Origin of the sequence: Pseudoalteromonas sp. S8-8 (genome assembly GCF_000497875.1) — a bacterium.
GTDB classification, from domain to species: Bacteria; Pseudomonadota; Gammaproteobacteria; order Enterobacterales; family Alteromonadaceae; genus Pseudoalteromonas; species Pseudoalteromonas arctica.
Genome location: NZ_AUTR01000011.1, coordinates 57672 through 115342 on the forward strand (window position 1 = coordinate 57672; position 57671 = coordinate 115342).

At 40.4% G+C, this 57671-nt stretch carries 50 protein-coding genes, 2 pseudogenes and 1 riboswitch (2 of these 53 cut by a window edge); of the genes and pseudogenes, 25 read left to right on the forward strand and 27 right to left on the reverse strand.

Annotated elements, in window-relative coordinates; all coding sequences use genetic code 11:
- Together L659_RS0102875 and L659_RS0102880 are read right to left on the reverse strand one after the other, a co-directional pair.
- A protein-coding gene (locus L659_RS0102875; RefSeq protein WP_024589535.1) for an MBL fold metallo-hydrolase crosses the window boundary here: on the reverse strand, positions 1 to 233 show its beginning. 847 nt of this gene lie to the left of the window's left edge; only the first 233 of its 1080 coding nucleotides appear in the window; the start codon lies at positions 231 to 233; the stop codon falls past the left edge of the window.
- Between the two features lie 74 nt (positions 234 to 307).
- On the reverse strand, positions 308 to 964 hold the full coding sequence (locus tag L659_RS0102880; RefSeq protein ID WP_007582161.1) for a DUF2959 domain-containing protein: 657 nt from the start codon (positions 962 to 964) through the stop codon (positions 308 to 310).
- Between the two features lie 87 nt (positions 965 to 1051).
- Between L659_RS0102880 and L659_RS0102885 the strand changes: the two genes are divergently transcribed.
- Together L659_RS0102885 and dtd are read left to right on the forward strand one after the other, a co-directional pair.
- On the forward strand, positions 1052 to 1957 hold the full coding sequence (locus L659_RS0102885; RefSeq protein ID WP_024589536.1) for a virulence factor BrkB family protein: 906 nt from the start codon (positions 1052 to 1054) through the stop codon (positions 1955 to 1957).
- Positions 1958 to 2395, forward strand: coding sequence for a D-aminoacyl-tRNA deacylase (dtd, locus tag L659_RS0102890; RefSeq protein WP_024589537.1), 438 nt, complete (start codon positions 1958 to 1960; stop codon positions 2393 to 2395). It abuts the gene before it with no gap.
- Here dtd and L659_RS0102895 read toward each other — a convergent pair.
- Positions 2384 to 3097, reverse strand: a complete 714-nt coding sequence (locus L659_RS0102895) for a spermidine synthase (RefSeq protein WP_024589538.1) — start codon at positions 3095 to 3097, stop codon at positions 2384 to 2386. The genes dtd and L659_RS0102895 overlap by 12 nt on opposite strands.
- A 247-nt stretch (positions 3098 to 3344) precedes the next feature.
- Here L659_RS0102895 and L659_RS0102905 point away from each other — a divergent pair, with 247 nt between their 5' ends.
- On the forward strand, positions 3345 to 4238 hold the full coding sequence (locus tag L659_RS0102905; protein ID WP_024589539.1) for a bifunctional GNAT family N-acetyltransferase/hotdog fold thioesterase: 894 nt from the start codon (positions 3345 to 3347) through the stop codon (positions 4236 to 4238).
- Positions 4239 to 4310: 72 nt separating this feature from the next.
- On the opposite strand, the gene L659_RS0102910 is transcribed toward L659_RS0102905, so the two are convergent.
- The 5 genes from L659_RS0102910 to dapA form a co-directional block, all read right to left on the reverse strand.
- Positions 4311 to 5345 (reverse strand): phospholipase A, encoded by a 1035-nt coding sequence (locus L659_RS0102910; RefSeq protein WP_002958796.1) that lies wholly within the window; start codon positions 5343 to 5345, stop codon positions 4311 to 4313.
- A gap of 215 nt (positions 5346 to 5560) precedes the next feature.
- Positions 5561 to 6682: a succinylglutamate desuccinylase/aspartoacylase family protein gene (locus tag L659_RS0102915; RefSeq protein WP_024589540.1), complete on the reverse strand. Its 1122-nt coding sequence runs from the start codon at positions 6680 to 6682 to the stop codon at positions 5561 to 5563.
- 5 nt (positions 6683 to 6687) lie between these two features.
- Positions 6688 to 7893, reverse strand: a complete 1206-nt coding sequence (locus L659_RS0102920) for a PLP-dependent decarboxylase (RefSeq protein WP_024589541.1) — start codon at positions 7891 to 7893, stop codon at positions 6688 to 6690.
- Positions 7893 to 8633 carry a 2,3,4,5-tetrahydropyridine-2,6-dicarboxylate N-succinyltransferase gene (locus L659_RS0102925; protein ID WP_007376223.1) on the reverse strand — a complete coding sequence of 247 codons (741 nt, stop codon included), beginning with the start codon at positions 8631 to 8633 and terminating at the stop codon, positions 7893 to 7895. Before L659_RS0102925 ends, L659_RS0102920 begins: the two co-directional genes overlap by 1 nt.
- 15 nt (positions 8634 to 8648) lie before the next feature.
- Positions 8649 to 9533 carry a 4-hydroxy-tetrahydrodipicolinate synthase gene (gene dapA, locus L659_RS0102930; protein ID WP_024589542.1) on the reverse strand — a complete coding sequence of 295 codons (885 nt, stop codon included), beginning with the start codon at positions 9531 to 9533 and terminating at the stop codon, positions 8649 to 8651.
- Between the two features lie 190 nt (positions 9534 to 9723).
- Positions 9724 to 9923, reverse strand: a riboswitch (Lysine riboswitch).
- 192 nt (positions 9924 to 10115) lie between these two features.
- Between dapA and L659_RS0102935 the strand changes: the two genes are divergently transcribed.
- From L659_RS0102935 to L659_RS0102960, 6 genes and pseudogenes are all read left to right on the forward strand, one after another.
- Positions 10116 to 10811, forward strand: a complete 696-nt coding sequence (locus tag L659_RS0102935) for a DNA-3-methyladenine glycosylase I (RefSeq protein WP_024589543.1) — start codon at positions 10116 to 10118, stop codon at positions 10809 to 10811.
- 11 nt (positions 10812 to 10822) lie between these two features.
- Positions 10823 to 12236: pseudogene (locus tag L659_RS01000000122885) on the forward strand (protein adenylyltransferase SelO).
- 390 nt (positions 12237 to 12626) lie between these two features.
- On the forward strand, positions 12627 to 13688 hold the full coding sequence (locus L659_RS0102945) for an OmpA family protein (RefSeq protein WP_024589544.1): 1062 nt from the start codon (positions 12627 to 12629) through the stop codon (positions 13686 to 13688).
- 292 nt (positions 13689 to 13980) lie between these two features.
- Positions 13981 to 16578 carry a bifunctional aconitate hydratase 2/2-methylisocitrate dehydratase gene (gene acnB, locus L659_RS0102950; RefSeq protein ID WP_024589545.1) on the forward strand — a complete coding sequence of 866 codons (2598 nt, stop codon included), beginning with the start codon at positions 13981 to 13983 and terminating at the stop codon, positions 16576 to 16578.
- Positions 16579 to 16778: 200 nt separating this feature from the next.
- Positions 16779 to 17411, forward strand: a complete 633-nt coding sequence (locus L659_RS0102955; RefSeq protein ID WP_024589546.1) for a 2OG-Fe dioxygenase family protein — start codon at positions 16779 to 16781, stop codon at positions 17409 to 17411.
- Between the two features lie 11 nt (positions 17412 to 17422).
- A complete protein-coding gene (locus L659_RS0102960) occupies positions 17423 to 18658 on the forward strand; it encodes a cysteine desulfurase-like protein (protein WP_024589547.1) in 1236 nt (411 codons plus the stop codon).
- A 20-nt stretch (positions 18659 to 18678) separates the two neighbouring features.
- On the opposite strand, the gene L659_RS0102965 is transcribed toward L659_RS0102960, so the two are convergent.
- Positions 18679 to 19383: a 2OG-Fe(II) oxygenase gene (locus tag L659_RS0102965; RefSeq protein ID WP_024589548.1), complete on the reverse strand. Its 705-nt coding sequence runs from the start codon at positions 19381 to 19383 to the stop codon at positions 18679 to 18681.
- A 33-nt stretch (positions 19384 to 19416) separates the two neighbouring features.
- On the opposite strand from L659_RS0102965, the gene L659_RS0102970 reads away from it, so the two are divergent.
- The 7 genes from L659_RS0102970 (at position 19417) to L659_RS0103000 (ending at position 30400) form a co-directional block, all read left to right on the forward strand.
- Entirely contained in the window at positions 19417 to 19815 is a 399-nt protein-coding gene (locus L659_RS0102970) for an acyl-CoA thioesterase (protein WP_024589549.1), read from the forward strand.
- Between the two features lie 200 nt (positions 19816 to 20015).
- Positions 20016 to 20990 carry an aldose epimerase family protein gene (locus tag L659_RS0102975; protein WP_024589550.1) on the forward strand — a complete coding sequence of 325 codons (975 nt, stop codon included), beginning with the start codon at positions 20016 to 20018 and terminating at the stop codon, positions 20988 to 20990.
- A gap of 187 nt (positions 20991 to 21177) precedes the next feature.
- The gene (locus L659_RS0102980) at positions 21178 to 23925 is read left to right on the forward strand and encodes a TonB-dependent receptor (RefSeq protein WP_024589551.1); all 2748 of its coding nucleotides are present in this window, start codon (positions 21178 to 21180) and stop codon (positions 23923 to 23925) included.
- A 194-nt stretch (positions 23926 to 24119) separates the two neighbouring features.
- Positions 24120 to 25646, forward strand: a complete 1527-nt coding sequence (locus tag L659_RS0102985) for a tryptophan halogenase family protein (RefSeq protein ID WP_024589552.1) — start codon at positions 24120 to 24122, stop codon at positions 25644 to 25646.
- Between the two features lie 12 nt (positions 25647 to 25658).
- The gene (locus tag L659_RS0102990; RefSeq protein ID WP_024589553.1) at positions 25659 to 26420 is read left to right on the forward strand and encodes a SapC family protein; all 762 of its coding nucleotides are present in this window, start codon (positions 25659 to 25661) and stop codon (positions 26418 to 26420) included.
- Positions 26421 to 26473: 53 nt separating this feature from the next.
- Positions 26474 to 27946: an SLC5 family protein gene (locus L659_RS0102995; protein ID WP_024589554.1), complete on the forward strand. Its 1473-nt coding sequence runs from the start codon at positions 26474 to 26476 to the stop codon at positions 27944 to 27946.
- Between the two features lie 321 nt (positions 27947 to 28267).
- Positions 28268 to 30400 (forward strand): alpha-galactosidase, encoded by a 2133-nt coding sequence (locus L659_RS0103000; protein WP_024589555.1) that lies wholly within the window; start codon positions 28268 to 28270, stop codon positions 30398 to 30400.
- Between the two features lie 160 nt (positions 30401 to 30560).
- Here the strand turns inward: L659_RS0103000 and recG are convergent, their stop codons facing one another.
- The 3 genes from recG to asnC are packed head-to-tail and all read right to left on the reverse strand — an operon-like array spanning position 30561 to position 33887.
- Entirely contained in the window at positions 30561 to 32642 is a 2082-nt protein-coding gene (gene recG, locus L659_RS0103005) for an ATP-dependent DNA helicase RecG (RefSeq protein ID WP_024589556.1), read from the reverse strand.
- A gap of 58 nt (positions 32643 to 32700) precedes the next feature.
- Entirely contained in the window at positions 32701 to 33387 is a 687-nt protein-coding gene (trmH, locus tag L659_RS0103010) for a tRNA (guanosine(18)-2'-O)-methyltransferase TrmH (RefSeq protein ID WP_007580009.1), read from the reverse strand.
- Between the two features lie 41 nt (positions 33388 to 33428).
- Positions 33429 to 33887 carry a transcriptional regulator AsnC gene (gene asnC, locus L659_RS0103015; protein WP_002958822.1) on the reverse strand — a complete coding sequence of 153 codons (459 nt, stop codon included), beginning with the start codon at positions 33885 to 33887 and terminating at the stop codon, positions 33429 to 33431.
- Positions 33888 to 34084: 197 nt separating this feature from the next.
- On the opposite strand from asnC, the gene asnA reads away from it, so the two are divergent.
- Complete coding sequence (gene asnA / locus L659_RS0103020; RefSeq protein ID WP_024589557.1) at positions 34085 to 35080, forward strand: aspartate--ammonia ligase; 996 nt, start codon at positions 34085 to 34087, stop codon at positions 35078 to 35080.
- A gap of 49 nt (positions 35081 to 35129) precedes the next feature.
- Here asnA and L659_RS0103025 read toward each other — a convergent pair whose 3' ends face one another.
- The 5 genes from L659_RS0103025 to gmk form a co-directional block, all read right to left on the reverse strand.
- Complete coding sequence (locus tag L659_RS0103025) at positions 35130 to 36737, reverse strand: DUF342 domain-containing protein (RefSeq protein WP_024589558.1); 1608 nt, start codon at positions 36735 to 36737, stop codon at positions 35130 to 35132.
- Between the two features lie 151 nt (positions 36738 to 36888).
- Complete coding sequence (locus tag L659_RS0103030) at positions 36889 to 37281, reverse strand: RidA family protein (protein WP_007580015.1); 393 nt, start codon at positions 37279 to 37281, stop codon at positions 36889 to 36891.
- Between the two features lie 12 nt (positions 37282 to 37293).
- Complete coding sequence (gene spoT, locus L659_RS0103035) at positions 37294 to 39399, reverse strand: bifunctional GTP diphosphokinase/guanosine-3',5'-bis pyrophosphate 3'-pyrophosphohydrolase (RefSeq protein ID WP_007580016.1); 2106 nt, start codon at positions 39397 to 39399, stop codon at positions 37294 to 37296.
- A 388-nt stretch (positions 39400 to 39787) separates the two neighbouring features.
- On the reverse strand, positions 39788 to 40063 hold the full coding sequence (gene rpoZ, locus L659_RS0103040; protein WP_007378835.1) for a DNA-directed RNA polymerase subunit omega: 276 nt from the start codon (positions 40061 to 40063) through the stop codon (positions 39788 to 39790).
- A gap of 125 nt (positions 40064 to 40188) precedes the next feature.
- Positions 40189 to 40809 carry a guanylate kinase gene (gmk, locus tag L659_RS0103045; protein ID WP_024589559.1) on the reverse strand — a complete coding sequence of 207 codons (621 nt, stop codon included), beginning with the start codon at positions 40807 to 40809 and terminating at the stop codon, positions 40189 to 40191.
- 249 nt (positions 40810 to 41058) lie between these two features.
- On the opposite strand from gmk, the gene L659_RS0103050 reads away from it, so the two are divergent.
- Positions 41059 to 42534 (forward strand): NAD(P)H-hydrate dehydratase, encoded by a 1476-nt coding sequence (locus L659_RS0103050; RefSeq protein ID WP_024589560.1) that lies wholly within the window; start codon positions 41059 to 41061, stop codon positions 42532 to 42534.
- 13 nt (positions 42535 to 42547) lie between these two features.
- Here L659_RS0103050 and L659_RS0103055 read toward each other — a convergent pair whose 3' ends face one another.
- The 7 genes from L659_RS0103055 to L659_RS0103085 form a co-directional block, all read right to left on the reverse strand.
- Positions 42548 to 42985, reverse strand: a complete 438-nt coding sequence (locus L659_RS0103055; protein WP_024589561.1) for a hypothetical protein — start codon at positions 42983 to 42985, stop codon at positions 42548 to 42550.
- 6 nt (positions 42986 to 42991) lie between these two features.
- A complete protein-coding gene (locus tag L659_RS0103060) occupies positions 42992 to 43426 on the reverse strand; it encodes a VOC family protein (RefSeq protein WP_024589562.1) in 435 nt (144 codons plus the stop codon).
- A gap of 93 nt (positions 43427 to 43519) precedes the next feature.
- Positions 43520 to 43684 carry a hypothetical protein gene (locus L659_RS01000000122890; protein WP_007375928.1) on the reverse strand — a complete coding sequence of 55 codons (165 nt, stop codon included), beginning with the start codon at positions 43682 to 43684 and terminating at the stop codon, positions 43520 to 43522.
- A 257-nt stretch (positions 43685 to 43941) separates the two neighbouring features.
- Positions 43942 to 44355, reverse strand: a complete 414-nt coding sequence (rnk, locus tag L659_RS0103070; RefSeq protein ID WP_010555031.1) for a nucleoside diphosphate kinase regulator — start codon at positions 44353 to 44355, stop codon at positions 43942 to 43944.
- 193 nt (positions 44356 to 44548) lie between these two features.
- The gene (groL, locus tag L659_RS0103075) at positions 44549 to 46195 is read right to left on the reverse strand and encodes a chaperonin GroEL (protein ID WP_024589564.1); all 1647 of its coding nucleotides are present in this window, start codon (positions 46193 to 46195) and stop codon (positions 44549 to 44551) included.
- Positions 46196 to 46243: 48 nt separating this feature from the next.
- Complete coding sequence (locus tag L659_RS0103080) at positions 46244 to 46531, reverse strand: co-chaperone GroES (RefSeq protein WP_007580032.1); 288 nt, start codon at positions 46529 to 46531, stop codon at positions 46244 to 46246.
- Positions 46532 to 46641: 110 nt separating this feature from the next.
- On the reverse strand, positions 46642 to 47118 hold the full coding sequence (locus L659_RS0103085; protein ID WP_024589565.1) for an FxsA family protein: 477 nt from the start codon (positions 47116 to 47118) through the stop codon (positions 46642 to 46644).
- Between the two features lie 178 nt (positions 47119 to 47296).
- Between L659_RS0103085 and cutA the strand changes: the two genes are divergently transcribed.
- The 5 genes from cutA (at position 47297) to accC (ending at position 51993) form a co-directional block, all read left to right on the forward strand.
- Positions 47297 to 47617: a divalent-cation tolerance protein CutA gene (gene cutA / locus L659_RS0103090; protein ID WP_007580036.1), complete on the forward strand. Its 321-nt coding sequence runs from the start codon at positions 47297 to 47299 to the stop codon at positions 47615 to 47617.
- Positions 47617 to 49452 (forward strand): protein-disulfide reductase DsbD, encoded by a 1836-nt coding sequence (locus tag L659_RS0103095; RefSeq protein WP_024589566.1) that lies wholly within the window; start codon positions 47617 to 47619, stop codon positions 49450 to 49452. The genes cutA and L659_RS0103095 overlap by 1 nt, the downstream gene beginning before the upstream one ends.
- 228 nt (positions 49453 to 49680) lie before the next feature.
- The gene (gene aroQ / locus L659_RS0103100; RefSeq protein ID WP_007580040.1) at positions 49681 to 50133 is read left to right on the forward strand and encodes a type II 3-dehydroquinate dehydratase; all 453 of its coding nucleotides are present in this window, start codon (positions 49681 to 49683) and stop codon (positions 50131 to 50133) included.
- 37 nt (positions 50134 to 50170) lie between these two features.
- The gene (gene accB / locus L659_RS0103105; protein WP_024589567.1) at positions 50171 to 50626 is read left to right on the forward strand and encodes an acetyl-CoA carboxylase biotin carboxyl carrier protein; all 456 of its coding nucleotides are present in this window, start codon (positions 50171 to 50173) and stop codon (positions 50624 to 50626) included.
- A gap of 26 nt (positions 50627 to 50652) precedes the next feature.
- Complete coding sequence (accC, locus tag L659_RS0103110) at positions 50653 to 51993, forward strand: acetyl-CoA carboxylase biotin carboxylase subunit (RefSeq protein ID WP_007580045.1); 1341 nt, start codon at positions 50653 to 50655, stop codon at positions 51991 to 51993.
- Positions 51994 to 52249: 256 nt separating this feature from the next.
- On the opposite strand, the gene L659_RS0103115 is transcribed toward accC, so the two are convergent.
- Positions 52250 to 52951, reverse strand: a complete 702-nt coding sequence (locus L659_RS0103115) for a FadR/GntR family transcriptional regulator (protein WP_007580047.1) — start codon at positions 52949 to 52951, stop codon at positions 52250 to 52252.
- Between the two features lie 199 nt (positions 52952 to 53150).
- Between L659_RS0103115 and L659_RS0103120 the strand changes: the two genes are divergently transcribed.
- Together L659_RS0103120 and L659_RS0103125 are read left to right on the forward strand one after the other, a co-directional pair.
- The gene (locus L659_RS0103120; RefSeq protein ID WP_002958845.1) at positions 53151 to 53909 is read left to right on the forward strand and encodes an SDR family NAD(P)-dependent oxidoreductase; all 759 of its coding nucleotides are present in this window, start codon (positions 53151 to 53153) and stop codon (positions 53907 to 53909) included.
- Between the two features lie 3 nt (positions 53910 to 53912).
- Entirely contained in the window at positions 53913 to 54881 is a 969-nt protein-coding gene (locus L659_RS0103125) for a 2-dehydro-3-deoxygalactonokinase (RefSeq protein ID WP_024589568.1), read from the forward strand.
- Positions 54882 to 54921: 40 nt separating this feature from the next.
- On the opposite strand, the pseudogene glpD reads toward L659_RS0103125, so the two are convergent.
- Both glpD and glpK read right to left on the reverse strand, forming a co-directional pair.
- A pseudogene (gene glpD, locus L659_RS01000000122895) lies at positions 54922 to 56417 on the reverse strand (glycerol-3-phosphate dehydrogenase).
- Positions 56418 to 56631: 214 nt separating this feature from the next.
- Positions 56632 to 57671, reverse strand: the 3' portion of a protein-coding gene (glpK, locus tag L659_RS0103135; protein WP_032826852.1) for a glycerol kinase GlpK. The gene runs 457 nt beyond the window's last position; 1040 of the gene's 1497 nt are visible here — the last part of the coding sequence; its start codon lies off the right edge, out of view; it ends in the stop codon at positions 56632 to 56634.

Genomic DNA, 57671 nt, shown 5'->3' on the forward strand with positions numbered 1-57671 from the left:
TACTGGCAGTTTTCGCTGCCGGTTTTGCATAGTAAGTCTGGGTGGGCTGGGTAGCAGTTTTCAGTACAGGTAGTGGGATATGTTTTTTCACCTGTGTATAAATTTTTATAACGACCGCTCTTATCATTAATAACAACAACTGAGTCAGAGCTGGTAATACGATTAATATTATTAGGTGCACCGCAGGCCGTTAATATACATAAGAGCATTGTTGCGATTAAAAAGCGTTTCATTGTAAATCCCTTTTAGCATTCCCTTTAACATAAAAAAGCCTGCAATTAAGCAGGCTTGTTAAAGTAACAAATGATTAGCCAGCGCTATTCATTTGTTCAATAAATTTGTTTGAATCGGCAATCGATTTGTTCATGTCGTTCATCAACAATTGAATATCGCGCTTAAGGTTAGTGAATTCACCTTTAATAGCCGATACCGCTTGTGCATTTAAGTTATGCTTTAGGTATAAAACGTTATCATGAAGCGAGGTTAATACTGGCTCCATTTTACTCTCTGCGCTGCGCATTGAGCGTAATAGCTGATCAAATTGACGCTTAGTCGCAGTTAGCTTTTTGCTGCTTTCACGCTTAAGTGATGCACTTTTGTACTGCTCTAACTCATCGGCCCACTCATCAAATAGCGCTTCTGCCACGTCTTCTACTTTATTGATGTTAGTTGATACTTCGTTAGCGGCATTTAAGCTCGACTCGTAATCATCGTTTAGTTGATTGTAAGTGTCTTGTAGTTCGCCACCATTAAAATCGATTAGAGTAGTTAAGCGCTCTAGTGCCGATTTAAATTCTTCTTGTGACTCTTGCTGCGAGTCTTTGGTTTCTTCTACGCGGTCAATAAGAATATCGCGTTTGTGAACACCCACTTTTTCCATCGCAGAATAATAAGCTGATTGGCAGCCAGTTAAAGTAAGTGTTACTACAAGCATTGAAACACTGAGTAATGTTTGTTTTTTCATTTGAATTCCTGTTTACGAGCGTTAGTGCTGTAAATTATGGCGCTGATTGTTATTATAATCAAAACTATATAAGCACAAGTCAATTGTATGAATGATAAGCTCTCACATTACAAACAGCAAGTTAAGTCCTTTATACGCCAGCAACCTGGTTGGTGGATGCAGTATTTTAATCGGTGTATAGACGATCAAATAACGGTTAATGCAGGTTACCTTGCTTACGTAACCCTTCTTTCTTTAGTGCCATTAATTGCGGTGGGTGTTGCTATATTTTCAGCTTTTCCGGGCTTTGAATCTACTCGCATGGAAATTGAGAGCTTTTTGTTTACTAATTTTGTACCTACCTCTACCGATGTTATTAGAGAGCATATTAGCTCCTTTGCCGGTAACGCTAATCAAATGACGGCAGTAGGTATTGGCTTTTTAGCTGCAATAGCCTTGCTGTTAATACGTAATGTAGATGCCACATTGAACCGAATTTGGCGCATAAAGAAAAAGCGCCCAATGATGATCTCATTTGCTGTGTACTGGATGGTTTTGAGCTTAGGGCCTATGTTGCTCGGTGCCAGTATTGGTGTTACCTCTTATATTGTATCTTTGGTGTCTTTTGCTGATCAGGGGATTCCTGGGTTTAGCGGGTTTTTGTTAAAGTTATTGCCGTATGGAATTTCGATGGTGGGCTTTATTATGCTCTACACCTTAGTGCCTAATACGCGGGTGTCGTTTAGGGCGGCAATACCTGGCGCTTTTTTTGCGGCACTTTTATTTGAGCTGACTAAAAAAGGGTTTGCACTTTATATTAGCCATTTTCCGTCATACGAAGTTATTTACGGCGCAGTAGCAACCATTCCTATTTTGTTTGTATGGGTGTATTTGTCGTGGGTAGTTGTTTTGCTTGGCGCTGAATTTACTGCGTGTATTAGTCCAAATGATGTACCAGAAACACCAGAGCTTGAACTAGAAGATGATGAACCAGCAATAAAGGACACAGTTTAAATGCAAGGTTTAATACAACGTGTAAAGCATGCCAAAGTAGAAATTAACAACCAAGTAGTAGGTGAAATTAGCCAAGGTATATTATTGTTGCTGGGCGTTGAAAAACACGATGACAAACAAACGGCCGATAAGCTTTTACACAAGGTAAGTAATTATCGTATTTTTACTGACGAAAACGACAAAATGAACTTAAGCCTTAAAGATATTAAAGGTGAGTTACTTGTTGTTTCGCAATTTACGCTAGCGGCTGATACTAAAAAGGGTATGCGCCCTAGTTTTTCATCTGCGGCAACGCCAAGCCAAGCTAACGAGCTTTACGAATACTTTGTAGCTCAAGCTAAAGAGTTGGGGCTTACAATAGCCACAGGTGAGTTTGGTGCCGATATGCAAGTAAGCTTGTGTAACGATGGGCCCGTTACGTTTAACTTATCTGTTTAAGTTTTTGGTTACCACGACAATATGATTTACATAGCCCGTAATTTTTTGCGGGCTGACGTTACAACCAAATACATCGAGTAATAGCTGCTGAAGTTGTTTTAATTGCGACTCATGCTGCGATAAAAAGTTAATAAATAGCACGCCGTCGTTATTTAAAGCTGAGTAGATTTTTTTATAAAATGCCTCTTCAAATAAAAATCGAGGCGCATCTATCTGGCTAAACAAATCTAAAATAATCCAATCAATATTTTGCACACTTTTTAAAACCTGTTGCGCATCGGCGCACAGCAGTTGCTCATTTTTATTTGACGAAAAAAACTGGGTATAGCAATCAATAATATCGGCGTTTTTTTCAACCGATGTTATTTGTGCTTTAGGGTATTTGTGTTGTAAATAATTACGAATTGCACCGCCGCCAAGGCCGAGTTCTAACACTTTTTGTGGCGGCTTAAGAGTCTGCCAGTGCTTATCTAGGTACAATAAGTGTGGAAAAAGTAATGAATCCGGGCTATTTGAATCAATAACAGATTGAAGAGTGTCGTTAATAAGTAACCAGCGTAACTGCTCGTGCTCACGTACTTGAATGTGATCGCCACTGCATTTATGCCAATAGATTAACTGACCAATGCTGTGGCTATTTTCAATAAATTGATCGCTCAGCAAACCCGTCAGTGAATTTATATAATTGATTTTTTCAGTCATATCCTCAGCATAAACTAGCAACGTTAAAGCGCAATGGCCTTTGCCATTATTTTTTTACGTTATTTTACAGCCATCACCAAAGTCGTATTTGCAGTTTTTTTAAGATGGAGTATGGTATTTGCCATAATAATGCCAATCAATTTAATTATTTTATTTTTTTAGCTTGGTAGATAACCAATACTATTAGTATAGCGCCGTAGCCTTCTTTTGACTTTTATTTACGGCTTATATAACAACAGGAGTATGTATGTTTCAGGTAAGCACCCCACAAAGTAGCGAAGATTGGCAAGCGTATTACCAATTGCGTTGGCAGGTATTACGCGCGCCTTGGGGCGAGCCTCGAGGCTCTGAACAAGACGATATGGAACAAGACTCTGAGCACCGCTTTATAAAAAATAAAGAAGGCGAAGTGCTAGGTGTAGCACGTTTGCACTTTAACAGTCATGAGCAAGCACAAGTGCGCTACATGGCAGTTGCAGAGGGGAACCGTAATCAGCATATTGGTAGTCGTTTGCTTCATGAGCTTGAAAAAATAGCATGGACACAAAATGCCGATGAACTGGTTTTGTTTGCACGCGAACGTGCGCTTGAGTTTTATAAACGCCACGGTTACGAATTAAAAGAAAAAGCGCACTTAGCGTATGGCGATGTACAACACTTTAAAATGGTAAAGCAAAAACCGTGTGAGCCAGGCTGGTTCCGTCATCCAAATTGGACGCAAGTACTACAAAATACGTGGCGTGAGTCTATTCCAATTAGTGACGCGATGGGTATTAAGGTAGAAAGCTATACCGATTGGCAATTTACAACCAGCGCCGACCTAGACGCTAACTTAAACCTACATAACACCATGTTTGCAGGCTCTATTTATAGCTTGGCCACGCTAACAGGTTGGGGCGCTACGTACTTAGCACTTAAAGAAGCTGGGCTTGAGGGTAATATTGTATTAGCCGATGCTAACATTAAGTACTTAAAGCCGCTTACTACCGACCCACGTGGTTGTGTTGATATACAAACCTGTAAGGGCAAGTTAAGCGATTTAGAAACCGATGGTAAAGCAAGTTACGTAGTGCCTGTAACTATTTACGATGGTGATAACGTGGTTGCAGAATTTGAAGGGCAGTTTGTAGTAAAAAAATAACTGTTTAGCTGTTCAAAACACAAAAAAGCCAAGCGATGCTTGGCTTTTTTGTGCGTAAAACTTAGGGAAGTATTACAGCAGATCGGTTAATAATATACCTACACCAATACGTTCTACATCCGCATTGTAATCAATTAAGCTTTCGCCATAACCGTTAAAGTATTGTGCATAACCACGAACGCGGCCCCATAAAGGAAACGACCAGTCGAGTTGAATTGCACCACGATTATCTGAATTTAAGTTGTTACGTGTCATAAAGCTAAATTCATGGTCATGAAAACGATACGCGCCGCTAAACTCAAAGTAACCCATGTATTTATATATGTCTGGGTTGTCGTCGCCATTGGCTTCTAAAATATCTTCTTTTTCGTCCTCAGCTATTCGGTACCAAGGTTTAAAGCTAAAAACAAAGCCTCTGTTTTCCCAGATAAAGTCTGCATAAATACGGTTCCACGAACGTGAGTTTGGTTGGCTTCGACCATTTGATTGATGCGAAATACCTAATGCGATTGCCATTTCGTCGCCCCATAATACGTTTTCTGGGTCGAGGTAATTTATCCAAAATATCTCTGGTTCGTAGTTGGTTTCACGAAATGGAGAAGAAATTTCTGAGTTATAAATCTGCCAATATGATTGCAGTGTAAAGCCAAAAAATATGGCTTGGTCTTTATCCGAAAAATCATCGTAAAGAGGCACTTTTATCGATAGCTGGTATTTTGCTTCTAAGTTGTCGAGCGGTTCACCGTCGTTATCGTCGGTTAGTGCATCAAAGCCATCAAATGGGCGATCGTTTGGGTGTGATACGTACGAAAGAGGTAAAATATAGTTACGCTTATGTGGAGTAATTACATTTCTATTTTTTTTACCAACTTCTTCACGAGCTTGGCGTTTATCAAGCGCGGTAAGTTGTTTGTTTTCTTCAAGAGCTGAACACTTTTTACGAAGATCGTCTAATGTTTGTTTACCATCTCCGCCAATTACCTCATTTAAAATACACTGCTTTACAAGTTCGATGTCGTTGTCTTGCTCATTTGTAGCAACTTCTTCTTGTGCGAAGGTAGCTGTACTTATTAAGGCAGAAAGTGTGATCCAGTGGCGCCAGCTCATTGTAATTCCTTGTGAGTTTGGGTTGTTGTATGCGTTAATTTAATTATAACGTCTTTTTACATATGTAACGGTGAACTTTTACTGAATTTGTATTTATAACAAGTTCACTACGTATACAAAGTAAATATAGATCAGAAAAAAAGCGGCCTAAGCCGCTTTTTTAATGCACATTAACTATTTTGGTTAATGCGCTCTCACGCAATGAGAAGGGTGAGCTAAAGCTCAAATACGTTAGTAAAAAACTTATAAAGCTCGGTGCCTTGGTTAACACTCGCTGAGGCAAAGTGCAAAATGGCAATTGCATCGCAATCGAGAGTAAGTGTTTGCAGTGGTTGCTCGCTTAAGTAGCGCTCCATTCGCAAAATATTGGCAATAGGCTCACCGGCTTTAATGTGTCCGCCAAGCGGGGCTATGTATTCAACCATGCCGCCAATAGGGGCGTAATAAGCAAAGTAGTCATTTAAATTACATGCATAGCGAGTGATATTAGCTGGCGTATGCGGCGCGTTTTGCAGTACGCCTTTGTGATTTAAGTAACTTAAAATGCTGTTAGCATCGTTTAGTGCTTCTTTTAAGTCTATTTTTTCTTGGCTGCCTAGCTCTACAGTAAATGCTTCTACAGGTATTGATAATTCGCGACCTTGCCCACTAAGTGCATCACTTAAATGCCACCATGGGCAAAAGTTAGCTTCATCCATTGCACCGTCAAAATCACTAGGAATAAGCAGTACATGTTCAATATTAAAGTAACGTGCGCTGTCGGTTGCATAGGTTGGGCAGTACAAATGTTTGCTTGAAATAGGACCTGTGTGTAAATCGAGTACTATATCAGCTTGATGAGCAAGCTTTTGTAGGTTAAGCGCAATGCGTTTACCCGTATTAAGTAAATAAGCAGGGCCGTTAAGTTTGTTGTCTACTTCTTCAATAAGCGCCTGTTTGAAGTTACTTTTTAATGTGGCGTCATCATACTGAGTATGATTTTGTGCAAACTGTGCCACTAAATTTTTATTGTAGTGATACATGCGATTCCAATTAGTGCCCGTAATCGGATCGAACCTGCCAAGGGTAAACTCGCCAGATTTTTGATTACAACCAATTGGGTTAGCATAAGGTACTAATGTAATATCGCCATTAAGGTTTAGGTGTTTTAATTGCTCAAGTAGCTGAAAAATAACTGCGTTACCTTGCACTTCAGCGCCATGCATATTGGCCTGAACATAAACACTAGGCCCTGTGCCATCGCCTTTTAAACGATACACCGGAATTGTAAGCGGTAAGCCGTTTGCAACTTCCCCTACTACAATGTTCTCTTGGCTGATGTGTGTTGTATTACTCATGCTTATTACCTTAAGTAGTGGCTGGCATTTTCGGCTTGGCGAACACAGGTAAGTTCACCGTTTTGCAATGTGTACTCAGCGGCGAGCTCGTGGCATAAAAAATACGGCATACTTTCGGTAAAGCCGTAAGCACCGCATTGGCTAAACACTAGCCAGTCGCGCTCATTTAAATCGCTTGGCAGGTTATGTTCACCCAAGCAATCAAGCGCTGTACAAAGTGGGCCGTATAAAGTGACCGCTTGAGTTTTAGCACTGGATTCACGCAGTAATGCAGCAGGAAAGTCTTGGCTGGTAACAGCAGGGCGTAATAAGTGATTTATACCGCCGCTTAAAATGACTTGCTGTTGATTATAGTTTTGTTTGCGCTCTATTACTGGGTTTGCGTAATGACCGCATTCGCCAACGGCATAGCGGCCAAGTTCCATCCATAGCTCTTCTACACCCGCATCATTTTTAATTTTAGCGAGCGCAGCAATTAAGTCATCCCAATCAAGTGTTGCTTCATTTTGTGTATAAGGAATACCTAAACCGCCACCTAAATCGAGAATTTTAAGGCTAATATTTAAATCGCCGGCAAGTTGACTAAGTGGTGCAATCATTTGTGACCACAATTCGCTTAGCTTTTGTGTGCTAAGCATGTTTCCCCACTGAAAAATATGTAAGCCGTCAAACTTAAGTGCAGGGTAGTCGGTTACATTGAGTGCTTGCCACTCATCACAACCCAAACCAAACGGCGTAAGGCTGTCGCCGCCCAGTGGGTTTTTTTCACCCTCAGGCCAGCGTAATTGCACTCGCAGTAATACTTGTAACTGCGTATTTTGCAGCTGCGCTTGTTGGTTTAACCAACGTACTTGATTGAGGCTTTCGGCTACGAATATACGTACTCCGCGCTCAATAAAGTGTTTAATTTGTTTAGGGCTTTTTGCAGGCCCTGTGTTGAGCACGCGCTGTGAGCTAATACCTTGTGCTAGCACTTGCTCAAGCTCACCTTTACTTGCTACGTCAAAATTAAAGCCAGCGCTGTCTAAGCTTTGAATAATTTTAGACAGTGGATTTGCTTTTACCGCGTACCACAGTTTTACATCGGTTTGCGCAACTAAACGTGCAAGATGCGCGTTTAGTTGATCTAGGTCGTAAACAAAAAAAGGTGTATCAAGTTGTTGTGTAATCGTATTTACAGCGGTTTTGATAGGCGTGCTCAAAAAGCTCATTATCGTAAAACCTCTTCAAGCAATAACGATGCATCACTTTTTTCGTCGCGGTATTTAACAATTAACGCACACGACATGCTTAGGCCTTGCTCGCGCGCCCACTCGTTTGACGCAGGGCGAGAGCCTGGTATTACAATCGCGTATTCTGGGATTGGCTCGCCTTTATCTAGTTGGCGCTCGTTTACGCAGTCGTATACCGGAATAGTTGCTGATAAACGCACGCCTGGGGCAAGTACTGCACCTTTTTTAATAACTACGCCTTCAACAATAATACAGCCAGCGCCAATAAAGGCGTCGTCTTCTACAACTACTGGGCTTGCACCGATTGGCTCAAGTACACCACCAAGCTGAACTGCAGCACTTAAATGTACGTTTTTACCTACTTGTGCACACGAGCCAACTAATGCGTGGCTATCTACCATTGTGCCTTCGTCGATATATGCACCGATGTTTACATACGCTGGTGGCATAATAATCGTGCCTTTAGCCACATAAGCACCACGGCGAACACTAGAGCCACCTGGTACCATACGAACGCCATCGTCAGTACTAAATTCTTGCGGAGCTAAGTTATGTTTATCAACAAAACCACCTGCAAACTCAGTATTAGTGCCATTTTTGAAGGCATCCAAAATGCCTTGTTTTACTTCTACATTAGCTTGCCATTGGCCGCTTTCGTTTTGTGATGCTGCGCGTACTGCGCCCGATTCTAAATTATTTAATAGTTCTAACCAGCTCATTATAAAAACCTGTATTTAATGCCAAGATAAAATGGTGTTGTTTGCAGTTGTGATGCAATCGGTTTGAGTTAACTCAAGGTGTGTTAAAGGTGGACGAAGTTGCGGGCTGCTTAAGCGACCTTGCAAATGCATCAATACCTTTACGGGAATAGGGTTTGCAACAGCAAATAGGCTATTAATAGCGCTTGACCACTGGGCAAATAAATTAGGGTGTTGACCACTTAAGCTGCGTTTAACAAACTCGTGAGTTTGTGCGGGCCATGCATTTGCAGCTACCGACACCAAACCTTTTGCGCCAGCTTGAGCAAAATAAGGCATTAGCGCATCGTCGCCACTAAAAATAGCTAAATTAGGTGCAGCTTGGCGATAAGCTTCAAACTGAGCAATGCTGCCGCTCGCTTCTTTTAACGCCCATAAATTTTTATTATTTTGTAAGTTTTGAATTGTTGCCGTTGGAATGCTAACAGCACTTCGACCCGGTACGTTATAAAGCATACACGGGTGAACACTTGCATTAAGTAGGCTTTCAAACCAATGAGTTTGACCTATAGCGCCAGGCTTTGCATAAAGCGGTGAGCCAAGTAAAAAGCTATGAATTGGGAGTGTATTACAGTAGTTAACCCACTCAATTTGTTGCTTTAAGTTACTACCGCCCACAGCAACCATGAGTGGTACTGCTGGTTTTAGCTGGCATACGTGTTCAACAATGGCTTGTTGCTCTTTTAGCGTTAGTGCTAAACCTTCGCCCGTGCTGCCAAGTAGTAAAATACCGTTATGCGCTGCTTCTTGATTGCTAACCAGTTTAGTTAACGTGTTGTAGTCAACATCGCCGTGTTGATCAAATGGCGTTACGAGCGCGGTCCACAATGAGTAGTCGTTTAAATTGAAGTTGTTGATCATCTCTCACGAACTTATAATTTGTACCAACTTTATTAAAAACGTGATCATTTTAGCGATAACTAATTTAATGCAATTGGTATTATTCGAAGAGTTAAAAAGCTTTATGGAAGGAGCCGCATTAACGTCGTTCGAACTAATAATTCGAAGAGCGAATGGGCTTAAAATAATAGGGCGCACGGCCTTAATATTTAAGACCAGAAGCTCTCCACCAAACTAATAAGCTGCTTTTATAAGCAGCTATTGGTGACAGTCGCTAGGGTTCAACCTAGTCGCCCGAAATAAACACCTCGCAAAAGTGGTTACTTCTCGGCGTTAATTCCCCTCACGTATGCTCACTGGAGTTTGCGCTCCTAACATACGCTACCTGAATAACGCACCTCTTCTAGCCCTTTACACCTGTTTGTAGAGTAAAAACTTACAAACCTGTGCAATTTAAATAGGGTAATTACGGCGATTAAAGCATTTTAGCCGTCTAGGTGTCAAGCGACTAAATGCATATTCATTCATCCATAATGGGAGTGGTTACGTATTGGGTGCTTTTCTCGTACACTAGCAATATAAGTAGTGAGGTATTTAATTAGTATGGAAAAATTTAGCGATATTTATAAGCGAGCGGTAGAGCGAAAAGGCTCCGAAAAAATGCTTAAGTTATTACTTGCAAAACCGCTATCTAAAAAACAACTAAGCACGTTAAGTGACGACGATTGGCTTGAGGAATTTACTCGAAAAGTATTTCAAAGCGGCTTTTATTGGTCAGTCATTAATAATAAGTGGCCAGGCTTTAGAGAGGTTTTTTGGGATTTTAGCGTTGATAAGTTATTAATGATGCCACCTGATATGCTGGAACAAAAAGCAACGGATGAGCGAATCGTTCGTAACTATAAAAAAGTAAAAACAATTACCGAAAATGCTTACATGATCCACGAAATAGCAGGGGAACATGGCAGTTTTAGCCAGTTTGTCGCTAATTGGCCAGCAGACGATATTATTGGTTTATGGGCGTATTTAAAAAAACATGGTTCGCGTTTAGGCGGAAATACAGGACCTTATGCGCTACGAGCACTTGGTAAAGATACTTTTTTACTATCACGCGATGTAGAGAATTACTTACGTGCTCATAAAATTATAGACGGCGGCTTACAAACTAAAAAATCACTGAGTGCTGCCCAAGCTTTTTTTAATGAAATGCAAAAGCAAAGCGGCTTAAGTATGCAAGAGTTAAGTTTAATTGTTGCTTATGGCGTTGGTGACAACCGTGTTGGTATAAGTCAGCAATAATAGGAATTACCATGAAATTAGTGCCAAGATACACAGACATTACGGAAAACTTTGCGATAGAAGATTTCCCTGCAAGTGTTGCCTTTCCTCAGTTATTACTGTGGAACGAGAGCTTAGCAAAAGAGTTTAATATTAACGTTGCAGCTGATTTGCGTGCTAGCACTTTTAGCGGTAACGAAAAACAGGCGATTCCTGCAGTAGCACTTGGTTACTCTGGGCACCAATTTGGACATTTTTCACCACGTTTAGGCGATGGGCGAGCGCATTTACTGGGCGCTATTAATGATGATAAAAACCAGTTGTGGGATATTCAATTAAAAGGCTCTGGTGCTACTCCTTACTCAAGAGGGGGAGATGGGCGTTGTGCTCTTGGTCCTGCTATTCGTGAATACGTAATGAGCGAGGCAATGCATGCACTAGGCATTAAAACCACACGCTGCTTAGCGGTTGTTGGTAGTGGTGAAACGGTTTATCGTAATCCGCCACAAGCAGGCGCCATAGTGACTCGTTTAGCAACGAGNGAGCCATATTCGTGTTGGCTCGTTTCAATATTTAGCGACGCAAGGCGATGTTGAAGGACTTAAAAATTTAGCCGATTTAGCTATAGAGCGACACTACCCAGAAATAACGGATACAGGATCGCAGCGCTATTTAGCATTTTTAGGCGCTGTGATTAAAAACCAAGTTAAGCTAGTTGTGAGCTGGATGCGTGTTGGCTTTATTCACGGAGTAATGAATACCGATAATACGCTAGTAAGCGGAGAAACCATTGATTACGGCCCGTGTGCCATGATGAATAGCTTTGATTTTGATACTGTATTTAGCTCTATCGACAAACAAGGTCGGTATGCATTTGGTAATCAACCTAATATAGCTAACTGGAACTGCGCACGCTTAGCTGAGAGTTTAATACCGCTTATTAGCGATGATGACGAGCAAGCGGTTTCATTAATGACGCCATTTATTAATAGTTTTGCTGAGCAGTTTAATACTGAGTTTACGGCTATGTGGGCACAAAAACTGGGTTTAAATGAATCTAGCGATAGTAGTGGCGAGTTAATAGCAGAGTTGTTAACGCTATTAAAAGATAATCAGCTCGATTACACCAATACCTTTGATGCGCTTACTGAATCCTTAAAAGGAGAAAAAAGCGTACCTGAGTCATTAATTGAATGGAGAGCTAAGTGGGTAAGTTTAACTGACGATAATAGTTATGAAGTAATGAGAGCGGCAAATCCTCGTGTTATACCGCGTAATCATGTGATCGAAGAAATAATTGCACAATATAACGCTACTGGGTCTAGTGAGTTGCTACAGCGCTTTATAAAAATAGCCAGTAACCCGTATTCTGACAGTGAAAAATTATCAGAATTTCAGGCTGCACCGATAAATGATAATGATTACCAAACTTTTTGTGGTACTTAATACTTAACTTTGAGTATAACTACATGATTAAAAAGAGCCATTTTTTAATCAAATATGTGCATATACCTAGGGTAATGTTAATTCTGGTGGTATTATGCGCCGAATTAAAGCCAAGCAATATTTCTTTGCATTTATAAGTGCATTTAATTTAATTGCTCTTACATTCCTTGCTAAGTACTAATTTACAACAAACTACTATATTTATTTTTCAATAAAGTTTTAATTTCGCCTATAGTAAGTGGATGTGTGTTGTGACGAGGCATAGAAAAAAGTTATAAACTTTATTTTTCGTTAAGTATTGATTAACAAAGGCTCAGTTAGTCTATATAAAACTGATTGAGCTAGTATCGATTAGCTACAATTTAAAATTGTTCAAATGGGAAGAAAACAATGAAATTAAAATCACTTACAATTGCAATCGCGTTGGCTGCAACTAGCGCATCTACATTCGCTGCTGATAAAGAAGAAGGTTTCTACATTGGCGCATTTGGCGACTATTATGACGCATCTTGGAAAAACATGCGTGCTCAAGCTGGTCTTGATGTAAATGAATCAACTGGCTGGGGTGTTGAAGCCGGTTACCGTTTCAGTGATTACTGGAGCGCACGTCTTGAATATGCAGATATGGATTTTAATGCTTTTGATAAAGTTGCTGGCAACCGCAACGGTATTGATGGCGAGCGTTACGGTATTGATGCTCTTTACCATTTAAATGGCGGTCCTTTCTACGGTCTTTTCGGTATTAAAGAAATAGACGTAGTAGATGACAATACATTCTTAAATGCAGGTGTTGGTTACCAACATTTCATTACAGATGGCTTATTTGTAAATGCTGAAACAGCTGTATACCAAGGTCTTGACCGTGGTTACACAGATGTAGGCGCTAAAATTGGTATTAACTACTTATTTGGCCAAAATTCAGCTCCTGTAGAGCCAGTTAAACCAGCTCCAGAGCCTAAGGTAATTGAAGTAGCTGTAGCTCCTACAGATAGCGACAACGACAACATTTCTGATGCAGATGATAAGTGTGCTAACACACCTATGACTGATGCAGTTGATGGCACTGGTTGTACTTTATATGAAGATAAAGAAGTGACTGTAAGCTTATTAGTGACTTTCCCTAACAATGCTTCAGCAGTATCTACTCAGTACTTAAACGATATTGAAAAAGTATCTGCATTCTTAAAAGATTACCCAGATACAACAGTACTTTTAGAAGGTCACACTTCTTCTGTAGGTAAAGCAACTTACAACAAATGGTTATCGAAAAAACGTGCTGATGCAGTAGCTAAGCAATTAGTTTCTGATGGCATTGCTAAAGACCGTATTACTACAGTTGGTTTAGGTGAAGAGCGTCTTAAAAATGATGCAAACACTAAAGCTGCAAACGCAGAAAACCGTCGTGTAGAAGCGCATATCAAAACTATCAAAAACGTTAAAGTTTTACGTTAATTAAATAGTTTGTAATAAAAACCCAGCCAAGTGCTGGGTTTTTTTATGGCTGTAATAAATTAATATTGTTTAATGGTAATGATTCTTACTTAACAAGTATTCATGAAAATAGTTTTTACTACAACCACTATTCATAGTATTTATAATCGGTATAATCAGTTGCGTAACTGGATGGATTTTCATCTATCCATAAAAGCTTTATAATTACGCGTTAGAATACTATAAGTATTGGGTAACTTATTTGCGCTTGAAGCGCTACCGGATACTTTCACGTCACCAAGAGGGCAATATTGTGCTACAAGAATATCGTAAACACGTAGAAGAACGTGCCGCGTTAGGTATCGTACCAGCGCCATTAGATGCTCAGCAAACAGCTGATCTTATTGAATTAATTAAAACTCCACCGGCTGGTGAAGAAGAGTTCATTTTAGATTTATTAGTTCACCGCATTCCTGCAGGCGTGGATGATGCTGCTTATATTAAAGCAGGATTTTTAGCGGCAGTTGCTAAAGGTGAAGCAAATTCTCCACTTATTTCTAAAGAAAAAGCAGCAGAACTGTTAGGTACAATGTTAGGTGGTTACAATATCGCACCTATGATTGACCTACTTGATGATGAAACGCTTGCGCCGATCGTAGTAAAAGGCCTTTCAAACACATTACTTATGTTTGATGCGTTCTACGATGTAGAAGAAAAAGCAAAAGCAGGTAACACATTTGCTAAGCAAATTATTGAGTCTTGGGCAAGTGCAGAATGGTTTACTAATAAACCAGCTGTTGCTGAAAAGATCTCAGTAACTGTATTTAAAGTAACTGGCGAAACCAATACTGATGACTTGTCTCCTGCACCAGATGCATGGTCTCGTCCAGATATCCCACTGCATGCTTTAGCAATGCTAAAAATTGAACGTGACGGTATCACACCTGATAAAGCGGGCGAAGTAGGTCCAATTACTCAGCTTGAAGAATTAAAAACCAAAGGTTTACCACTTGCATACGTAGGTGACGTTGTTGGTACGGGTTCTTCTCGTAAATCTGCAACTAACTCTGTACTTTGGTTTATGGGCGATGATATCCCGTTCGTACCAAACAAGCGTGTTGGCGGTGTATGTTTAGGTAATAAAATTGCTCCAATCTTCTTCAACACAATGGAAGATTCAGGCGCATTACCAATCGAATTAAATGTTGATGAACTCAACATGGGCGAACAAATCGACATCTACCCATATGAAGGTGTTGTTAAGCAACATGGTACTGATAAAGTGATTTCTACTTTTGAGCTTAAATCTGATGTGATTTTAGATGAAGTTCGTGCTGGTGGTCGTATTCCACTAATCATCGGTCGTGGTTTAACTGATAAAGCGCGTACATCTCTTGGCTTAGGCGCAACTGATACATTTAAAGTACCAACAGCAACAGAAGTTTCTGATAAAGGCTTCACACTAGCGCAAAAAATGGTTGGTAAAGCATGTAACGTTGCAGGTATTCGCCCAGGTCAGTACTGTGAGCCTAAAATGACAACTGTTGGTTCGCAAGATACAACAGGTCCTATGACACGTGATGAACTTAAAGATCTAGCATGTTTAGGTTTCTCTGCAGATTTAACAATGCAGTCATTCTGTCATACATCAGCTTATCCTAAGCCTATCGATGTAAGCACTCACCATACGCTTCCTGATTTCATCATGAACCGTGGCGGTGTTTCACTTCGTCCAGGTGATGGTATTATTCACTCATGGTTAAACCGTATGTTATTACCAGATACCGTAGGTACTGGTGGTGATTCACATACACGTTTCCCATTAGGTATTTCATTCCCAGCAGGTTCGGGTGCAGTAGCATTCGCAGCAGCAACTGGTGTTATGCCACTTGATATGCCTGAATCTATTTTGGTTCGTTTTAAAGGCGAAATGCAACCAGGCATCACTTTACGTGACCTTGTTCATGCAATCCCTTACTACGGTATCAAACAAGGTTTATTAACAGTTGAGAAAAAAGGTAAAATTAACGAATTCTCTGGTCGCGTACTAGAAATTGAAGGCGTTGAGCACCTAACTGTTGAGCAAGCGTTTGAATTATCAGATGCATCTGCAGAGCGTTCGGCAGCAGGTTGTACTGTTAAGTTATCTAAAGAGTCTATCTCTGAATACCTAGAATCAAACATTGTTATGCTTAAGTGGATGATTTCTGAAGGTTACGGCGATGTACGTACGATTGAACGTCGTATTACTGCAATGCAAGATTGGTTAGCTAACCCAGAACTAATGGAAGCTGACGCTGATGCAGAGTACAAGCATATCGTTGAAATTGATTTAGCTGAGATTAAAGAGCCAGTTCTTTGTGCTCCAAATGACCCAGATGATGCGCGTCTTCTTTCTGATGTTGCTGGCGAGAAAATTGATGAAGTATTCATCGGTTCTTGTATGACTAACATTGGTCACTTCCGTGCTGCTGGTAAGTTGCTTGATGGCTTTAAAGGTCAACTTCCGACTCAGCTTTGGGTTGCTCCACCTACTAAGATGGACAAAGACCAACTTACAGAAGAAGGTTACTATGGTATTTTTGGTCGTGTTGGCGCACGTATCGAAACTCCAGGTTGTTCACTATGTATGGGTAACCAAGCACGTGTTGCAGATAAAGCAACGGTTGTGTCTACCTCTACACGTAACTTCCCTAACCGTTTAGGTAATGGCGCAAACGTATTCTTAGCATCATCTGAGCTTGCTGCAATTGCTGCAATCATTGGTAAATTACCAACAGTTGCTGAGTATCAAGAATATGCTGCGAAGATCAATGCAACGGCGTCAGATACATACCGTTACTTGAACTTCCACCGTATGCCTGCTTACACTAAAAAAGCAGACAACGTGATTATTCAACAAGCTGTATAATTTTTAGAGTTTGTTTAAAAACCCGCTTAGGCGGGTTTTTTATTGGCTAAAATAAATATTAGATAGTTCATGCTTCTTTTTTTATATTATTGTATTAAATCTAGTCTTAAGTTGCTTTTAAAGTAAGTAATCGCGCAAAAATTCCTATCAAAATGCATTAAAATCCTCATCAATATTCTCATTATTTTAGGCGAGATTTTATGACAGCATTAAACAACCAGAATTTACTGCAACTACGTTTTGTTAACCAAGCAAATATTGATTTGGTTAAGCCTTCTTTTGATAACCTGCCTGCAAATCCTTATGCAGATGGCGCCTTTCGTAAACGTCGTTACTCAGTAGTTAAAATGCAAAATGGTGAAATAAAGTTACAACAAACCAAAGCATTTGTTCAAGACGATTCAATTAATACTTTTCAAGGTAATGTAGAGCGTACTTACGAAAACCTAGAGCAAAGTTTACTTGAGTCAGAAGGCATGAAAAGCATTGTAAATGAGTTTCGCCAACTTACCGGTATTGATGAACAGCGTGATATTGAAATTCATCAGTTCCGTATGCTTGCAATTAACAGCGATACGCCGGCAGCGCCAGAAGGCGTGCATCAAGATGGTTTTGACCATGTATGTATATGCGGCGTTTCTCATGAAAACTTAGAAGGCGGCGAGCTACTTGTATACGAAAACAAGCAAGCTGAGCCTTGTTTTAAAATGGAAATAAAAGACGGCATGTTTGCATTAATAAACGACCGTGAAGTGTGGCACAACGCAACACCTATGAACAAAATTGATGCTAGCAAACCAGGTTACCTGGATTGTTTTGTATTAACGTCTTAAGGAAGTTAGGCATGAACATAACGCAATTACGTGAGCAGTTTCCTGCATTAATGCAAAACGTTGATGGTAAATCGCCAATATTTTTAGACGGACCGGGTGGCTCGCAGGTACCAACATCGGTGCTTAATGCGATGACAGCTTATTTAGGTCATTATAATTCAAACTTAGGTGGCGCGTTTTTTTCAAGTGATAAAACCGTTGAATTGATGGCGAATGCGCGTCAAGCAGCCGCTGATTTACTTAATGCACCTAGCTCACAACAAATTGTGTTTGGTCCAAACATGACCAGCCTAACATTTAGCTTTAGCCGTGCTATTTCACGCGACTGGCAGGCTGGTGATGAAATAATTGTAACCAATGCCGATCATTTCTCAAATGTATCGTCGTGGCAACAAGCCGCAGAAGATAAAGGCGTAAAGGTAAATACAGCGCTTATTAACGAAGCAGATTGCAGCTTAGATATGGCGCAGTTTGAAAGCTTATTAAACAGCAACACTAAGCTTGTAGCGGTAACGTATGCGTCAAATACCACAGGTTCAATTAATAATATTAAACGTATTGTTGAGCTTGCTCACGCTGTAGGCGCACTTGTTTATGTTGATGCCGTACATTACGCACCGCACGAACTTGTAGACGTACAAGCACTTGATTGCGACTTTTTAGCCTGCTCTGCATATAAGTTTTTTGGCCCGCATTTAGGTATGGTTTACGGTAAAAAAGAACATTTAGACGGGTTTACGCCTTATAAAGTTGAGCCAGCTAAAGACGTAGCACCAGGTCGTTGGGAAACCGGCACACAAAGCTTTGAAGCCATGGCGGGTTTTATCGCGGCTGTTGATTACATTGCAGCAATTAGCGAACTTGACGATAGCCATTCACGCCGCGAAAAGTTAAGTGTGGCTTTTGCTAAAACTAAACAACACGAAATGGCGCTTAGTGAGCACTTTTTAACGCGCTTGGTAAACTACCCACGCATTAAGTTGTTTGGTATTGATGACTTTGATCGCTTAAATGAGCGTACACCTACTTTTGCTTTAATTTTTGAAGGGCTTGAGCCACGCGCCGTTTCAGAATTTTTAGGTAAGCAGCATATTTGTGTGTGGGATGGTAATTTTTACGCGCAAGGTTTGTGCAAGCAATTAGATGTGCTTGATAAAGGCGGTGTAGTGCGCATTGGTTGTATGCACTACAACACCATTGAAGAGCTAGATCAGTTGTTTAATTTATTTGATGAACTGCTCGGTTAAATAATACTGATTTTGGTGCGCTAACTCTTTGGCGCACCATATATTTGTTCTGCACGATTAAACAACACCCACGATGTTAAAATATACTTATCGTTTGATACTGGCTTATTGCCTCTATGAGTATGTGTAAAGTAGCCTGGGGCTATTACCATAGTGCCTTTTTTAGGGGCGATTTTACGGTTTTGATAGTAAAACTCCGTTTCACCGCCTTCATCAACATCGTTTAAATAAAACATAAATAACAACACGCGATGCAGTGCTTCATTATGCTGTAGCTGCGGGTAAACTTCACTATGCCAGTAAGGGTAGCCACCTTTATTTACTTCGTATTTTTGCGCTTGAATATTACCAAGTCTAAAAATTTGCTGAACTAGCAAAGGTAATTGCGGTTTACCCACTTCTTCAAAATTCTCTTGGGTTAAATCGACAACGTCACCTGTTTTTGGGTGATAGACCTTTAAGCCAAACGCCCCAATCATCATAAAAATATGTTCTTCAACATACTTAAAAACATGCTGTGCAGTCGTTTGTTGTATATGTTTTAATTGTTGTGCATATTCGGGGTGATTATTTAAGTGTAGGTCGTGACTGTCTTTTTTCTTTAAGTCGACACCGCCCGATGTTACCCCTTGTTTTACATGCGGGCTTTGCGCGAATGTGGTAATAAATTCATCGCAAAACTCATCGCTTAATGCGTTATCAACAACGCGTATAAAGTCCGTCATGGTTTACCTTTATATAATTATTATTGGATTTTTATGTTTATTGAAAAAGTGATGCCGCGCTTTAGCGAAACAGATGCACTCGGACACATTAACAATACCGTACTACCTGTATGGTTTGAAGTCGCACGTGGACCTATTTTTAAGTTTTTTACACCGGACTTAAATCCACATGATTGGAAATTGATTATCGCCAAAGTTGAAGTGTCGTTTGTGGGCGAATTATTTTATGGCCACGAAGTGACCGTAAAAACCTCTGTAGAGCATATAGGCACTAGCTCTTTTACGCTGAGACAGGAAGCATGGCAACACGATAAATGCTGCGCAATAGGTAAGGCCGTTATGGTGAGGTATGATTTTATTGCTAAATCAAAACAAGCGCTTAGCATTGACGAAAAAGCAGCGCTTAACGAGCACATTTACCAAAGCAGTTAACCTTACGAGGCTTATGTTTTACATAAGCCCATACTGAGCTGAATTATTGTAAATATATGATGGCAGCTGTAAATATTTGTCGAGAAATTTCAACGTATTTAGATTGAGTTACAGGCTTCAATTATATACTATTTATATTATATATTGTTGCGCCGTTATAACAGGAAATGTTAATTCGGTAATTTGATTGGAGAATGCGTGTGACATCTATTGCCAATAACCAACCTTTACAAGTTATTCAGCTCAGTGATGGTCAAAATTTAACAGCTGAAATTTTGCCATTTGGCGCAATAATAAAAAGCATTAAATTTAAAAAACAAGAAATGACGCTTAGCGTCGATGATCCTCAATACTATCTTGAAAACCCATTTTATCTTGGCGCTACAGTAGGTCGATACGCTAATCGCATTGCAAAGGGGCGTTTTAACTTATCTGGTACGCAGTATCAACTAGAAGCAAATAACGGCCCTAATAGCCTGCACGGCGGCGTTAAAGGCTTTAATAAAGTACTGTGGCAAGTAACCAAACAAACTGAAAGTGAAGTTGAGCTTTATTATTGCTCGCCCGACGGCGAACAAGGTTTCCCCGGTGAGTTGCAGGTTTGGCAAACGATTAGCGCTAAAAACGGCGAGCTTACTCTGCACTTTAAAGCGCTAACCAATAAAGAAACGCTCGTTAACTTTACTAACCATTGCTATTTTAATCTTGATGGCAGTGAATCAATTAATGAGCATCTTGTTCAAATTAATACCGATCGTTACCTTCCTATTGATACAACTAGTATTCCACTTAATGAAGCCGCTTTAGTTTGCGGTACCTGCTTTGACTTTACTAAGCCAGCTCAAGTTGGTGAGGCCTTAAGCGCCGTTCATCCTCAACTAGAAGCTGGAAATGGCTTTGATCACTGCTATATTTTTAATGATGACAGCAGTTTAAAGACGATGGCTACATTAACCTCGCCACACACGAAGGTTAATTTAACGCTCAAAAGCACTCAGCCAGGTATGCAGTTATACACCGCTAACTTTGTAGGTGCGCCTTTTAAAGCACGACAAGCTTTGTGTTTTGAAGCGCAAAATTGGCCAGATGCGCCAAATCGTGAAAATTTTCCAAAAGCTAATTTATTACCGGGAGAGGATTACGAACAGGTTATTATTTACGCATTTTCTGAGTGAATACAGCATTCTAATGTTAATTTAAAGAAAATTAAAAGCAAAAATACAGTGATTAAATGCTATCCATAATTCAGGAAAAGGTTGCACTTTTTGCTGGTTTAAAGTATTTATAATATAAATAGTATTTGAAACTATATGCACTACCACAACGACACAACGACTACACACAATCAGGAGTTTTTAAAAAATGATAATTAACAATAAGTTATCGTTCAACAAGAAAACCGCGATCAGTATTGCTATCACTGGCATATTGGCAAGCGGAAACGTTGCAGCTCAAGGCGCTGAAGGCAATACGCCTACAGTAGTAAATGAAGATGTTGAAGTTATCGCAGTAACGGGTATCCGCAGCAGCTTACGTTCATCAATGTTAGATAAAAAAGCATCTAATGTTGTTACAGACGGGATTAAAGCAGAAGATCTTGGTAAATTTCCTGATTTAAACGTAGCAGAATCTCTGCAACGTATTACAGGTGTAGCAATTGACCGTAGTGGTGGTGAAGGCCAAGCGGTAACTATTCGTGGTTTTGGTCCACAATTTAATACTGTACTTGTTAATGGTCGTCAAATTGCGACAGACAGCGCAGGTCGTGAATTTAACTTTGATGTATTGGCCGCGGATCAAATCACCGGTGCTGATATTTATAAAAGTAATACAGCAACTCTTCAAGAAGGCGGCATTGGTGGTACGGTTAACGTAACTACAGCACGCCCTTTTGATTTTGGTGGTTTACATATTTTAGGTTCAGTTAAAGGTATGTACGAAAGCCTTTCTGAAGAAGTATCTCCATCAACATCATTCTTAATAAGTAATACGTTTAACGATGACAAGCTAGGTGTGCTTTTTGCCATCACTAATCAACAACGTAAACTTCAAAATAACCAAATTTTAACGGCAGGTTGGCGCGGCGGTCAAACAATCTCTAACCCAACGGATGGTGTATTGTTTGATAATGCTTACATTCCACGTAACTGGGACCAAGTAGTTGATGAGCAAGACCGTGAACGTACAAATGCAAGTTTAGTACTACAATATGCACCGTCTGACGATGTTACGATTACTGTTGATGGCATGATTTCAAAATTCGAAGTTGACTCAACAGTACGCGATTTAGCATCGTGGTTTGAACCAGACCGCGTAGGCAGTGCAACGATTGATCCTGAAACAGGCACGCTTTTAACTTTCTCTCAAGAAGTTGGCTTAGGCGTGCCAAGTGGCGACCCTGCAAGCGACTTTGTATCACATACACGTAACTCACGTGATGTAACTAATAAAGCATTTGGTATTAACGTTGACTGGCAAGTAAACGAGTCATTAAAAGCTAAATTTGATGTATCTCGCTCAACAGCCGAAAACGACCGTGCGGGTAGAGATCGCTTTAACGTTGTAGGTGTTATCAATAGCTATACTTTTGACGGTACAGGCAGCATTCCTACTGTACAGCATGATGGTTTTGAAAATGGTTCGTTGCCAGATCCAAGCCTAGCGCGACTTCATTACAACGAAATTGGTAATCAATTTACAGATGAAGATGAAATTACTGAAGTAAAAGCCGATTTTGAATATGTGCCAGATAAAGGCCCCGTTGATCGCATTAACTTTGGTGCTTATCGCCAAGAACGTGAAAAATCAAGCTTTCAAATCTTTGGTAGTCAATGTCAGTTCTGTGGTTATGGTACACAAGCACCACTTGATGCAATTGATTTTGAAGCTTATACAGCGAGTAACTACTTCCCTGGTTTAATCGATACATTTTATAGCTACGATGGCGATAAAATGCTTGATTACTTAGCCGATCAAGGTTTCCCAGTAGAGCCAACACTACAAAATAACCGTTACACAATTAACGAAGACATCACTAGCTTATACATGGACTTTACGCTTGGTTTTGACCTTTCAGATATGCCTGTAACAGTTAACTTTGGCGCGCGTTACTCAGAAACTGATATTGAAGTGGCTGCAATACAAAGCTTTATTAGCGATGTAATACCAACGTCAGATGCGACATTGTTTGCTAACGTATTTGGCCCGGCTACAAGCATTGAACAAGGTACTAGCTACTCAAACTTACTCCCTTCTTTAAATGTTAAGTTAGAGCTGCAAGATAACATGATTTTACGCTTTGCAGCGTACGACAGTATCACTCGCCCAACGATGTCTCAGTTATCTCCTGCGACAAACTTTAACGAGCCACGTCGTCAAAATTTAACGGCAAGTGGTGGTAACCCAGCACTTAAACCATTCCAGTCTGAAAACTGGGATATTTCTTACGAGTGGTACTACAACGATGCTAACTTATTTAGCTTTGCAGTATTTAGTAAAGAAGTAGATGACTTTATTGTTACCCTAACAGGTGCAGAAACATACGAAATGTCTGACCGTTCAGGTCCTGATTTTGCGTGTACTACATGTACAGACCAAGCAGATGACGAACTTATTGGTAGCTCAGAAGTTTACACAGTGACTCGCCCTCAAAATGGCGAATCAGCTAAAGTAACGGGTTACGAAGTTGGTGTAACTCATATGTTTGAAAATGGCTTTGGTTTTATTGCCAATGCAACAGTAGTAAACAGCGACATTAGCGTGGGCGCAGACACTACACAAACATTTGCACTTGAAGGTTTAGGCGATTCACAAAACTTAATATTTTTCTATGAGCAAGATAACTGGCAAGCACGTGTTGCATTTAACAACCGTGAAGGTTTTTTACGCTTAGTTGATAACGGCTTTAACGGTGAACCAGTGAACGTAGAAACTTACGGTCAGTGGGATATTAGTGCAAGCTACGATATTAACGAAAACTTCACTATTTTTGCAGAAGGTATCAACATCACTGAAGAAGAGTTGGTACAAACAGGTCGTTTTGCTAACCAAATCTATTCAGTAGAAGATAATGGCTCACGTTACGCGTTTGGTATTCGCGGATCGTTTTAATTAATGATGGAGGCGTATTTTTCGCCTCTTAGTTTTCATTACAGCACCAAGGTGCTAATACCAATTAGGTTAATTTAGCAGTAATGTATATTAGTTAACCTAATTGGCTAAAATGAATACACATTAAATCAAAATGCCCTAACGGGCATTTGTTGTATAAAACGTTATCAAAAATACTCAAAGAGTAGTCCATTATGAATAAAGCAATAAAAACAGTAGCAGTAGTTGGCGGTGGTACAGCAGGATGGCTGAGCGCTGCAATTATAGCTTCGTATCACCAAGGTCAAAATGGTGATGGCTTAAAAGTGATGTTGGTTGAATCGTCAGACATTCCAACTATTGGCGTAGGTGAAGGTACCTGGCCCACGATGAAAAACACACTTCAGCAAATAGGCTTGCGTGAAGTCGATGTGTTTAAAGCCTGTAATGCTACCTTCAAACAAGGCGGGAAGTTTGTAAATTGGACTCATGGCAATAATGACTTTTACTACCATCCATTTACTGTACCGCTAGGCTACGGCCGTATAGATTTAGCCCCATATTTAGATAATGTTGAAGACTTTGCACAGCAAACTAATTTTCAACATGATATTTGCGAAGCAAGCTTAGCCCCAAGAGGTATAGCGCAAGGTGAATATCAAGGTAATTGTAATTACGCTTATCACTTAGATGCCGGCGCTTTTACAGAAATGCTTAAACAGCATTGTAAAAGTAAGCTTGGCGTAGAGCATATTATTGGTACTGTTGATCAGGTAAAGCTTGATGACGATGGTGCAATAAATGTGCTTACTCTAAAAGATCAAACCCGCACTATAAACACCGACTTATTTATAGACTGTACTGGTTTTTCATCATTGTTATTAGGCCAAGCGCTCAACGTACCGTTTAAAAAAATGGACCACGTGCTATTTAACGACAGCGCACTGGCGATGCAAGTCCCTTACGATGAAAACGATGACTCCTTAGCCAGCCATACCATAGCAACAGCGCAAAACGCTGGATGGATTTGGGATATAGGTTTAACGCACCGCCGAGGTGTAGGGCATGTCTATTCAAGCAAATTTTTATCAGACGATGAAGCAGAGCAAAACCTAAGAGACTATTTAGGCGATGCAGCAAACGGTTTAACTGCCCGTAAAATTAGTTTTGAATCAGGATACCGTGAGAAGTTTTGGCATAAAAACTGTGTTGCTATTGGTATGTCAGCAGGGTTTGTAGAGCCGCTTGAAGCAACCGCTATTATGCTTGTTGAAATTTCAGCACGCTTTGTAGCAGAGCACATGCCAGCAGATACACAAGTAATGCCTATAGTAGCTAAACGCTTTAACGAGCAAATGGATTACCGCTGGCAGCGTATTATCGACTTTTTAAAGCTTCATTACATGCTAACCAAGCGCCCAGAGCCTTACTGGCAAGCACATGTACAGCTCAATACTATTCCACAAACCCTGCAAGAAGATTTACTTCTTTGGGGAAGCCGTGGCCCGCTTATTCAAGATTTTTATGGCGCATTAGAGTTATTCCCTGCTGCCAGTTATCAGTATGTTTTGTACGGTATGGGCTTTAAGCCTGACTTTACTAAACAAGCATATTTGTATTCACAACATGTGCAAGCCAAACAAATAATTGAACGTAACAGCCAGCTTACACAGCAGATGTTGCAAACTTTGCCACCTCACCGTGCTTTTATAGAGCAGTGGTTAGCAGCTAACCCAGTTTAAGGATGTGTAACTATGGCTATTAGTGAACTAGTAAACACCAAACACCAAACATTAAAAATTAACCCCAATGCAGCCGTTGAATATGCAAAAACGCAGCATTTAGTTAATTTAAGAGCAAATGAAATAGCAAAAGCAGCCTGCGACTTACCTATTTTTTTAGCACGCAATACACAAAATGGCAGTTATACAGTATCAGCGTTAACCAGCTTTAGTGCAGGTCAAAGTTTATTGGTTAATAACAACCAATGGCAGGCACTTTACACACCGGTATGTATGCAAACCCAGCCTCTTTATTTAATGACTCGAGAAACAAATAGTAGCGATTATTTTATCGCGATTGATGATCAAAGCTCAGCCGTAAACACGCAGCAAGGTGAGGCACTATTTGATGCTAAAGGTAATCCGAGTTTATTTTTAAGTGCACAGCAAAAACTGTTAGAAAGCGACTTAAAAAATGACTATCAAACGTATCAATTTACCCAAGAAGTTGCGCGGTTAGGGCTCATTAAAAACATAGATATTGTATTGCAGTTTGAACAAGGCGAAACCCAAACTATTCAAGGTTTGAGCACCGTTGATGAAGACAAACTGCAAACATTAGGTAGCAATACCATTGCAGAGCTACAAAAGCAGGGTTACTTGAGTGTGCTTAACAGCATGCTTATTTCACTGTTTCAGTTAAATGCATTGGTAAAGCTGCATAACCAACGTCCCGAACTTATGCCTTTAAAGCAGATTAAGTTAGAACTAAGTCGAGATGCGCACGCGCTGTAGCGTGCACTTTTTTATTACACAGACATTGCGCATAACGCGCAGGAGACACACACATGTCAGATAACATTTTACAGCTGGTGGTTTTTGTTTTTGTCACCGCTTTAATTGGTGGCCTTACTTATTGGAAATGCCGAGGCCAAAATCGCAATAACGGACAAAGCCAAACCAAAGAGTATTTTTTAGCGGGCGGTGGCCTTACTTGGATGTTTGTTGCAGGTTCAATCACATTAACTAATTTAAGTACTGATCAGCTTGTAGGTATGAATGGTAACCAAATGGCTTTACTGGTTTGGTGGGAGCTTGCAGCAATTATAGGTTTGATTATTTTAGCCAAAGTGTTCATTCCTGTTTATTACAAATACAACTGTACAACGACCACAGAGCTTTTAGAAAAGCGCTATAACAACAAACATATTCGCGCTGTTATTGGTGGTTTATTCTTTTTAGGTAATGCACTTATTTATATGCCAGCGGTTATTTATTCTGGCGCGCTATTTATGCAAACCATGTTTAAGGTTGATATTCCGCTAATGTATATTGCCACCGCATTTGCCATTATTGGTGCTGTTTATGCGTTTTTTGGCGGCCTGCGAGCAGTTGCTGTATCGGATACCTACAATGGCATACTTGTACTAGGCATGGCTGTTTTAGTCGTGTTTTTAGCACTTAATGCGATTGATTATGACTTTACGGGTATTCCTGAGGAGCGCTTAACACTCATAGGCGATGCTGACTCACCTATTCCGTGGCCAACACTTTTAACCGGTATGATCTTTATTCAAATGTATTACTGGGGTACTAACCAAACAATCACACAGCGAGCAATGGCAGCACCTAATGTTAAAGAAGCGCAAAAAGGTATATTTGCAGCTGCGGGTATTCGTTTTTTAATCGTCCCTGCAATTGTGGTATTACCGGGTATTATTTCGTTTAAACTTTATGGCGATATTGGCGACGCTGCTTATGGTCGAATTGTGGGTGATGTAATGCCAGCATGGTTAACCGGTGTGTTCGCAGCGGCAATGGCAGCAGCTGTGCTTTCTACTTACAACAGCTTATTAAATTCAGCTACAGCACTATATGTGTGTGACATTCACGAAGCGTACTTTAATAAAGAGCCAAGTGTTGTAAAGCTAAGTGGTTACGTAACATTGCTACTCACAAGCTTAACACTGGTACTTGTACCAATTTACCAGCAAGCAGATAGCATTATTAACTTACTACAGCAATTAAATGGCTTATTAAGTATGCCTATATTCTCAATTTTTGTAGTGGGCTTATTATTTAAAAATGTGGATGCACGTGCAGGTATTGCAGCAGTAATTTTAGGTGTTGTAATGTACGGCATGCTTACATTTGCAAACTCACCACTACATACTGACATTCATTACATTCACTTAATGCCAATTACACTGATTGTATGTGTAGCCTTTGCATTGATAGTAAATAAAGTGGTATTTGGTTTGAATGCGCAGTGGGCAGGTAAAACACCGGCACTTGATGACGCAGGACAAGTACAAAAATAGATTATAAATAGTTTAAGCTGACAAAATCGGTCATGGGGAAACTCTGGCCGATTTTTTATATGTATTAAAAGCAACATGAGAACTTCCAAGCGAAGGTTAGTTTAATACTTTTTATTACAGTGGTACTTCCAGTGAGTTTATCTGACTATTTGCGATGTAAAGACTATCAAAACCTAATTTGTATGATATATACTATTATTATTGAGTGTCACCATCTGATAGATTGTGGCTCAAGCAAAGAGATACATTTAGTAAATAGTGTAGCTTACTAATTTTCGTTATATTTATAACTCACACAATGAACAAGAGGATAGGAAAATCATGGCCGACACTAAATCATTTTATCGATTAGACAGTGTAAACAGCACCGTTATTTTCGACTGCCAGAGCAAAACACCGGCGTTACTGTACTTTGGTAAACGCCTATCTGAGCAAACAACAGAAACAATGCTAACTCAGCTTGCTACGCGTCAAGAAGTAAAATGTGCCGTGGTTGAAGAAGCGCCTATTTCTCTATCTCCGTTATTAGGCGAAGGCTTTACTGGTGCGCCAGGGCTTGAGCTAGTAAATGATTCAATCGCATGGTCAGTAGGGCCACAACTTCAAGAAGTTCGTCAGCCTTCAGCCGCAACACTTGAATTTGTAAGCGTAGATAAGCTTCGTGGTATTGAAGTCGTGCACAGCATTACACTTGATAAAAGCACTGACGTACTTAGCGCGCATACCGTATTAACTAATTTAGGTGACTCACCACTGGGCGTTAATTTTTGCGCCGCGCCAACATTTCAATTGCCAGATAGCGTAAGCAAAATAGTGAGCTTTGAAGGTCGTTGGTCAAATGAATTTCAACGTCAATCGGTTGATTTAGTCTTAGGCAGTTTTGTTCGTGAAAACCGTAAAGGCAAAACATCACACGATGTATTCCCTGGTTTATTAGTGCATAACGAAAATGCAGGCGAGCAGCACGGCGAATGTTACGGCTTTCATTTAGGTTGGAGTGGTAATAATAAACTACGCGCAGAGCTTTTAGCTGAAGGTCGTCGTTACGTGCAAATGGGTGAGCTATTACTTCCTGGTGAGCTTACGCTTGCTAAAGGTCAAACGTATCAAAGCCCGAGCATTTATGGCTCGTTTTCGAGTGAAGGTTTTAGTGCGCTTTCTCGTAATTTTCATCGTTTTGTTAAAGCTAATTTACTTAGCCAAGCACAGCGTGAAAAAACGCGTCCTGTGCATTACAACACATGGGAAGGCATTTACTTTGATCACGACGTAGATACGCTTAAGCAACTAGCCGACAAAGTGGCCCCGCTAGGTATTGAACGTTTTGTACTTGATGATGGTTGGTTTAAAGGCCGCCGTGGCGATAACGCTGGCTTAGGTGATTGGACAGTAGATTACAAAATTTACCCCGATGGTTTATCACCAGTTATAGATCATGTGAATAGCTTAGGTATGGAGTTTGGTATTTGGTTTGAACCAGAAATGGTTAACCCAGATAGTGATTTATACCGCGCGCATCCTGATTGGGTTTTAGGCTCTCAAAACAACGAACAGTTAAGCTTTAGAAATCAGCTAGTACTTGATTTAACGCGCTCTGAGGTTGTTGAGTACCTATACAAAGCAATTGACGATATTTTAGTTGAATACCCAACTATTAAGTACATTAAATGGGATATGAACCGCGATATTAACCATGCGGGTAATTTTGATGGTAAGCCAGCAGTGCACCAGCAAACATTAGCACTTTATCGTTTAATTGACCGTATTAAAGCGGCGCACCCAGGGCTTGAAATAGAAAGCTGTTCGTCAGGTGGTGCACGTGTAGATTACGGCGTACTTGCACACACTGACCGTGTATGGACGTCAGATTCAAACGATGCGCTTGATCGCCTTGAAATACAGCGTGGATGTTCGTTCTTTTTCCCATCGTCGGTTATGGGTGCACACGTAGGCCCACGCGATTGTCATATCACAGGGCGTAATGTAAGTATTGAAATGCGTGCTGCGGTATCAATGTTTGGCCACATGGGAATCGAAATGGACCCACGTGAACTGAACGATCACGAATACAATTCACTTAAGGCGGCAATAGCACTTCATAAAGAGCATCGTGACTTTATTCATAGCGCCGATTTGTACCGCCTTGATAGCGACGATTTATCAATTAACTTTGGTTTAATCGATGAGCAAAAAACAAAAGCGTTATTTGCGTATAACAGTGTTCGCGAAACACCGCGTACAGCGCCTAATAAATTACGTTTTGTTGGCCTAGATGCCGATGCGCAGTACACACTTAACTTAGTGTGGCCGGTAAAATTTGAAGAGTATCGCCCATCTTCTATTGCTGCGGTAAATGGTCAAACATTTACAGGTGAAGCGCTAATGCAGTTTGGTTTACAAATGCCAATATCATTCCCGCAAACATCGCTTATATTTGAGCTTAACAAAGCTTAAATTTAACTAAGAGCAGTAAAAGGCGCTAATCGCTTTTATGCTGCTTAGCTTAGATATCAGTAGTCAGCTCTATATTGTTTAGGGCTGGCTTTTTTATATCCTTTGTAAGCTAATTTAGTAAATTAACTTAGTAAACTCAAAAGTATCGAAAATAGAGTGGTTACGCTTGCGCGTAATTTTGCTTGTTACCCAACCAACGTTGAATTAGTGGGTCAACAACCTCTGGGTGTTGCTTAAGCATTTGCTGTGCAATCGGTCTAACTTGGTTAAGTATGTGCTTATCGCGGGTAAGATCGGCAATTTTAAACTCGGCTAACCCTGTTTGTTTTGTACCGAGTACTTCACCAGGGCCACGAATTTCTAAATCGCGCTCAGCTATCACAAAACCATCGTTACTATCGCGTAGTACACCTAATCGCTTTTGAGCAGTATGAGACAGTGGTGCGTGGTATAAAAGCACGCAATGCGATGCAGTAGCGCCACGGCCAACTCGCCCACGTAACTGATGCAGCTGTGCTAAGCCTAAGCGCTCAGGGTTTTCTATAATGATTAAGCTCGCATTAGGGACATCTACACCAACTTCAATAACCGTCGTGGCAACTAAAACATGTATATTACCTGCTTTAAACTCGCTCATAATGGCTTGTTTTTCAGCTGATTTCATTCGCCCATGTACTAAGCCTACGTTTAGCTCTGGTAGCGCCTCTTTTAACTGCAGTGTACTGTCTTCGGCGGCTTGGCATTGCAGTACTTCAGATTCATCAATAAGTGTACACACCCAATAAACTTGGCGGCCTTGCTCGTTACACGCTAATTTAACGCGGGCAATAATATCGTCTCTGCGAGTATCAGGAAGTGCCACTGTTGTGATTGGCGTACGCCCAGGTGGTAGCTCGTCAATCACAGAGGTTTCTAAGTCGGCATAGGCGGTCATAGCGAGCGTACGTGGAATGGGGGTTGCGGTCATAACTAGTTGATGAGGGTAACAATCACCAAACTTACCCTTTTCACGCAGTGATAAACGCTGGTGGACACCAAAGCGGTGCTGTTCATCGATAACGATAAGCACTAAGTTATTAAACTTAACTTCATCTTGAAATAAAGCGTGAGTACCAATAATCATTTGCGCCTCACCAGAGGCTATTTTTTCAAGTGTTGCTACGCGCTCTTTGCCCTTTGTTTTACCGCCAAGCCAAGCAACGGTTATACCTAGTTGATTAAACCACGTTGTAAAATTAACGCCATGTTGCTCTGATAAAATTTCAGTAGGAGCCATTAAAGCTACTTGAAAGCCCTGCGCAATGGCTGTTAGTGCACTAAGTGCTGCTACTAGGGTTTTACCTGAGCCTACATCGCCTTGTACTAAACGCATCATTGGATACGCGTGTTGCATATCACCTTTAATTTCAGCAACTACACGGCTTTGCGCATTTGTGGGTGCAAAAGGAAGCAGCTCTAAAAATTGGCTTTCTAATGTGTTTACCGGATTTAATGCCACGGCTTTAACTTGTTGCCCTTGCTCTCGTACTTTTAATAAGCTGAGGTTTTGAGCAAGTAACTCCTCAAATACAAGGCGCTGTTGAGCAGGGTGAGTACCTTGCTCTAATGCAGTTACATCAACATCATTTGGTGGGCGGTGCAGTAATAATAAGGCGTCACTTAGCTGCATATTTGATGGCTGCCACTGTGAAGGCAGTAGTTCTTCTACTGAGTATTTATGTAGTAAATCAATAGCCTGCTCGCTTAAAGCTCTAATCGATAGTTGCTTTAAACCTTCGGTTGTTGAATAAACAGGCGTTAATGTCGTCGCTACTGGTTGCTCGTTAGAGGTATCGCTGATGCTGTATTCAGGATGACTCATTTCAAAGCCAACGCGGCCACGTCGCACTTCACCAAAACAACGTATTATTTTACCTGCACTAAATGCGTTTTTTTGTGCGGCGGTAAAATTAAAAAATCGTAGTGTTAGCCTGCCAGTACCATCATTGATTTGGCAAACAAGCATGCGCCTTTTACCAAACGTAATTTGGCTTGTTTCAATTGTTGCTTCAACACTCACATGGCTATGCAATGCCAGTTCATTAATCGCGTATAAGCGAGTGCGATCTTCATAGCGAAGTGGCAAATGAAAAAGCATATCTTGCACAGTTAAAATACCTAGCTTTAACAAACGCTCAGCCATTTTTGGGCCGACCCCTTTGAGCTCTGTAATTGGGTATTGATTTAAGCTAGGTTTAGACAAAGTGTATCAATCTTATTATTTGTGAGTAGGCTAAGTGTACTTACAGAGCTTTAGTCCATCAAGTATGTTTTAAAGCTTGCCAAAATTGCTCGTCAGCGACTATTTCGCCGTTTTCATCAAGTGCAGGATAAGGTAATTTTTTTTGTTTACACTGCCTTGCGATAATAGGGTGGCAGCCTTCAAAGTAAAGTGGATGTTTAACTTCGGCGCTCAGCATATCTCTATTATATAAACCAGCCAGCTCACGTTGGCGCTGTGCTTCAAACAATATTAGCGCAGCAGCAACCGAAACATTTAGCGATTGCACCATGCCTTGCATTGGAATAATAATATTTTGATCGGCATATTCTAGGGCTTTTTCTGATATCCCCGTTTTTTCTTGTCCAACAATAATGGCCGTTGGCTTGGTGTAATCTACTTCTCTAAAATCAACGGCATCTTCTGATAGGTGAGTCGCTAATATTTGTATTTCTGGATTGCGCTCACGCATTGCAGTAACGGCATCATCAATATTTCTATGCAGGTGCGTCTCTAGCCAATTTTTGCTACCACCTGAGGTATTGTTTGTTAGCCATTTTTGCTTTTCAGGCCATACAGCATGTACGTGATGGCAACCAACCGCATCAGCACTTCGTACTATTGCAGATAAGTTATGGTGTTTGTGCACGTCTTCTAAACACACGGTTAGGTCTGTTTGACGGCGCGAAAGTACGTCTTCGATTCTTTGATAGCGAGTTTGCTGCATGGTTATCCTCTTTTTTCGGCAATTATACGAGATTTTTGCAGTTAAGGCATTACCGTACGGCTAATTGGATTTTGTAGAGAAATAAGTGTTTCTGTTGACTGAATGGCTTCTATTGCCTGTATTTTATTAATCAGCACATCTTGTAAGTGATCAATGGACTTTGTCATTACCTTTATAAATATGCTGTAGTTACCTGTTGTGTAATAAGCCTCTACCACTTCCTCCAATGCTTCTAGCTTTATAAGCGTTTGCGGGTAATCACGTGCGTTATTTAAATTAATGCCTATAAAGCAGCACACATCGTAGCCCAGCTGTTTAGTATTAATCGTTAATTGCGTTCCTGTAATGATCCCTGCTTGCTTCATTTTTTCAATTCTTACGTGAATTGTCCCTGCGCTTACATTAAATCTTTTTGCTAATTCGGCATACGCAGTACGGGCATTTGCCATTAACGCATGAAGTATCTGTTTATCGAGATTATCGATTAAATAATTTTCCATTATATATTTGTCATAAAATTATCGAATATATGCTTTTTATACCACTTAATTGATGGTTTTTATATATTAAAGCTATTTTTGTTATGGGATGTTGAATTAATCCTTTAAATCGTTACATTAACTTCATTAAGGGCGCTAGTTAGAGCGCTTTTTATCAATTAAGCAAGTAACAATAACTGGGAATGAGGCCAATTATTATGAGTTCACACTATGTGCAGCAACAGCAGCAAATAAGTAAAGTTAAGCAATTTTTTTCACAACAACTTGAAACCCAACTTGGGTTGGTTGAGGTTCAAGCCCCAATTTTGGCTAAGGTTGGCGACGGTACGCAAGATAACTTGAGTGGCCATGAAAACGCAGTTGCTGTAAATGTGAAAGCGATTACAGATAGCCGCTACGAAGTGGTGCATTCACTGGCTAAGTGGAAACGTAAAACACTGGCAACTTATGGCTTTAGTGTTGGTGAGGGTATTTACACTCAAATGAAGGCTTTGCGCCCAGATGAAGATTCATTAAGTCCTATTCATTCTGTATATGTTGATCAGTGGGATTGGGAAAAAGTAATTAGCGAAACGACAGAGCGTTCGCTGGCAACACTAAAGCAAACTGTTCAGTCTATTTATAAAGGGATAAAAGAGACGGAAGCTTTTGTAAGTGAGTCTTATGGTTTGACGCCTTTTTTACCGGACGATATTAAGTTTGTACACAGTGAAGAGCTACGTAGAATGTATCCTGACTTTAGTGCTAAGCAACGCGAAAAAGCCATTGCACAAGAATATGGTGCTGTATTTTTAATTGGTATTGGTGGCGCGCTTGGAGATGGCAAAATTCATGATGTAAGAGCCCCAGATTACGATGATTGGTCTACGCCAACATGCGATCAATATATGGGTTTAAATGGTGACATTTTAGTATGGAACCCAGTACTTGAAGATGCATTTGAAATATCATCAATGGGTATACGTGTAAGCCCTGAGGTTTTAAAAGCGCAGTTAAGTACAACTGGAGATGAAGACCGCTTAGAGTTTGATTGGCATAAAGCGCTACTACAAAGTAAATTTCCGCAAACGATTGGCGGTGGAATAGGGCAGTCGCGGCTAGCGATGCTATTGCTACAAAAGCAGCATATTGGCCAAGTACAAGTGGGTGTATGGCCAAGTCAAACTTATGATACGGTAAGTGGCTTACTTTAAATTGTAAAAAAGTGAGTTAATTTGAGTGCTCAATAGAGCACTCAATTTTTTAGTGTGTTTTAAACTCTATTTCAATTTTATTATTTAAAAGTTTAACGTTGCACGGAGGGTAATTGCGGATTGTTTTAAGTACTTTATCAAAAATATGAATCTCTACGCCTGAATGCAAAACAGAATTCACCGTTAAATTAGCGTCGCTAAGTAAATCGTGTAAGTCATGATCTAAGTTTGAAAGACGTTTTTCTAATTTCTCTGCTTGCTCACAATAATGTTTCTGAGTAGCTCCAATTTTAGTGATTAATATTTTCTTCTTTTCGGCATCCTTCACTAAATCAGTTTTTTCTAGCGCTGCTTGCAGCGTATCTAATTGTGCATCTGTTTTAGCTAAGTCTCTAAAGCAATTATCAGTATCCGCTGTTATTTCAGCACCAGAAGCTGCTAAATTAATAATCATTTTAGCACCTGATTCATTCCCTATTTCGCCAGCAATGAGAGTTGTTGCATCAAGTATTTCACCACCAAATATTTTACCTTTAGGTAAGTCTGGTTGGCCTACTTGCAGTAAGCGTTTAGCTTTCATTACACAATGGCTTGTTTGGCGATCAATAAAAATATTATTTGCATCGAGATAACAATACTGTGAGTGAGATACATGAATATCACCTAGCGCAATTAGCTTGCAAGAAAGTGACTTACTATCCACTTTTTGATGGCCAATAATGCCTTGTTTAACAGTGATGTTTCCGCCTGCGGTAAGCTCACCTGATTCAACCGTGCCAAATATAGTAATATCGCCTTTGGCAGTTACTTTCATCCCAGGGTCTATATTGCGAGTAACAATAACACTGCCTTGAAAGTCAATATGGCCGCTTTTTACATTTACATCTGAAATGGTAAAAATATCGTCGACACGCATACCATTATTAATTTCAACCGGAACACCAGCAATAGTAGAGACTAACTCAAGCGGATTCATTTTTGATATTTCAGTCCCTTCGCCTGCCACTAATTGTTTATTTTCTCCGGGCTTTGCGGGCAGTATGTCACCTATTACGGTAAAGCCTTCTTTACCGGGGGTTGCTGGTTGCTGGCGAATAAGCACAGAGCCAGGTTCTACGCTTGCAAGCTTGCCAAAGTCGCGCATGTCCACACTGCCATCTTCTTTGAGCTTGGGCGCTTTTAAGCGGTCTTTTAAAGTCTCTACGGTTGTTATTAGTTTAGTGGCTAAACCATCGCTTGGGAGCCTACCTTTAGCTAATATCCCTTTAACTACAGATCCCGCAGAGTGTTCAGATTGTTTTTGCAGCAGCTGTTCTAAAAAAGCTTGTTTATACCCACGCACAATGCCTGCTTTAACGAGTTGTTTTTTTGCATCTTCTAAACTTAATAACTTTCCACCTTGGGCAATCGTTAGCTCGCCAATGGCCAGCATTTTATCGTCGCTAATTGTTACATTTAAAGTGGCATTGTGTTTTGTTGCTACAACGAGAGTTTGTTGTGTGTTTTCGTTTTTAAAAAAATCATTAATAGCGTCATGATCTATTTTACAGTCGCAAAAAGCTGACTTTTCGAGAGCCTCTAAAATAAATGCAGCGCTGGGAGGAATATGTTCTTTTACATCAAGTAAAACATTTCCATTGTTGGCAAGCTTAAACACGAGTTAATCCTTTTTTACTACTTAAGTTAAGTTTGTTTTTTAAAACACAACTACAGATTGCTAGAAATTTACATTTGAGTCAAGAAGTCAGATAAAACGAAGTGCGGAGCGAAAAATAAAGGCTATAGAGAAGCTCTATAGCCTGTAATACTTAATTGGTAGAAGGTAATTCCATTATTCCGTCTATTTCAACTTGTGCACCTTTTGGTAGTGCACGAACACCTAATGCAGCTCTCGCTGGGTAAGGTTGTTTAAAGTATTGGCTCATCACTTCATTTACAGTGGCGAAGTTAGATAGATCAGTTAGGTAAATATTGATTTTAACTAAATCGTGAATTTTTCCGCCTGCTTCTTCACATACCGCAGCAATATTTTTAAATACTTGATGCGTTTGCTCGCTAAAATCTTCTGAAATCATTTCCATCGTTTCTGGAACTAATGGAATTTGACCAGATAAATAAACAGCGGTACCTACTTTAACTGCTTGGCTGTAAGTGCCAATAGCTGCAGGTGCTTTGTCGGTAGAGATAAATGCTTTATTCATGTGTTTCCTATTTTATTTTTTACGATAGACTTTTTGTACATCAGGCATAACGCGAATGCGGCGCATAATGTTAGCAACGTGGATACGGTTTTTAACGGTAACCCCCAAATCTATCACGTATAAATTACTTTCTTTTTCATCGGTGGCAATTTCGACAATATTGGCTTGGGTTGTAGCGACAACATTGGTTAGCTTAGCTAACGCGCCTTGATGGTTAATAATTTCAACTCTCAGAGCTGCAATATATTCTTTTTCTGGGTTATCGTCCCATTTTACAACTAAGTATTTAGAGCGCTCATTTTCCCAACCACGAATATTTTTACATTCTTGGCGGTGAACGGTCAGGCCCTTACCTTGGCTTATATGAGCTGTAATGGCATCGCCTGGTACAGGTCGGCAACACTTAGAGTAATTCACTAACATGCCTTCAGTACCAATAATGGTCGCTTTAGCTTGGCTTGTTATATCAGTTAAATCGTCATTGTCATTTTGCAATAAGCGCTTGGCAATTAACATACTCATTAAGTTACCAGAGCCAATTTCTACAAGTAATTCAAGAAGCGTAGTTAGTTCGTGCTCTTCAAGTACTCTCGCTATATTTTCATCAGCAATGCTATCTAGTTTGTTTTCGCCTAATGCCGAATCAAGTAAACGACGCCCTAAAAGCATAGCCTCTTCATGATGCTGGCTTCTAAGGTAATTACGAACACCTAAGCGTGCTTTACCAGTAACAATAAAGTTTAGCCATGTTGCATTAGGGTGGGCACCTGAGCTTGTTATTATCTCTATGGTTTGCCCTGTATCTAATGGCCGACTTAAAGGATGTGGCTTGCGATTAACGCGAGCGCCTACACAAGTGTTGCCTACATCAGTATGCACTGCATACGCAAAATCGACTGCGGTAGCGCCCATTGGTAGCTCAACAATACGACCATCAGGTGTAAATACGTAAATTTCTTCTGGGAATAGCTCAGTTTTTACGTTTTCAATAAATTCAAACGATGAACCCGCACTTTGCTGAAGCTCTAATAAGCTTTGCATCCATTGGCGAGCACGTTGCTGCGAAGTATTACCGGCACCATCACCTGATTTTTTATACATCCAGTGCGCCGCTACACCTTTGTCGGCCATCTGATCCATATCGTGAGTACGAATCTGAATCTCAACAGGTATCCCGTGTGGGCCAACTAATGAAGTATGAAGCGATTGGTAACCATTAGTTTTTGGTACAGCAATATAATCTTTAAAGCGTGTTTCTATAGGCTTATAAAGACTATGAGCCACACCTAATACGCGATAACACGTATCCATAGAATCAACTGCAATTCTAAACGCGTAAATATCCATAACTTCGTTAAATAGCAGTTCTTTATTAAGCATTTTTTTATAAATACTATATAAATGTTTCTCACGGCCTGACACAGTCGCTTTAATGCCTGACTCTTCAAGACGTGCTTCTATTTCATGTTGGATATTAGTGATAACTTCTTTGCGATTACCACGTGCTTTAGCTACTTCAGATTTAAGTGCGCGATGACGCATAGGATATAAAGCTTGAAAACCTAAGTCTTCAAGCTCATTTTTAATATCGTGAATACCTAAGCGGTTTGCTATTGGCGCGTAAATCTCAAGCGTTTCACGTGCTATTCTGCGGCGCTTATCTGGGCGCAGTGCCCCTAAAGTACGCATATTGTGCGTTCTATCAGCAAGCTTGATTAAAATAACTCGAATATCCTGAGTCATTGCCATAATCATTTTGCGGTAGTTTTCAGCTTGGAATTCTTTTTTATCTTTAAAGCTGAGCTTATCGAGCTTACTTACACCTTCAACGAGTTCTGCCACAGTTTCGCCAAAAATTTCGGCTAAATCTTGTTGGCTAAAATCAGTATCTTCAATTACATCATGCATTAGCGCGGCCATGAGCGTTTCATGGTCAAGATGCATGCCTGCAAGAATTTGGGTTACTTCTACTGGATGAGTTATGTAAGGTTCGCCACTTGAGCGAGTTTGTCCTTCATGGGCCTCTCGGGCTACCACGTAAGATTTTTGAACCAGCTCTACATCAGCAGCGGGCAAGTATTCTGAAATTTTCTTTTTAAGACCTTCAAAAAGATACATTCACACTCCAATGTTCTAGGGCCTGTTGACCTTTCAGGATTAAAATTTGTTCAATCTAGGGGCGATTTAATCGCGGCGCGAGGTTTTTAGCCTAGCGGGCTAAGTAAAAATCGAGCAACAAAGAGTAAATTGCCCCTAGGCAGAACCCTTTGGGCAGCACATGTTTGGCATTTATACTGCGTTATCGCCTATTTATGGGAAATAACCACACTACATAGGCTCTGCCTTGCCTAAATACCAAGCATACTGCTGCAAATTTAACCTCGAAAGATAAACAGGCCCTAGTGAAGCAAATTAGGTAAGCTACGAATATACGATGAAATGAAAGGATTGCCAACGGCTATAGTAGAAATACTGCGCCGTTGGCTAAATCAGACCGGGAGGTCGATTATTGGTTGCCACCAACAATGGCAGCAACAGCAGCTAATTCTGCTGCTTCTTGGTGTTGTTGTTCTTCACGGTCAATTAAGTCCATTGAAGCGCTATCAACTAAACCTAATTCAATTTCACGTAAAGCAACTACCGTTGGCTTATCGTTTTCAGGGTCTACTAGTGGAGTTTTACCACCAACAGCAATTTGGCGGGCACGACGAGCCGCAACTAAAATTAAGTCAAAACGATTACCAACTGCATCTACTGCATCTTCAACTGTTACGCGGGCCATCACAGCACTCCAAAAATAATTTAAAAGCAAAGACGTAGTTTACTCCAAGGAGCCACTTTCGCCAATAGCCAGTGTTCAATTTTTATCAGTTTTACTTGCCTAAGCCTAATTTAAGTAAGCTTAAATTATTTAAGCAGACTATTTAGTAAAACTTGGTGACGATCTTCTTGCGCTTTTAGTGTTAAGCGCTGAGCCATTACAATTATTTCTATGTCGGCAAGTGCGCTCTCAAAGTCATCATTAACAATTACAAAGTCGTATTCGTTATAATGTGATGTTTCAGATTGTGCTTTTGCCATACGAGAGGCAATAATTTCAGCCGAATCTTGGCCACGGTTATTTAAGCGTTGTTCTAATTCTTCTTTTGAAGGAGGTAGAATAAAAATAGTTTGTACGCTTGGCATAATTTTGCGCACTTGCTGAGCGCCTTGCCAATCAATATCTAAAAACACATCAATACCGGCATCAAGTTGCGACTCAATAGCCTGCTTTGATGTGCCGTAGTAATTATCGAATACTTGAGCCCATTCAAAAAAGTCATCTTTGGCAATAAGCGCTTTAAATTCGTCTGTAGATACAAAGTGATAATGCACGCCATTTTCTTCACCTGGGCGAGGGGCGCGAGTTGTATGTGATACAGATACTTTCATGTCAGCGTGTTTTTTTAATAACGCATTGATTAAGCTTGATTTACCAGCACCAGAAGGGGCTGACAAAATAAATAAGTTACCGCGAGTTTGTGCCATGTTTTTATCTACCTAAAAATAAACAGGCTTGGGTTACAAGTAAGCCAAGCCTTTAATTAACTGCATTGTACTTTAATTAGCTCACCTTGCTCAAGTTAGTCGTGCTCATGTTGGTCATGCCCAAATTGGCTCGGGAGTGTTTTACTAAGTTACGCTTTAAATAAAATTGCAGTTTAAAATTATTAACAGAACTAGCCGCTAGATATAAGTATTTGATAAGGTGAAGTATCACCTATTACAGGATCCGTCATGCTCAATAAAACTTTATTTACCGCACAACAAGTAAGAGATAGTGAAGCTTTAGCTGCTAAAAATAGTCATTGTGATTTATTTACCCTAATGCAGCGTGCAGGCGAGGCCATATATAAGCAATGGCAGTTATTTGATGCACAGCATACATTAGTTATTGTTGGCCATGGTAACAACGCTGGAGACGGTTACATTGTAGCTAGGCTTATTATGCAATCAGGTAAAGAGGTAACAGTATGCGCAGCTGAGCCTAATAAAGTATTAACCGGTGATGCAGCAAAAGCGCAGCAGTTATGGATTGAAGCGGGTGGGGTGGTTTCTCATTTTACAAAAGACACTCTTAATAAGTGCGATATAGTTATTGATGCGCTCCTTGGTACTGGCCTTAAAAACGCAGTGCGCGATAATTTTGCGAATATAATAAAAGCTGTAAATAACAGTGATAAGCCCGTAATAAGCATTGATATTCCATCAGGTATTGAAGCAAATACAGGGCAGCCTTTAGGATGTGCAGTACAAGCGACTTCAACCGTTACTTTTGTGGGCATTAAGCAAGGGCTCGCAACGACGGCAGGTAAACAATATAGCGGTAAGTTAGTATTTGATGATTTAGCAATTGGCGATGCGTTTACTTGTATCGCTCAATCTTCAGGAACCCTTGTTAATATCAATAGCTTTAAAGGAATAGCCACGCGGGCAATCAATAGTCACAAAGGAAGCCACGGTAAACTTTTATGTGTTGGTGGCAATCAAGGTACTGCAGGTGCAATTAGGTTAAGTAGTGAAGCAGCTCTTAGAACGGGTGCTGGCATGGTAAGAGTGTATACACACGAAAGCTCAATAACGCCTATTAGTATTGGCAGACCAGAACTTATGGTAAGCAGTAATAACTTACATCAAGCGCTAGAGTGGGCAAGCTGCGTTGTTATTGGCCCAGGGCTTGGGCAAGACGAGTGGGCACAACAAACATTCGATGAAGTAATGCAATATTGCCAAAACAATAAAATGCCATTGGTTATAGATGCAGATGCCCTTAATTTACTGGCTAAGCAAGCTTCATCATACACGTTAGAGCAATGCGTACTTACTCCACATCCCGGCGAAGCTTCGCGACTGCTAAGTGTTAGCACCAGCGAAATCGAATCTGATCGTTTTAATTATGCCCGCCTTTGCGCTAAACGCTATAACGCGACTTGTGTATTAAAAGGCGCAGGAACATTAATAGATAATGCCCAGCACACGTGGGTATGTGAAGATGGCAACCCGGCATTGGCCGTTGGCGGCAGTGGCGATGTACTCACTGGTATTATTGGGGCATTGCTTGCCCAAGGTTTAACTATTGATGAAGCAGCACGCTATGGTGTAACACTGCATGCTAAAGCCGGTGATATTGCAAGTGAGCGAGACGGGCAAAGGGGAATGCTACCCAGTGATTTATTCGCAATTGTAAGAGAGTTAGTTAATAAAGTGACGTGAGTTTAAGCGTCACTCAACTATCAGTGTTCGGCTTTAAATTGTGGAACGTTATTGCACCCACTAAAAAGCATACACCTACATAAAGCCAAACACTGCTCGCTATAATATTCCACGTATCGGCTCGTATTAATGCAGGGATAATTATTAAGCTTCGTATGATACACAAGGTTGCAATAGCAGTTAAAGCGGTTCTAGTAAGTACTATGTTACGCACTAAGCCAATTGCTGATAAGGCAAATGCAGTACAGGCAAACATGAGTCCAGCTATTGCAATACTACCTAAAGGCGCAAGGAATGTACCTTGCTGTGATGATTCTATTATTTGTATTGGGGCGCGAGCAAATATAAACCAACTAGTGCCACCCCATATACAAAGTAAATGCCATACAGCCGCTGCAGATGCAATAACTCCTGCGCTTAATAAAAATTTTGCTTTTATATTTAACAGCATTTTATCTCACTGATTATTAAGCTGTAATAAATCCCATTTTGTACCATACAAGTCTTCAAAAACCGCTACGGTGCCATAGGGTTCTACTCTAGGCTCTTCGTTAAATGTAACGCCTTTAAAAAGCATTAAATTATAATCTCGCCAAAAGTCATCAGTATGCAAAAATAAAAACACGCGCCCACCCGTTTGATTACCAATAGCGCTGATCTGTTCGGGTGTTGTGGCTTTAGCAAGCAGTAGATTAGTCCTGCTCGAATTAGTCCCATTTGAACTAGCCCCGTTTGAATTTGGAGGTGAAATCAACACCCAGCGTTTACCATCTTCTAAATCAGTATCCTCCACTAACTCAAAGTTAAGCTTTTGAGTATAAAACTCAATTGCCTCGTCGTAGTCCTTAACAACTAATGCAATGCTGCCGATATGCTGTTGAACGTTAGTCATGTTTAGATCACTCCGTACTATTAAATAAATGTGCTTTTTATCATATTTAGTAAACGATTATGCAGGGTATATGCCCGCAGTATGTAATATGAATTAACTTACGAGTTCGTCTTCATCATCGGGTGGATCACCTGAGTCTTCTTTGCGTTTTCTTTGTTCTTGTTTTGCTTTTTGTACATTTTCGTATGTAGGCGGTGGGATAGGAATAATAGAAATAAGCGGAAAGAATGCCAAAAATAAATAAGCCCCCTTAGACATACTTTTACCCCACGTGACCATTTTGAGCATAGCCCAAACTACGAATGAAAATAACCCAGTCACAAGGGCAACAAAAACAAAGAAGATGAATATTCCGTTATTATTTAATAAATCCATTTAATATAAATCTTAGTTATACGTAACTTAGATGTGGGTATAAATTAAACAATATCAATCTGCTTTATAATAAAAAGCAAAACCCAGCCGAGGCTGGGTTTACTTTAAATCGATTTTTTAGTACTAAGTGCATAAAGTGTTTATCTGTGTAATTCACCAGCACGTTCTGGTTGATAGGTTACTTCTTTTATTTTTACCTTTATTAAGCCGCCACTCGGTTTAGGCCACTCAATTTCGTCGCCTTGGTTTAGCCCAAGTAATGCGCTACCAACGGGTGATAATATCGATATTTTATCGCCGCTAGAGTCACTGTTCTTTGGGTACACCAAGGTTAACGTAAATTCTTCTTTAGAAGACTCAACAATAAAGTTTACAGTTGAGTTCATCGTTACAACTGACGATGGCATATCTTTAGGTTCGACTATTGTAGCTCGTGCCAGTTCAGCTTCCAATTCTTCTTTATTAGCAAAGCTACCTGCAGGCAATGATTCCATTAAGTCATACAATCTATCTGCATCGAGTGATGAGATGATCAGTTCAGGTTTTTTATTCATCTTAATATCCTTAATAATTTTTAATAAATAAAATTAACTCTGAGTATGGCTTGGCATGCATTTAAGAAGCAAAGGGATACGCGAAGTCATTTTATTAATTAGCCACACCTGTGGCTTTTACTTTATTTGTGCCCAATAGCTAAAAACCCAGCCGAAGCTGGGTTTTTATTTGAGCTAGGTGTTTAGGGGGTGATTACATCATGCCGCCCATACCACCCATTCCGCCCATGCCACCCATATCAGCGCCACCAGCTTCATCTTTTGGGATTTCAGCTACCATTGCTTCAGTAGTGATCATTAGACCCGCAATAGACCCTGCAAACTGTAATGCAGAGCGTGTTACTTTAGTTGGATCTAGGATACCCATTTCAATCATGTCGTTGTATTCGCCAGTTGCTGCGTTGTAACCGTAGTTACCTTCGCCGCCTTTAACTGCGTTAATTACAACTGATGCTTCTTCGCCAGCGTTAGTTACGATTTGACGAAGTGGTGCTTCCATCGCACGAAGTGCAACTTTAATACCGTGGTTTTGATCTTCGTTGTCGCCAACTAAATCAACCAGCTTGCTAGCTGCACGTACAAGTGCAACACCGCCACCAGGTACTACGCCTTCTTCAACCGCTGCACGAGTTGCATTTAATGCATCTTCAACGCGGTCTTTTTTCTCTTTCATTTCCATTTCAGTAGCAGCACCTACTTTGATTACTGCAACACCGCCAGCTAGTTTAGCCATGCGCTCTTGTAGTTTCTCTTTATCGTAGTCTGATGTTGCTTCTTCGATTTGTGCTTTAATTTGTGAAACACGACCGCTAATACCCGCTTCTTCACCAGCACCATCAATGATTGTTGTATCATCTTTAGTAATAATTACGCGCTTAGCTGTACCTAGGTCTTCAACTGTTGCTTTTTCAAGCTCTAAGCCGATTTCTTCAGAAATAACAGTACCGCCAGTTAATACAGCGATATCTTGTAGCATTGCTTTACGACGGTCGCCAAAACCAGGTGCTTTAACTGCTGATACTTTAACAATACCGCGCATGTTATTAACTACTAATGTAGCTAGTGCTTCGCCTTCAAGGTCTTCTGCGATGATTAGTAGTGGTTTGCTTGCTTTAGCAACCGCTTCTAATGTTGGTAATAATTCGCGGATATTAGATATTTTTTTATCTACAAGTAGAATAAATGGGTTATCTAGTTCAACAGTGCCTTTTTCTGGGCTGTTGATAAAGTAAGGAGATAAGTAACCACGGTCAAACTGCATGCCTTCAACAACATCTAGTTCGTTTTCAAGTGATTGACCTTCTTCTACAGTAATAACACCACTGTTACGGCCTACTTTTTCCATTGCTTGTGCAATGATGTCGCCAATCTCTTTATCAGAGTTAGCTGAAATAGTACCTACTTGTGCAATTGCTTTAGTATCAGAACAAGGAACAGATAACGCTTTAAGCTCTGCAACAGCAGCAATAACTGCTTTGTCGATGCCGCGCTTAAGATCCATTGGGTTCATACCCGCTGCAACAGCTTTAAGGCCTTCATTAACAATAGACTGTGCAAGTACTGTAGCGGTAGTTGTACCATCGCCGGCTGCATCATTTGCTTTAGATGCAACTTCTTTAACCATTTGTGCGCCCATGTTCTCAAACTTGTCTTCAAGTTCGATTTCTTTTGCTACAGATACACCATCTTTAGTGATAACTGGTGAGCCAAATGATTTATCTAGTACAACGTTACGGCCTTTAGGACCTAATGTAACTTTTACTGCGTTTGCCAGGATGTTTACGCCAGTTAGCATTTTAGCGCGTGCGTCACCTGCAAAAAGTACTTCTTTTGCTGCCATGTTTTAAATTCCTCTAAATTCTTAAATGTTTATAAACGAAAAGTAGGTTTAGCCTACAATGCCTAAAATATTATCTTCACGCATGATCAGGTACTCTTGACCTTCGATCTTTTCAACTTTTTCAACATATGAGCCAAATAACACAGTGTCACCGGCTTTAACTTCTAACGCTCTCACGTCACCGTTTTCTAAAACGCGACCATTACCAACGGCTACAACTTCTCCGCGAGTTGATTTTTCAGCTGCAGAGCCAGTTAATACAATACCGCCAGCAGATTTTGTTTCTTCTTCTAGACGTTTAACGATTACGCGATCTTGTAAAGGACGAATGTTCATGTTTTTTAGTTCTCCTAACAGTTTCTGTACATTACAGAAAAAAGCTTTTCTAATTTGCATTCATTAATGGGGGTAGAGTGTAAAATTCCAAGAGAAAAAACGATAAATTTTTAATCTTTTCTCTCATATTCACCATCAATAGTTGTTGGTTGTTCCATTTGCCCTTGCTCTCGTTCAGCATGTTGCTGCCCAGCAAACGGCGATGGCCCTTGTTGCATGCCAGCGCTCATTCTAACAGTTGCTTGGCTAGCAAGGCCTGCGGCCAATTTGTTACGAATTGCAGGGGTTAATAATAGTAGCCCAAATACGTCAGTCATAATGCCAGGAGTAAGGAGTAATACACCTGCAATTACAACGCATATTCCGGTAAATAATTCTTTGGCTGGCATTTGCCCTTGCGCCATTTGCGCTTGTACGTTTTGCAGCGCACCCATACCTTGTGTTTTAACCATTTTGGCACCTAAAATCGCAGTAATAACAACAAGTGCAATTGTTGCAAATCCGCCAATCACGTCGCTTACTTGAATCAGCAAAGCGATTTCGATAATAGGGATGATAATAAACAACACAAATAAAAATCTAAACATAGCGCTCTCTAAATAATGACACTCAAAAGAGTTGATGAAATATAAATGAGGGTGACGAGGTCTCTTTTCAAGGTTAGGGCATAGGTATCGTCATTTTACTGATATTTTAGCGTCTACACATTGTATCGGCTATCAGATACTATGATGATAGACACTGTCCAATAAGTATAGGTTCATAATGACTACGCATTTTAAAATGATTTTTACGACCTGCAAAGACGAAGCAGAAGCACGCACACTTGCAAGGGCGTTGGTAGAAAAAAAACTAGCTGCTTGTGTAAATATTTTACCTAACATGGGCTCTATTTATATGTGGGAAGGCGAAGTTGCAGAAGCAACTGAGGCTAAGCTACTTATAAAAACGAAATCAGATAAAATGAACGATGTGTTTCTAACAATAAAAGAGTTACATAGCTACGAAGTGCCAGAGATTCAGGTTTTAGAAGTTTCTACGGGAAATTTGGCGTATTTTAATTGGATGGACGAGGTACTGAATTAATGCGTTTTTTCTTTTTATTGTTGGTTACATTATTAACCGTACCTGTAAAGGCTGCGACTAATAATGTGCTTGGTGATCTACTTGGGCCTCCTCAACACACTTTTTTACCTGTAGACCAAGCGTTTGTATTTGACTTTGATCAGCAAGGCAGCACCTTGTTTGTAGGTTGGGATATAGCACCAGACTATTATTTATATAAAAAGAAAATAGAAATCATTGCCAAGGGTGCAAACATCCAAGTAGGTGACTCTGGTAGTGGCGAAATTATTGAAGATGAATTTTTTGGTAAAACAGAAGTCTTTTTTAATACCGCGAGCGTTGTTAGTAAGTTAAGTAATATCACTGAGGGAGCGGTTGTTAAAGTTCGCTATCAGGGCTGTGCAAAAGCAGGGCTTTGTTATCCACCAGAAGTGATTAGCATTCCACTTAGTGTAATTAGTGGCGCACAGATTAAAAATGTAGATCAAAATAGCGCTACAGATGAAGCGGCAACAGCGCAAAGTACATTTGCAGCACTCAACGAGCCAACTACTGAACCTACAACAAATTCGGATGACACCGAAAAAGAACTGACTTTTACTGAGCAATTAGCCAGTCAGAGCTTAATAACTAATTTACTCATATTTTTTGCTGTTGGTGTAGGCCTTGCTTTTACGCCATGCGTATTCCCAATGTTTCCAATTTTGTCTAGCTTAATTGCGGGTCAGCAAAACCTTTCAACTAAAAAAGCGTTTGCGTTGTCGTTTGTATATATACAAGGCATGGCAGTTACCTATGCAGCACTAGGCTTAGTTGTTGCGGCGCTTGGTGGGCAAGTGCAGGGGTATTTACAGCATCCATTTGTGTTAATCAGCTTTAGTTTATTATTTGTATTATTGGCTATGTCGATGTTTGGTTGGTACGAAATTAAACTGCCAAGCAGTATGATGAGCAAGCTAACCCAAGTAAGTAACAACCAAAAAGGCGGCAACTACGTTGGCGTATTTTTAATGGGTGTACTTTCGGGCTTAATAGCATCACCTTGTACTACTGCGCCACTGTCGGCGGCACTGTTATTTGTAGCGCAAAGTGGTGATTACTTAGTAGGTGGTTTAACACTGTACGTGCTCAGTTTAGGTATGGGGTTACCACTTTTATTACTTGGTACATCTGGCGGTAAATTGCTTCCTAAAGCGGGTGGTTGGATGGAGCAAGTTAAAACCTTGTTTGGTTTTGTGATGCTCGTTGTGCCGCTTATATTACTTGAGCGACTAGTAAGCGCCGAGATTATATTATTAATGGCAGGTGTGCTTGCATTAGCAACAGCACTGTACTTACATCATTGGCAAAGTAGCCAAACACAAAGCAAGTTAAAAACTGCATTATGGTTTGCTGCAACTCTATTAGTTATTACAGGCTTTACGTTAACTAAAAACTACCTTTGGCCGGTACAAGTACAAACAGTACAGGTAAGCTCACAAAATAATGAATTTAAACAGGTTGCTGATTTAGCAGAACTAAAAGAAGCAGTTGCACAAGCAAACGACGAAGGTCGAATGGTTATGGTCGATTTATATGCCGACTGGTGTGTGGCGTGTAAAGAGTTTGAACATTACACCTTTCCTGATGCCAAAGTGCAAAGTGAGTTTAGCCACTATCAGCTTATTCAAATTGATTTAACTGAGAGTGATAATAAAACAATTGAGCTAATGGAAGAGTACACGGTGTTTGGTTTACCTAGTATTTTGTTTTTTAATACTCAAGGACAAGAGCTTAGTACGCAGCGCGTAACGGGCTTTTTAAATGCTGAGGACTTTGCTAAACACCTAGCAGTTGTGCGCGCCAGCGCACAATAATAGTGCAATAGTGCCACTTGAATTGACTAAGTGGCACCTTCTTAATTCTTCTTATATTTGTACCCACGACACTGATAAGACCAGTATTTTGCTGCTATTTACGTCGAAATCACTATAATAGTTGGTTAACGTGAGAAATTGTTGCTACATTGCTTTTTCTGCTTACTTAAAAGTGAAAAACTAGTTAGTAACCGCTTAACTCATTACTTATAGGATATATCGCGTATTATGGCTGCAAAATTTAACCTTTTAGTTATAAATGGTCCAAATTTAAACATGCTTGGTAAACGTGAACCGGATAAATACGGTTTTCAGACGCTGAGTGAGATTATGGAGGAGCTAACCAGTGCTGCTAATAGTCTAGATGTTGAGTTAACGCATTTTCAAAGTAATAGTGAGCAAGCACTCATCGAACGAATTCACGATGCTTGGCAAGCGGTTGATTACATAATTATCAACCCAGCTGCATTTACGCATACTAGCGTCGCATTACGTGATGCACTGTTGAGTGTTGATATTCCGTTTTTTGAGGTGCACTTAAGTAATGTGCACGCACGTGAAGCCTTTCGTCATCATTCGTATTTTTCTGATGTGGCACAAGGCGTGATATGTGGATTAGGCGCAATGGGTTATCACGCAGCATTGAATGCCGCTGTGAGCCGGTTGCAAAGCGCAATTTAATTTAAATTAACACACAAACTAACAGGCGGGTCGTGTAATGGATATTCGCAAGATAAAGAAGCTTATCGAATTAGTAGAAGAATCAGGTATTGCTGAGCTAGAAATCACTGAAGGTGAAGAATCAGTACGTATTAACCGTAACAACATGAGTGCAGGCCCAGGTTACCCGCAATTTGCTCCACAGCAATATGCACCAGCGCCAGCAGCACCAGTTGCAGCGGCTCCTGTAGCTGTTGAAGCAGCACCAGCTGAGCCAACGGGTCATCAAGTTAAATCACCAATGGTTGGTTCTTTTTACTCTGCTGCGTCTCCTGAAGCTCCAGCATATGTAGAAGTTGGTCAGCAAGTTAAAGTTGGCGATACACTTTGTATTATCGAAGCTATGAAAATGATGAACCAAATTGAATCAGATAAAGCCGGTACAGTAAGAGCTATCTTAGCTGAAAATGGCGAGCCAATAGAATTTGATCAACCTCTATTCATCATTGAATAATAGCGTAACCTAAAAGGCCAACTCTAATGTTAGATAAAGTAGTCATTGCAAACCGAGGTGAAATTGCACTTCGTATATTGCGCGCCTGCAAAGAGCTTGGGATCAAAACGGTTGCTGTGCATTCAACGGCAGATCGCGATCTTAAGCATGTATTGCTTGCAGATGAAACCATCTGTATTGGTAGACCATCAGCAACTGAAAGTTATTTAGATATTCCGCGCATAATTGCTGCGGCTGAAATAACTGATGCTGTAGCGATTCATCCTGGTTACGGTTTCCTTGCAGAAAATGCTGATTTTGCCGACCAAGTTGAGCAAAGTGGTTTTGTATTTATCGGTCCTCGTGGCGACACTATTCGCCTTATGGGTGATAAAGTGTCTGCTATCGCAGCAATGCGTAAAGCCGGCGTTCCATGTGTTCCTGGCTCTGACGGTCCAGTATCAGATGATAAAGAACGCAACATGCAAATCGCTAAGCGTATCGGTTACCCGGTAATCATCAAAGCTGCTGGTGGCGGTGGTGGTCGTGGTATGCGTGTTGTTCGCAGCGAATCTGAACTTATTGATTCAATTGCATTAACACAGCAAGAAGCTAAGCAATTCTTTGGTAATAGCATGGTTTACATGGAAAAATTCCTTGAAAACCCACGCCACATCGAAGTTCAAGTATTAGCAGACGGCCAAGGTAATGCAGTACATTTAGGTGAACGTGATTGTTCTATGCAACGTCGTCACCAAAAAGTAGTTGAAGAAGCTCCAGCACCAGGAATTACTGCTGAAACGCGTAAATTCATTGGCGAGCGCTGTACACGTGCATGTATCGAAATTGGATACCGCGGTGCAGGTACGTTTGAGTTTTTATACGAAAACGGCGAGTTTTACTTCATCGAAATGAATACACGTATTCAGGTTGAACACCCTGTAACTGAAATGGTTACTGGTATCGATTTAGTGAAAGAGCAGTTAAAAATTGCAGCGGGTCAACCGTTATCATTCACTCAAGACGACGTTGTTATTCGTGGTCATGCTATTGAGTGTCGTATTAATGCTGAAGATCCTGAAACGTTTATCCCGTCACCGGGTAAAATTACACGTTTCCATCCAGCAGGTGGTTTAGGTATTCGTTGGGACAGCCATATTTACGCTGACTACACGGTTCCACCACATTACGATTCAATGATTGGTAAGTTAATTACTTACGGTGAAAACCGTGATGTAGCTATTGCTCGCGCACGCAATGCACTTAACGAGCTAGTAATTGACGGAATTAAAACTAATACTCCTTTGCATAAGAGAATTCTTGCAGATGAAAACTTCCAAAATGGTGGTACTAACATCCACTACCTTGAGAAGAAATTAGGATTGTAATTCTAGCCTGTAAAAGGCGTTTTATCTCAGTTAATAACCAGAGTTATTAATCTGATTTAAATAATTAAAAATCCGATATCAGGAGACTGATATCGGATTTTTTAATGTCTGTAATTTATACCAATTCGTTTAATTAAATGATCAAGTATTATTGCGGATTGGTATAAAGCCTTATAGGCAATAAAAAAGTCCATAAAATATACTGCAAAGAGTAAATTCGATGGACTCAATATTTATACAATATGTTGAACTAACATTAAACTAATTTAGATTCAATTAACTGTAGTGCTTCTTCTAAAATTGTTTCTACTGCTTTTTTAGCGCGTTCAGGATCGCGTGACTTTATGGTTTCTAAAATATCAGCGTGCTTAGCAACGTCTGCGCCCGGTACACCTTTAATGTGGTTTGTATAACGAATACTTACTCTAAGGGCAGTACTAATAAACTCAGTTAACTGCACAAAAAAGCGATTGTTACTGGCAACTAATATGCTGGTATGAAAAGCAATATCAGCTTCGAGTGGGTCGTCCAAGCCTTCGTCTGCTTCAGCCATACGGGCTAAGGCGTTATCAATTTCAGCGAGTTGTTCAGCAGTTGCATTTAGTGCAGCAAGAGCGGCTGCTTGTGGTTCAAGGGCAACGCGTACTTGAGTAAATTCTTTTAATAATGAAAGTGATGGCTTGCTGCTTAAAATCCAACGTAGTACGTCTGTGTCAAACATGTTCCAGCTGCTTTCAGGTAATACACGAATACCTTGCTTAGGACGAGAAGAAATTAATCCTTTAGCAGAGAGCATTTTTACCGCTTCGCGGGTAGCGCTGCGACTTACATCATACTTTATACATAAATCGGCTTCAGAAGGGAGGCCTTCGCTTACAGGGTAAACACCACGCACAATAGCAAAACCCAAATCGTGGGTTAATTGTTGTGTTAAATTTTGACGGGGTTGGCTTTTCATTGCGCAGGATTCCGAGTTGATATATTGCTTTATTATATATCATATATCATATTAATGTACTTAAGGATATGATATAAACTTTTAATTAGTTAAATATTTTAGCACAGCAATAACAACTTAGTTTGGCTCTTTATACTGTAAATGTAAGTTTATAAAGAGTTTAAATAAAATTGAAAATGCGCTGTATGGAGAGTTGAATTTGAACACCCTAGCTCAATATCATAGTCTTTCTGGTAAAGTTATTTTTATTACTGGTGGTGCATCAGGCATTGGCAGAGCAATGGTTAAGTCCTTTGTAAACCAAAATGCAAAAGTAGCATTTATAGATATTGATGATAAGGCAGCGCAATCGCTTATTCGTGATTTACCCAATGCAAAACTATGGTATAGGCAAGTTGATGTAACTGACTCTCATGCACTTCAGCAATCACTTGTGGATGCATGCGCCGCTTTTGGTGCCATTAATGTACTAGTCAATAATGTAGCGAACGACCGCCGCCAAGCGAGCGAAGACGTTACAGTGCAAGACTGGGATCAGTGCTTACAAATAAACTTAAACCCTGCATTTTTTGCCTCTCAAGTTGCTATGTCTTTTATGAAAGGCGATGGAGCCGGCAGTATCATTAATTTTAGCTCTATTAACGCGATTATGGGCCAGCCACAAATGGCAGGCTATGTAACCGCAAAAGCAGGGCTAATTGGTATGACTAAGGCATTGGCTCGCGATTACGGCGAGTTTGGTATTCGCGTTAACGCTATTTTGCCAGGGTGGGTGGCTACCGACCGTCAACTAGCAAGCTGGTTTACCGAAGAAGAGCAAGTTAAGTGGATGGAAGCCATGGCACTTAAAAAATTAGTAACTCCTGAAGATGTTGCTAATTTGGCACTCTTTTTAGCCGCCGATGAAAGCAGTATGATCACCGGGCAAAGTATTAAAATTGACGGTGGGAGGCTTTAAAGCTTGGCTAATTCATCTCTTTTTATTGCTGTTGACTGGGGCACGAGCCATTTACGTGCTTATTTGTGCGAAGTACAAGCGCAATCAACACTTAAATTATTAGCACAACGTGATGGCCCTGGCGTTGTTAAGGCGAATCAAAATTTTGAGCAAACCCTAATCGACACGATTTCGGTGTGGAAGCAAGAATATGGCAGTTTACCTATATATATTGCAGGGCAAATTACCTCAAGCATCGGCTGGCACGAAACGCCATATTTAGAATGCCCAATTAATCCCGAAGGGCTACTTAATGCTGCGGTTAGCTTTGATTGCGATGGACATATTATTAAAGCGTTACCTGGCACAAAGTGTACGCTGCAAAACGGCTTGTTTGATGTAATGCGCGGCGAAGAGCTGCAAATTTTAGGGTTTTTAAAGCAAAATCCAGAATATCAACAAGGTAAAATATTATTATGTTTGCCTGGCACACATACCAAATGGGTGCTTATAAATAACGGCGAAATCATTTGCTTTAAAACAGCCATGACCGGCGAGTTATACGATTTGTTATGTCATCAAAGTGTTTTAATTCCTAATGACTGCGCAGAAGGTGAGTTTGATTTTAAAGCATTTGAGCAAGGCTGTGAGCTAACTTTAGGTAGTGATAGCGGTAACTTGGCTCATGGTATTTTTAGTGTGCGTACACGCCAGCTTTCAAAAGAGTTAACGCCAGTACAAGCCAAAGCTTATTTGTCGGGTGTATTAATTGGCAGCGATGTACGAGCAGCTCGCCATGCAAGCGAGTGGCAATTATTGAGTGATACACAAGTAGTGGTGATTGGCACAAAGCAGCTTAATAAGTGTTTTACCACAGCGCTTAAACAAATTGGTGTTAAGTGTGTTGAGTTTGATATTAAAACAGCCACGCTAAGCGGCTTTAATTACTTATTTAATTTAGAGTCAAAAAATAAACCCCTCTATAATAATTAAATTATAAAGGGGTTAACAGGAAGCTATTATAACTTAATAGTTAAGCGCTTTTAGCTGCTTGGTTATGCTCAATGTAATCATTGAGCGCAGCAACTTGTGCCTCATTAAAACGTAGTCCTAATTTGCTGCGGTATTGTATGCGTTTTCTGCCCACTCTTCATTTAGCAAGTAATCTACTTCTGCTGCAAATAAACCATGGCCAAAATCTTGGCCTAAATCACTCAACCCAGTTGCACTACCTAATATATTTTTAGCACGAGTACCATAAGTGCGTACAAAGCGTTTAAGTGTTATTTCAGGTAGCCATTCATATTTTGCTTTTAGCTCTGATTTAAGTGCTTCTACAGAGCTAAAATCACCACCAGGGAGCGAGCTATACTTGGTCCACGCTTTGCTCATTTGTGGGTAAAAGTCTTCAAGCTTATTAACCGCAGCTTCGGCAAGTTTGCGATAAGTTGTAATTTTTCCACCAAACACACTCAATAGAGGTGCTTGCTTAGCATCACTCGAAAGCTCTAATTTATAATCGCGAGTAACGGCTTGCGCATTAACTGATTCGTCATCAAGTAATGGGCGTACACCTGAAAAGGTATGTACTATGTCTTCGCGTTTAATCGGTTGTTTAAAGTAGGTATTAGTAATATCAATTAAGTAATCAATTTCTTCATCACTAATTTTAACGTCTTGCGGGGCACCTTTGTGTTCTACATCAGTTGTGCCAATAAGTGAGAAGTCATCTTCAAACGGAATAACAAACACAATACGCTGATCTTTATTTTGTAAAATATAAGCTTGTTTCTCATCGTGAATGCGAGGCACTACAATGTGGCTACCTTTTACAAGGCGAATATTTTGTGGCGATTTTTCTGTTAGGGCTTCATCAAATAACTTAGCAACCCACGGGCCTGCAGCATTAACGATACCTTTGGCTGAAATGCTGTATTTAGCTTTACTCTTTTGTTGTTCAAGCGTTACCTGCCATTTACCGTGCTCACGTTTAGCATTTACACACTTAGTTTGTGTGGTAATAACGGCGCCTTTTTCCTGCGCCGCAAGGGCGTTTAAAACGACTAAGCGAGAATCGTCAACCCAGCCATCAGAGTATTCAAACCCTTTGGTAATAGAGGGTTCTAAAACGCTATTTTCGCCAAATTTAATGCTTCGAGAACCCGCTAGTGTTTCGCGTTTCGCTAGGTTGTCATACATAAACAAACCAATGCGAATCATCCATGCAGGGCGTAAATGCTTTTGATGCGGCAATCTAAAAGTAAGTGGCCACATAATATGGGGTGCGTTCTTAAGTAGCACTTCTCGCTCTGCTAGGGCTTCTTTTACTAATCTAAATTCGTAATGCTCAAGGTAGCGTAGACCACCGTGGATCAGCTTAGAACTATTTGAAGATGTTGCACAGGCAAGGTCTGATTGTTCGCACAAGAGTACTTTTAATCCTCTGCCTGCTGCATCAGCTGCTATTCCAGTGCCGTTTACACCGCCACCGATGACTAGTAAGTCATATTCGTTATCTGCTAATTCCACCGAGCTAACCTTTTTATTTGTAATATAAATAAGACATAAGCATCATAAAGCTGCTGTTTTCATTTGACAATAGAAAACCCAGTTTTTTATTCGTTAATTTTGACGCCAATCCATTTTCAATTTAAAGCAGTAAAGCATGCATTTTAAATCTAGCATTTAGCTAAGTTAAAAAAGCAAAGTGGTTAAAGTATTGGCCTTAACCACTTAGTATTTACTATGGGCAGTTTTTATTCGTTAAGCATACTTGAGCTACGCAGTGCTGCCATTTTGCGTATAGGTCGTTACGCTCGTCGGCACTCATGGTTGGCTCAAAACGACGGTCGCATGTCCACATTTTAGATAACTGCTCAGTTGACTCGTACACACCCGTTTGTAAGCCTGCTAAATATGCTACGCCTAAAGAAGTGGTTTCGGTCACAGTTGGGCGCTCAACTGTTGCGCCTAAAATATTTGATAAAAAGGTCATAACCCAATTATTTTTTACCATACCGCCATCTACACGAAGCACACTTGGGCGAAGACCATCACGCTCCATCGCTTTTTGTAAATCTTTGGTCTGGTAGCCAACTGATTGCAGCGCTGCAGCAACTATGGTGCTAATACCCGAATCGCGTGTTAGCCCTAAAATAGCGCCACGTGCATTAGGGTCCCAATAAGGAGCACCTAAACCCGTAAACGAAGGCACTAAAAATACACCATGATCGAGCGGTACATCTTTAACCATCGACTCACTTTCGCCAGCATGGCTAAGTAGCTTTAAGCCTTCAACAATCCACTGCATAGTTGCGCCAGCCATAAATATACTGCCTTCAATGGCGTAAGTTGGCTTGCCGTTTAATCTATAAGCAACAGTGGTCAATAAGCGGTTTTCTGAGGTCAGTGCTTTTTCGCCAGTGTTAAGCATTAAAAAACAGCCAGTACCGTAAGTACTTTTTGCCATGCCTTGTTCAAAACATGCGTGGCCAACAAGCGCAGCTTGCTGATCGCCTGCAATACCACAAACACGAATTGGCGCGCCAAAAATGTCAGCACTCGTTGAACCAAACTCGTCAGCTGAATCCATTACTTCTGGCAGCATAGATTCTGGAATATCGAATAACTCTAGAAGCTCTTGATCCCACTGCTGGGTGTGAATATTAAATAACATGGTGCGTGATGCATTGGTTGCATCGGTGCGGTGCTCTTTGCCGCCTGTTAGCTGCCAAAGTAGGTAAGTGTCAACTGTACCGAAGGCGAGCTCACCTGCAAGGGCTT

What these genes read in the sequence shown, in the direction of transcription:
- L659_RS0103030 (WP_007580015.1), bottom strand. Translation starts at nt 37,281, where the DNA reads ATGAATAAAGCATTTATCTCTACCGACAAAGCACCTGCAGCTATTGGC.
- gmk (WP_024589559.1), bottom strand. Translation starts at nt 40,809, where the DNA reads ATGGCACAAACTCGCGGTAACTTATTTATTTTGTCAGCCCCTTCTGGT.
- L659_RS0102980 (WP_024589551.1), top strand. Translation starts at nt 21,178, where the DNA reads ATGATAATTAACAATAAGTTATCGTTCAACAAGAAAACCGCGATCAGT.
- L659_RS0103115 (WP_007580047.1), bottom strand. Translation starts at nt 52,951, where the DNA reads ATGAAAAGCCAACCCCGTCAAAATTTAACACAACAATTAACCCACGAT.
- L659_RS0102990 (WP_024589553.1), top strand. Translation starts at nt 25,659, where the DNA reads ATGGCTATTAGTGAACTAGTAAACACCAAACACCAAACATTAAAAATT.
- spoT (WP_007580016.1), bottom strand. Translation starts at nt 39,399, where the DNA reads ATGTATCTTTTTGAAGGTCTTAAAAAGAAAATTTCAGAATACTTGCCC.
- accB (WP_024589567.1), top strand. Translation starts at nt 50,171, where the DNA reads ATGGATATTCGCAAGATAAAGAAGCTTATCGAATTAGTAGAAGAATCA.
- groL (WP_024589564.1), bottom strand. Translation starts at nt 46,195, where the DNA reads ATGGCAGCAAAAGAAGTACTTTTTGCAGGTGACGCACGCGCTAAAATG.
- L659_RS0102985 (WP_024589552.1), top strand. Translation starts at nt 24,120, where the DNA reads ATGAATAAAGCAATAAAAACAGTAGCAGTAGTTGGCGGTGGTACAGCA.
- L659_RS0102895 (WP_024589538.1), bottom strand. Translation starts at nt 3,097, where the DNA reads ATGACTGAAAAAATCAATTATATAAATTCACTGACGGGTTTGCTGAGC.
- asnA (WP_024589557.1), top strand. Translation starts at nt 34,085, where the DNA reads ATGAGTTCACACTATGTGCAGCAACAGCAGCAAATAAGTAAAGTTAAG.
- accC (WP_007580045.1), top strand. Translation starts at nt 50,653, where the DNA reads ATGTTAGATAAAGTAGTCATTGCAAACCGAGGTGAAATTGCACTTCGT.
- dapA (WP_024589542.1), bottom strand. Translation starts at nt 9,533, where the DNA reads ATGATCAACAACTTCAATTTAAACGACTACTCATTGTGGACCGCGCTC.
- L659_RS0102915 (WP_024589540.1), bottom strand. Translation starts at nt 6,682, where the DNA reads ATGAGTAATACAACACACATCAGCCAAGAGAACATTGTAGTAGGGGAA.
- dtd (WP_024589537.1), top strand. Translation starts at nt 1,958, where the DNA reads ATGCAAGGTTTAATACAACGTGTAAAGCATGCCAAAGTAGAAATTAAC.
- L659_RS0102955 (WP_024589546.1), top strand. Translation starts at nt 16,779, where the DNA reads ATGACAGCATTAAACAACCAGAATTTACTGCAACTACGTTTTGTTAAC.
- L659_RS0103050 (WP_024589560.1), top strand. Translation starts at nt 41,059, where the DNA reads ATGCTCAATAAAACTTTATTTACCGCACAACAAGTAAGAGATAGTGAA.
- L659_RS0102995 (WP_024589554.1), top strand. Translation starts at nt 26,474, where the DNA reads ATGTCAGATAACATTTTACAGCTGGTGGTTTTTGTTTTTGTCACCGCT.
- L659_RS0102970 (WP_024589549.1), top strand. Translation starts at nt 19,417, where the DNA reads ATGTTTATTGAAAAAGTGATGCCGCGCTTTAGCGAAACAGATGCACTC.
- L659_RS0103085 (WP_024589565.1), bottom strand. Translation starts at nt 47,118, where the DNA reads ATGTTTAGATTTTTATTTGTGTTGTTTATTATCATCCCTATTATCGAA.
- L659_RS0102905 (WP_024589539.1), top strand. Translation starts at nt 3,345, where the DNA reads ATGTTTCAGGTAAGCACCCCACAAAGTAGCGAAGATTGGCAAGCGTAT.
- aroQ (WP_007580040.1), top strand. Translation starts at nt 49,681, where the DNA reads ATGGCTGCAAAATTTAACCTTTTAGTTATAAATGGTCCAAATTTAAAC.
- L659_RS0103000 (WP_024589555.1), top strand. Translation starts at nt 28,268, where the DNA reads ATGGCCGACACTAAATCATTTTATCGATTAGACAGTGTAAACAGCACC.
- L659_RS0103055 (WP_024589561.1), bottom strand. Translation starts at nt 42,985, where the DNA reads ATGCTGTTAAATATAAAAGCAAAATTTTTATTAAGCGCAGGAGTTATT.
- L659_RS01000000122890 (WP_007375928.1), bottom strand. Translation starts at nt 43,684, where the DNA reads ATGTCTAAGGGGGCTTATTTATTTTTGGCATTCTTTCCGCTTATTTCT.
- L659_RS0102960 (WP_024589547.1), top strand. Translation starts at nt 17,423, where the DNA reads ATGAACATAACGCAATTACGTGAGCAGTTTCCTGCATTAATGCAAAAC.
- rpoZ (WP_007378835.1), bottom strand. Translation starts at nt 40,063, where the DNA reads ATGGCCCGCGTAACAGTTGAAGATGCAGTAGATGCAGTTGGTAATCGT.
- cutA (WP_007580036.1), top strand. Translation starts at nt 47,297, where the DNA reads ATGACTACGCATTTTAAAATGATTTTTACGACCTGCAAAGACGAAGCA.
- rnk (WP_010555031.1), bottom strand. Translation starts at nt 44,355, where the DNA reads ATGAATAAAAAACCTGAACTGATCATCTCATCACTCGATGCAGATAGA.
- L659_RS0102920 (WP_024589541.1), bottom strand. Translation starts at nt 7,893, where the DNA reads ATGAGCTTTTTGAGCACGCCTATCAAAACCGCTGTAAATACGATTACA.
- L659_RS0103060 (WP_024589562.1), bottom strand. Translation starts at nt 43,426, where the DNA reads ATGACTAACGTTCAACAGCATATCGGCAGCATTGCATTAGTTGTTAAG.
- L659_RS0102910 (WP_002958796.1), bottom strand. Translation starts at nt 5,345, where the DNA reads ATGAGCTGGCGCCACTGGATCACACTTTCTGCCTTAATAAGTACAGCT.
- L659_RS0103080 (WP_007580032.1), bottom strand. Translation starts at nt 46,531, where the DNA reads ATGAACATTCGTCCTTTACAAGATCGCGTAATCGTTAAACGTCTAGAA.
- L659_RS0103095 (WP_024589566.1), top strand. Translation starts at nt 47,617, where the DNA reads ATGCGTTTTTTCTTTTTATTGTTGGTTACATTATTAACCGTACCTGTA.
- L659_RS0102945 (WP_024589544.1), top strand. Translation starts at nt 12,627, where the DNA reads ATGAAATTAAAATCACTTACAATTGCAATCGCGTTGGCTGCAACTAGC.
- L659_RS0102880 (WP_007582161.1), bottom strand. Translation starts at nt 964, where the DNA reads ATGAAAAAACAAACATTACTCAGTGTTTCAATGCTTGTAGTAACACTT.
- L659_RS0102935 (WP_024589543.1), top strand. Translation starts at nt 10,116, where the DNA reads ATGGAAAAATTTAGCGATATTTATAAGCGAGCGGTAGAGCGAAAAGGC.
- L659_RS0102885 (WP_024589536.1), top strand. Translation starts at nt 1,052, where the DNA reads ATGAATGATAAGCTCTCACATTACAAACAGCAAGTTAAGTCCTTTATA.
- trmH (WP_007580009.1), bottom strand. Translation starts at nt 33,387, where the DNA reads ATGCAGCAAACTCGCTATCAAAGAATCGAAGACGTACTTTCGCGCCGT.
- L659_RS0102925 (WP_007376223.1), bottom strand. Translation starts at nt 8,633, where the DNA reads ATGAGCTGGTTAGAACTATTAAATAATTTAGAATCGGGCGCAGTACGC.
- asnC (WP_002958822.1), bottom strand. Translation starts at nt 33,887, where the DNA reads ATGGAAAATTATTTAATCGATAATCTCGATAAACAGATACTTCATGCG.
- L659_RS0102965 (WP_024589548.1), bottom strand. Translation starts at nt 19,383, where the DNA reads ATGACGGACTTTATACGCGTTGTTGATAACGCATTAAGCGATGAGTTT.